Below are 54050 nucleotides of genomic sequence, written 5' to 3' on the forward strand. Positions count from 1 at the left end.
CCTTTGACGCGCCGCCGCCACAGCGGCAGCAGCGCCACCGGCTCGCCGTCGAAGGCGGCCGTCAGGTAGAACTGGTCGGCCTCGGCAATGCCGAACGCATTGACCCAGGCACGGGTGAAGGCGGCGCTCTGGCCGGGCGACTCGATCTGGCCGTCTTCCAGTGCCGCCCAGGTCGCCGCGACCTCGTCGATCCGATGCGCCAGCTGCACCGTCGCCACCGGCACCACGGTCAGGCGCTGGCGCTGCGGCCGCGGCGGCGTATCTTCTGCATAGGCTTCGAGAGCCATCGTCGCATCCTCGTCCAAGGTTGCGGCGACTATCGCGAGCGGCAGTGAATGGGCTGTTGACGGAACCGTGATCGATCGGTTCGGCGTCAGATTTCGGCAGCGACGGTTAAGCCGCGCTTACCCGAATTGCTGCAGAACCGGGAAGGTCTCGAGGAACCAGTAGGAAATGCGAGTGAACTGCCCGGTGAGGAACAAGAGCCCAGTAACCACCAACAGCCCCCCCATCACCTTCTCGACCATCCCCAGGTGCTTCTTGAAGCCGGAAAAGAAGGTGAGGAACGGTCCGATGGCGATGCCGGCGAGCAGGAACGGCACGCCCAGCCCGAGCGAGTAGAGCCCGAGCAACGCGGCGCCATCGAGCGCCGTTTCCTTGGTCGAGGCCACTGCCAGGATCGCCGCCAGCACCGGCCCGATGCACGGCGTCCAGCCGACGGCAAACGCCAGCCCGAGCAGGAACCCGCCCACCGGGCCACTGGCGACGCCCGGCCCATTGTGCCGCAACTGCCGGTCGAGGAAGGCGATCCGATAAACGCCGAGGAAATGCAGCCCCATCGCGATGATGAACAGCCCGGCGATCGGCGTGATGATCGGCAGTGCCTGGCGGAACGCCTGCCCGAACGCCGTCGCCGTGGCGCCGAACAGGATGAAGACGATTGAGAACCCGGCGATGAAGAACAGCGAGGTGAAGACGCTCTTCCGCCAGATCACTCCAGCGGTGGCGCCATCGTCACGCAGCTGGTCGAAGCTCGCGCCGCTCATATAGGTGAGGTAGGGCGGCACCAGCGGCAGCACGCACGGGCTTAGGAAACTCAGCACCCCTGCCCCAAACACCAGCCAGAACGAAAACCCGTCCATCATGCCTCCGACAAATCGCGCGAAGTCATAGCCGGTTCGGGGCCGAAGGCAATGCGACGGGCCGCCGCTCGCTCTGATGTGAAGGCAACTGGCCGGACAGCTGGAAGTGACGTAGCACTGCGTCACTGCCAATTCAGCCAACGAGCGTCGATGTCGCCAATCGTTCGCCTTGAACCCGTTACACCAGCAAACCGCGCCCAGCTTGTCGCCCTCTCGGTCGCCACGCAGCAACGCGATTTCGTAGCGACGAACGCTGAGTCCCTGCGCGAGGCGGACGGTAACCCGGCCTGCTTCCCCTTCGCCATTACCGTCGATGGCAGCGTTCTGGGTTTCGCGATGTATGCGCTCGATCCGGACGACGGCAATTACTGGATCTACCGGTTGATGGTCGACCAGCGGCATCAGCATCGTGGCATCGGACGCGCTGCACTGACTGAGCTTACCGCGCTCATGTCCAACCTGCCGAACTGCCCACGCATCGTGCTCGGGGTCGAACCGACCAATACCGCCGCCCGCGCGCTCTACACGTCGATCGGGTTCATCGCCACCGGCGAGGTCATCGGCGGCGAAGACGTGATGTGTCTCACCTTGAGTTGCAATCAAACTTGACTGCAACGATCATCTTTCGTTTACGTGCTGCGACAAACAGTTCGCAGGGGATGACGTGAGATGAAGCTGAAGCTCGTACTGGCACTATTGGCGGCGATGATCGCCCCGGCCCTGGCGCAGGATTTCCCGGTGACCGTCGAGCATATCTACGGCACCACCACCATCCCGGCGCAACCGCAGCGTGTCGTCTCGGTCGGCATGCACGAGCAGGATTTCCTCTATGCCCTCGGCATCGCCCCGGTCGGGGTGAAGGAGTGGTGGGGCGAACACCCCTATGCCACCTGGCCCTGGGCCGAGGCAGCCCGCAAAGCCCTCAACGCCACCCCCGAGGTGATGACCGCCGACGGCATCAACATCGAGTGGGTCGCCGCGCAGCGCCCCGACCTGATCATCGCCATCTACGTCACCATGGACGAGGCGATGTATCGGAACCTGTCGAAGATCGCGCCGGTGGTGGTGACGCCGGCCGGCTACCAGCACTGGGGTGCTCCGTGGCAGGCAGAACTCACCATCATCGACCAGGCGACCTCGGGCAACACCGCCAAGTCAGACGCCATCGTCAGGTCATTCGCCGATCGCTACGCGGTAGTGCGCGGTAAGTACCCGCAACTTGCCGGCAAGACCGGCACCAACCTTTACCTGAGGGAAGACGGCAGCTTCGATGCCTGGAGCAGCAATGACCTCGCCAGCAAGTTCCTGATCGACCTCGGCCTCAGCTTCCCGGCTGAACTCGACAAGCTGGCCCAGCCCGACAACCGCATCACCGTCAGCCCCGAATTCATCGAGCTGCTCGACATGGACGTGGCGATCTGGCCTGCCGACAATGCCGAGATCCAGCACAAGGTCGAAGCCATGAGCCTCTATCAAGGCCTGAAGCTCGCCACCGAGGGCCGCTCGATCTGGCTCGACGACGGCGACGGCCTCGCCAGCGCCGCGATGAGTTGGCAGACGCCATTGTCGCTCGGCTACCTGCTCGACCTGCTGCCGCCCAAGCTAGCGGCGGCGCTGGACGGCGATCCGGTTACGGCTGTTCCAGACTGATCTTTGCCTCTGGGCGGCTACAAACTCGATGTCATCCCTGCGAAAGCAGGGACCCATTTATCAGGCTGCGCCGGCTGCAAGCTGGGTCCCTGCTTTCGCAGGGATGACATCGAGGTTGGGGCGGGGTAAGGACCCATGTCTGTCGGTTGCGGTACGTCAAAACCGACAAAACTGACGAGGCCCCATGTCCCGCCCGATCCGCATCGCGCCTTCTATCCTGTCCGCCGATTTCACCCGGCTCGGCGACGAGATTCGCGCCATCGATGCGGGCGGCGCCGACTACATCCATGTCGATGTGATGGATGGGCACTTCGTCCCCAACATCACCATCGGCCCGCTGATCGTCTCGGCCATCCGACCGCTCACCAAAAAGCTCATCGACGTCCACCTGATGATCGCCCCGGCGGACCCCTATCTCGGCGCCTTCGCCAGGGCCGGCGCCGACTCGATCACCGTGCATGCCGAGGCCGGCCCGCATTTGCACCGCTCGCTGCAGGCGATCCGCGCCGAGGGCAAGCGCGCCGGCGTCGCCATCAACCCGGCGACCCCGGTTTCGGCGATCGAGCACGTCATCGGCGATGTCGACCTGGTGCTGGTGATGAGCGTCAACCCCGGCTTCGGCGGACAGAAGTTCATCCCCGAGAGCCTGAACAAGATCCGGCAGGTACGGACGCTGATCGGCAATCGCCCGATCGACCTCCAGGTCGATGGCGGCGTAACCGAGCACAATGCCAAGGCCCTCGCCGATGCCGGCGCCGACCTTTATGTCGCCGGCACCTCGGTATTTGCCGGCAACGACCCCAAAACCTATGCCGGCCGCATCGCGGCCATCCGCAACGCCGCTACCGCCGTTACCGCGTAACGCATCGGTTACGCGAACAAAGAGCCATAAGCCAATGATTCCGCGCTATTCCCGGCCCGAAATGGTCGCCATCTGGTCCCCCGAGACCCGCTTCAAGATCTGGTTCGAGATCGAAGCGCACGCCACCACCAAGCTGGCCGAACTCGGTGTCGTGCCGAAAGAAGCGGCGGAAACCATCTGGGCCAAGGGCGGCAACGCCACTTTCGACGTCGAGCGCATCGATGAGATCGAGCGCACCACCAAGCACGACGTCATCGCCTTCCTGACGCACGTGTCGGAAATCGTCGGCCCCGAGGCCCGCTTCCTGCACCAGGGCATGACCTCGTCCGACGTGCTCGACACCTGCCTCGCCGTGCAGCTGGCCCGCGCCTCGGACATCCTGCTCGGCGATATCGACCGGCTGCTGGCGGCGATCAAGAAGCGCGCCAAGGAGCACAAGTACTCGATCACCATCGGCCGCAGCCATGGCATCCATGCCGAGCCGACCACCTTCGGCATCAAGCTGGCTGAGGCCCATGCCGAGTTCGCCCGCAACCGCGCCCGGCTCGTCGCGGCGCGCGCCGAGATTGCCACGGCCGCCATCTCCGGCGCCATTGGCACCTTCGCCAATATCGACCCGCAGGTCGAAGCCTATGTCGCCGAAAAGCTGGGGCTGAAGCCCGAGCCGATCTCCACCCAGGTGATCCCCAGGGACCGCCACGCCATGTTCTTTGCCACGCTCGGCGTCATCGCCTCGTCGATCGAGCGCATCGCCACCGAGATTCGTCACCTGCAGCGCACCGAAGTGCTCGAAGCCGAGGAGTTCTTCTCGCCCGGCCAGAAGGGCTCGTCGGCCATGCCGCACAAGCGCAACCCGGTGCTGAGCGAAAACCTCACCGGCCTCGCCCGCCTGGTCCGCGGCATGGTCACCCCGGCGCTGGAGAACGTGGCGCTCTGGCACGAACGCGATATCTCGCACTCCTCGGTCGAGCGGATGATCGGGCCCGATGCCACGGTCACGCTGGATTTCGCGCTGAACCGTCTCGTCGGCCTGATCGACAACCTGCTGGTCTACCCCGAGAACATGAAGCGCAATCTCGATCTGCTCGGCGGGCTGCATAACTCGCAGCGCGTGCTGCTGGCGCTGACCCAGGCCGGCCTCAGCCGCGAGGATTCCTATGCGGCAGTGCAGCGCAACGCCATGCAGGTCTGGCAGGCCCGCGGCGACCGCGCCGGGCTGTTTGCGCAGTTGCTGAAGTCCGATCCCGAAGTCTCGGCCAAGCTGAGCGCCTCGGATATCGACGCCATGTTCGACGATTTCTACCACCTGAAGCATGTCGACGCGCTGTTCGAGCGCGTCTTCGGACCGGAGGTGTGATGGCGGTCGTCTACGCGCGCGAAGCTGCCCTGCCCGTCGACGACTATATCGACGTGGTCGGCCACAGCGCGCTCGGGGCGACCCGGCCGATCAACGATCGCGACCGCATCGCCGCGATGATCGAGGGCGCCGACCTGATCATCACTGCCCGCCTCGACGGTCGCTGCGTCGGCCTTGCTCGTTGCCTCACCGATTTCGCCTGGGTCGCCTATTGCGGCGATCTCGCGGTGCACGACGATTTCCAGGGCCGCGGCATCGGCAAGGGCCTGCTTGAGGCCTGCCGCGAGCACTTGGGCGACGGCGTCGGTATGGGGCTGCTCTCTGTTCCCGGCGCGGTCGGCTTTTACGACAAACACGGGCCGTCGGTGGATCTCCACCCCTATGGCCACGCCTACTTCATGAACCGAAAGCGCGGCGTATGAGAATTGCGGACGCAGACATCCTGATCCTGCCCGGTCTCGGCAATTCCGGTGCCGGCCACTGGCAGCGCCGCTGGGCCGATCGCTTCTCCACCGGCCGCATCGTCGAGCAGGACGAGTGGGACGACCCGGACCTGCGGGACTGGACGGCGGCCATCGTCGAGGCGGTTGAGGCCGCCGAACGCCCCGTGGTGCTGATCGCCCACTCGCTGGCCGTCTCTGCACTGGTGCATGCCGCGCCGCGCTTTCCAGCCGGCAAGGTCAAGGGCGCCCTCCTCGTCTCGCCGCCCGATCACGAAGGGCCCGGCTTCCCGCGCGAAGGCCGCAGCTTCGACAACGTGCCGACCGACCCGCTGCCCTTCCCCTCGCTGTTGGTGGTCTCGACCAACGACAGCTACGTCTCCCCCAACCGCGCCGCCGATATGGCCACCGCCTGGGGCTCCGAACTGCACTTTGCCGGCGAAGCCGGCCACATCAACCTCGCCTCCGGCCATGGCCCCTGGCCCGAGGGCTTGTTGATGTTCACCCGCCTGATGCAGCGGATCTAGCCGCGCGCAGTTGCGAATGATTCGCATCTGCGATAACTTCGCTGGATGTGGCCGTTCCTGACTGATCCGCCCTCGTTCGTCCAACTGGTCGTGCTGATCAGCAGCCTGATCGTCGGCCTGTCTCACATCTTGCAGCCGGCACTTTGGGGCGAGTACTTCGCCGACCTCCGCGCCCGTGGCCGCGCCGGGCTGGTGAGCAAGATCATACAGGTCGAGCTGTGGCCGGCGTTGCTGATCGTCAGCCTGCACCAGGTATGGGCGGGTCCGGCGATCGTCGTCACCGTATATGGCTGGCTGCTGCTGCTGAAGGTGACCATCGGGTTGACCCTGCCAAGCCTCGGCATGGCGTCGATGGCCATCCCCGAACAGGCTCCCAGGAGCTTCGTGCCGGCGGGCGTGTTGATGCTGGCAATCGGCGCCGCAGCGGGCGCCGCGCTGTTCTGGCCGACCTGACCGCTACATCGCCGAGAACTGCGCTACCACCTTGCCTGCTGCGTCGCTGAGGAACAGCTTCTTCTGCTCGGCATCGATCCGGTAGGTGCGGGTGTCGGCAAGCGCGGCGTGAAGCTTCATTTCCTGGTCCATCGCGGCTTCGGTGCAGGCCATCATGGTCGAGGCCAGATCGCCGAAGCTGATCTTGTCACCGTCGATCGTAGCGCTGCCGCTGAAGCGGTTGCAGCCGCCATTGCCGGAGACCTTGCCGTCCGCGGCGATCTCCAGTGTGGTCTGCAGGTTGTCGATCACCCCGCCGCCGGAAATGTCCTCGGCCAGCCACGCGCCGGCCAACGGCAGCGTCGCAGCTTCGCTGCTCGCGACGCGCTGCACCAGCAGCTCGACGCCGGCGGCCTGCGGATCGAAGGTGTGGCGCTCTGTGGTGGTGAACATCAACTCGTCGCCCGCGGTGATGCTGGCCCGCCAGGCATAGGTGCGCCCGGCCTCGATCTGCGCCGGATCGTAGTCGATGCTGAAGGCGGTGGGGCTGGTGCTCGCTGGCACGCTGGTTTCTGCAATCACTCTGGCCGGCGCGTCGGCAAGCGACACATCCTCGAGCCGCACCGTCGCCACCGCGCCCTCGGGCAACAGCATGCGCTCGCGATAGACGACGTTGCCGGTGATCGTCGCGCCGTCGGCCAGTGCAACGCCGGCGATCGAGGCCAGCATCACGCCGGCAATCAGCGCCATGGCAGGGCGCCGGCCCATGAGCAGTGTGCTTTCCATCTCGATCCCTCCTGCGGAGGTCCAAGACGAAACGCCTCGCGCCTATGGGGCGCAAGGCACAAATCCGGACGATGGTTTCGGGTGGCTTACCGCGAGGGTATCAACCCTCGTTGAGCACCTGGTCGCGCGCCACCGGGACGAGCTCCGCCATCTTCTGGCGAATCATGTCGTCGGACACCGAAGCGCCCTTGGCCTTCAGGTCGCCCGAGATCTTGCGGAACACGTCCTCGTCGCCGGCTTCCTCGAAGTCGGAAGCCACAACTTCGGCAGCGTACTGCTTGGCGTGCTCTTCGCTCAGGCCCATATGCTCGGCGGCCCACAGCCCCAGCAGCTTGTTGCGACGCGCCTCAGCCTTGAAGCGCAGTTCCGAGTCGTGAGCAAACTTCGCTTCCTGACCCTTTTCGCGATCGTTGAATCCCGACATCTACGCTCTCCGCAAATCTGCCCGGCAGTCGGGCGCCCTCGATGGGTTTGCACATAAGCTGGACCGCCAGCCAAATCAACGGGTGGCGGTCGCGGCATTTGGTCAATCCGATCAACGATCCACGGCGCCATTGGATGCGCGTGAAGCGCCGGCATCCCCCAATTTGGTGAGTTCGGCGCGACGTGCCACTCGGTTCCGCCGGCGGTGAAAGAGCTTGCATTAGGCTGCCATTCTGGCGCATGAACGCCGCAATTCCCTACATTGTCCGAGAGGCAGGGCTCATATGAACCGTCGCCGCAAAATCTATGACGGCAAGGCCAAGACGCTCTACGAGGGCCCGGAGCCCGGGACGCTGATCCAGTACTTCAAAGACGACGCCACGGCCGGTAACGGCGCGCGCCACGAGATCATCGATGGCAAGGGCGTCCTGAACAACCGGATCTCCGAGTACATCTTCACCAAGCTGAACGGCCTGGGCATTCCGACCCACTTCATCCGCCGGCTCAACATGCGCGAGCAGCTGATCAAGGAAGTGGAGATCATCCCGCTCGAGATCATCGTGCGCAATGTCGCGGCCGGTTCGCTGGTGAAGCGCCTCGGCCTCGAGCCGGGCACCCAGCTGCCGCGCTCGATCATCGAGTTCTGCTACAAGGACGACGCGCTCGGCGACCCGATGGTGTCGGAAGAGCACATCACCGCTTTCGGCTGGGCGACGCCGCAGGAGCTCGACGACATCATGGCGCTGGCCATCCGCGTCAACGACTTCCTCACCGGCCTGTTCATGGGCGTCGGCATCCAGCTCGTCGACTTCAAGATCGAATGTGGCCGCCTCTATGACGGTGACCTGATGCGAGTCGTCCTGGCCGACGAGATCAGCCCGGACAACTGCCGCCTGTGGGACATCAAGACCCGCAACAAGCTCGACAAGGATCGCTTCCGCGAGAACCTCGGCGGGCTGGTCGATGCCTACCGCGAAGTGGCGCAGCGCCTCGGTATTCTTGTGGAAACCGACAACGCGTTGACCACCGGCCCGCGACTCGTGCAATAGCCGCCCCGGAGCGTGGTCAGGAAAGGTTGCAAACCTTTCCGGTTCGACCGCGCGACCACTGAAAATGCAGGGTATTACCCCCTGCCCTGTTTCGGGAATTTTCGATGAAAGCCCGCGTCACCGTCACGCTCAAATCCGGCGTCCTCGACCCCCAGGGTCAGGCCATCCAGGGCTCGCTGAAGAGCCTCGGCTTTTCCGGCGTCGGTGCCGTACGGCAGGGAAAAGTGTTCGACGTCGAGCTGGGTGAATCCGATTTGTCACAGGCCGAGGCTAATGTCCGGGCGATGTGCGAGAAGCTCTTGGCGAACACCGTCATCGAAAACTACACGATAGAAATCACGCCTTAAGATTCACCGCTTATGGTACGGGCCGCTCGCGTAACCCTGAGCCTGTACCAGTAAAAGACCGCCCCGATGCTCAAGACATTCTCCCTGTCGATTGCCTTCTTCCTCGCGCTCGGCCTGCTTTTCGCCGCCTACGCGTCGGTCCCCGTCTGAGGCGTAAGCTTTAGCGTTTTTCGGCAGCGCCTTCGCTCTCTCGCAAAGCGAGAGCGGAGCGGCTGGCCGCAAATCTCTCCCCACTCGGTGTCATCCCTGCGAAAGCAGGGACCCATGTCGCCGTTCGCACCAGCTGATGGTTGGGTCCCTGCTTTCGCAGGGATGACATCCAGTGAGCGGGCACGAGGACTGCTCGCCTCGGCATGGACAGACCTGCCTTAGACTTTGGTCGCGTGACGCGGATGCCACAACGTGGCCGCCGCCACTTTTTCGCCGCCCCGCGCCCACCGAATAGGCGCACCGTCGCATCACACCCTCCAATTAACCGTGCTGGTTCAGACTCCATTCAGCCATAGGGGCGCATTGGAGCCATGCACGGGCCGTGACTATTCCGGTCCCGCGAACCGACCTAAACACCGCCCTGACCCAAGCGCAGTTTCGCGCTGCCGACCGATATAGAAAATGATCAAGACCTTCTCGCTCTCTGCCCTGTTCTTCATGACCATCGGCGTCCTGCTCGCCACCCACCTGCCGCTCTGACACTGGCAGCGCGGCGGGCCGGCGGGCCCGTAGCTCGATAAATCTTTAGTTATTAAGCACTTGGCTTAAGCCTAAGTGCAGGCATTTCGTCCCAGATGCGATCCCAGGCGTTACAACGCGCGGGACGCGCCCCGGGAGCCCCAGAGAAATGCCGACTGCAGCCAACCGTCTCGATTGGGTAGATGCCGCCAAGGGCCTTTCCATCATCCTCGTGGTGATGATGCATTCGGCCTACGGCGTCGGCGAAGACCTGAACGGCACCGGCGTCCTGCATTACATCATCGGCTGGGCCACCCCGTTCCGCATGCCGGAGTTTTTCCTGATCTCCGGCCTGTTCCTCGGGCAGGTGATCGCACGCCCCTGGGCCGCCTATGCCGATCGCCGGATTGTCCACTATCTCTATTTCTATGCGCTCTGGGCCGTGCTGCAGATCGTCTTCAAGGTCGGTCTTGGCACCGGCGACTTCGCTGCCGTCGGCAGCCAGATCCTCTGGGCCATCGTCGAACCCTACGGCGTTCTGTGGTTCATCTACATGCTGGCGGTCTACTCGCTGGTGACCAAGCTCCTCTTCAGCAGCAAGGTGCCGCACTGGCTGGCGCTTGCTGCAGCCGCCGGGCTGCAGATCTTCCCGGTCACATCGGGCATCGCCCTCGTCGACCACTTCGCGGCCTATTTCGTCTACTTCTACGCCGGCTATGCCTTCGCGCCGCTGGTGTTCCGCATCATCGCCGCGGCGCAGGGGCATGTGCTCTGGGCTGCGCTGGCGCTCGTGGCCTATGCCTTCATCGAGGGCTTCCTGGTGTTCGGCGGCGGCTCGGAACTGCACCCGCGCGGCATCACCATGGGCTATGCCGCCCTGCCCGTGCTGCACCTGGCGCTCGGTTTCATCGGCTCGCTCGCCGTCTGCCTCACCGCGGCGCTGTTGATCAGGCTGCCATGGACGGGCTGGCTGCGCTGGCTCGGCGAGCACTCGATCGTCGTCTATCTCAGTTTCTCGATCCCGATGGCCGCGAGCCGCACCCTGCTGGAGAGCACCGGCCTGATCCCCGACGTCAGCACCGTCAGCGTCATCGTGATGACCATCGCCCTGCTGTCGCCGCTGGTGCTCTACTGGCTGATCGAGAAGACCGGCTGGGGCAGGTTCCTGTTCGAGCGCCCGGCCTGGGCCCACATCCCCGGCACGCCCGGCAGCCGCAGCACCATCAAGCCATCAGCGGTGCAGCCGGCCGAGTAAGCCACAGCCGATCGGGCGGAACTGCGGTTCCGCCCTTGCTTTTGCCACCAAGACCTGACCAAAGGATCGGCATCCCGCATCTGGAGCTGCTGCCGATGAAAGCCGCCGTCGTCGTGTTCCCCGGTCTCAACCGTGATCGCGACATGATCGCGGCCCTCACCAAGATCGGTGGCGAGGCGCCGGCGATCGTCTGGCACAAGGATGCTGAGATCCCCAAGGTCGACCTGATCGTCATCCCCGGCGGCTTCTCTTATGGCGACTACCTGCGCGTCGGCGCCATTGCAGCGCGCTCCCCGGCCATGGATACCATCCGCGAGCGCGCGGCACAGGGCGTCAAAGTGATGGGCGTCTGCAACGGCTTCCAGATCCTCAGCGAGGCCGGCCTCGTTCCCGGCGTGCTGATGCGCAACGCCTCGCTGAAGTTCGTCTGTCGCGAAGTGAAGCTCTCGGTCGAGAATGCCGCCACCGCCTTCACCAGCGGCTACGCCCAGGGCCAGGTGATCCGCTGCCCGGTCGCCCACCACGACGGCAACTACTTCGCCGATGCCGAGACCCTCGCCGCCGTCGAAGGCAACGGCCAGGTGGCGTTCCGCTATGCTGAGGGCACCAACCCGAACGGCTCGCTCAACGATATCGCCGGCGTGTTCAACGATAAGAAGAACGTCCTCGGCCTGATGCCGCACCCCGAGAACCTGATCGAGACCGCGCATGGCGGCACGGACGGCAGGCAACTGTTCGCGGCGTTGCTCGAAGCTGCCTAAGCGGTAACCCACAGGTCACCAATGCTGACTTGATCGCCTTGCACTCCAGTGCGAGGAATCGTCTCGTTGCGGCGCTGGCTCGAGCCCGGGAGAGGGACGATGCGTTGGCGACTGAGAGAGGCTGGCCTGGCGCCGGCAGTCTTGTCCTTCCTTCTGGCGATGATGATGGGCGGCCTGGCCGTCCTTTTTGTTTTCGCCGGCAGCGCCTCGGCCCAGGGGCCGTATCTCGAGATGATCGAGATCGTGCCGGATGACCCCGGCAACGATCCGCGCTGGGGCGTCGCAGACGGGCACATCTCGATCGAGGACGCTCAGTACAAGACTTATCGGGCCGACTACACCTGGACGCCGCCACCACGCACCAGCGACGGCGCCGGCTTTACGGTCAACATGACCATCGAGGGCAAGGCAACGCCGAACCGCATCTATGCGGGCATCGGCATGAACAGCCCCACGGGTGGCTTTGAGTTCGACAAGGACCCAGCCAGCGCCGACGTGTCGGTGCCCGACGCACAACAGGGCGGGTCCGAAAGCCGGACGAACTCGATTTCGGTCCATGTTACGCCGTCGCCGACACTCGCCGACGGTTCGACCATCGAGCTCAGAATCGGAGCGTTTTACGGCTATGGCGTCACCTATCGCTATCGCGTCTCGGCGACCGACACGGGCGGAGGTGGCGGCGGAGGAGGCGGTGGAGGAGGCGGTCCGGATGAAGGCCCGCTGATGGTCACCGTCGATTGCCCGACCGAGATCTTCATCGGGCAGTTGCCCAGCCTCAACTGCCACCTGCTGATCAGCGGCTACCGTCGCAACACCGCCGATCCCGTCGAGGTGCTGGTCCCCAACATGCTCGACCAGTTCGGCAACCACGCCAACGGCATCCAGGTCGTCGATCTCGACGGCGCGCAGGATGTGTTCAACTGGGTCGGGACCTATAGCTGGGGCTTCTTCGTCTATGCCTGCCAGGCGCCTAACATCGGAGCGAACTGCTACAACAACGTCGCCGTGCCGGGCCCGGCCAGTATCCCGGTGATCGTGCAGCAGAAGGGATTGCAGGCGGTCAACCTGCTGCTCAACTTCAACGTGGTCGGCAAGGGCGGCGGCCAGCTGGGCGGCCTGGGTCAGGAAGTGCGGATCGGCAGCCGGTGGATCGCCAGCGCGTTCCTCAACAATGAGACCGGCCAGCCCACCAGCACCACCATCCTGCTCGACTGGCTGAGTGCCCGCTGGACCCTTGATCCGGTGGAGGGCGGCTATGTCCGTATCCATAGCGTCTGGAAGCCCGAGGAGTACCTGCATGTCGAGAACGGCTATCTCGCGGTGGGGCCGATCCAGCCCGAGTGGCAATCGGCGATGTGGCAGATGGAGCCGAGCGGCGGTGGCTACTACGTGCGCTTCCGCAACCTCTGGCAGGCCGACGCCTACCTCAATGTCGAAAGCGGCGCGCTGGCGATCAGCCCGATCGGGCAGGATTGGTTGAGCGCTGACTGGTGGCTGCTGCGCTAGCGGAAAACTGCTCGGGCGCGCTTGGCGATAGCGCCGGGCGCGCCCTACCTCGCGACCGCGGTCCAACTTGCGATGGCGGATCGCCGCGACGCGCACTAGTCTCGGCTCATTGCAACGATTTCTGCCGAGATTGCCAATTGCGGATATTGCTCGCCTGGGCCGCGATCCTTGCCGGCGCTGCCGGCCTTACGCTCGACTGGTCGGCCATCTTCCCGTCGGTGATGACCGTTTCGACGACCAATCTGGTGGCGCGGTCGTTCCCCGACGCGTTCATCTACTTCTGGACCTACTTCACCCACCTGACCAACCTGTGGCTGCTGCTGACCTACGCCGCCGTGCTGTCAGGCTGGAACTGGCTTGGCTGGTTCCGCCGGCCGGTGATCATGGCCTCGGCGGCCGCCTTCATCACGCTGGTAATGCTCTACTACCACTTCATGCTGGCCCCGACGCTGCAACTCGAAGGGGCGCTCGGCATCGCCACCTGGTTGCTCCACTACGTCGCGCCGATCCTCTACCTCGTCTGGTGGGCCCTGTTCGCGCCGCATGGCGTGCTGCGCTTCCAGCATATCGGGCTGATGCTGCTGCCGGGCATCGGCTATGTGGCCTGGGTTCTGCTGCGCGGCGCCGTGGTCCACGAGTACCCCTATGATATCCTCGATGCCGGCAAGTTCGGCTATGGCGGGGTGGCGATCGGCGTTGCCGTGCTGCTGGTTGCCGTCAGCATCTTTTCCGTGATCATTGTCTGGGGCGATCGCGTTTTGGCGCAGAGGGGGAAACCGGCATGACACTACGAACGGTGTTGCTGTGGTTCGGCGCCATCGCCGGGCCGACTACCCTGCTGGCGCGCACCCGGCTGACGCTGACCAGCCGGCTCGAGAGCGGCGACAACCTGGTCGGGGCGCTGGCCTTTCTGTTCACCTTCTTCACCGTGCTCACCAACCTGATGATGGCGCTCTGCTACGTTGCGGCGGTGACCAGCTGGGGTTGGCTCGGCTGGTGGAGCCGTCCCTTCGCCCGCGGGCTGACGGTCGGCTCGATCGTCATGGTGTCGGTCTACTACATCTTCTTTCTGTCGGGCCTCGAGTCCTTCACCGGCATCGACAACGTCCTCAACATCTACATGCACTACCTGGCGCCATGGCTGTTCGTGCTGTGGTGGCTGCTGACGCCCGAGCACGGCGCGCTGCGCTTCGCCGACGTGCCGAAGATGCTGCTTTATCCCCTCCTCTACGTCATCGTGGTGATGCTCCGCGGCGCGCTGGTGCACGAGTACCCCTACCCCGTTCTCAACGTCGATCAGCTGGGTTACGGCCAGGTCGCCATCGGCTGCCTCGGCATGCTGATCGGCTTCGTCGCGATCTATGCGCTGACCGTCGCCGTCGACCGCTGGCTCGGCCGCCGGCAGCTGGCGCGAGTCTGATGCCTGGCTCGAGTCTGACGCCTTGTTTGTGACACTCGCTCGCCCCTAAGCTCGCCCTTTCATCGGGGCGGTAAGTCCATGAGTTTCGAGTGGTCGCGGGACGATGTCACCGTGGGTGACGGGTTCCTGCGTATAGCGCGCGAGCAGATCGGCAAGGCCATCGCCGGCGCCGAGAACGGCCAGGAGTCGCCCGAAAGGCGGGTGCACGAGGCCCGCCGGCGCTGTAAGAAACTGCGCGCCCTGTTCCGCCTGGTCCGCCCGGGCTTCGCTGCTTACGCTGCCGAAGATGCCTTCGTGCGCGATGCGTCGCGCAGCCTCGCCGCCGCCCGCGACATGCGGGTTACCCAGCAGACATACATCGAACTGATGGCGTGGGCCCACCGACCGGCGCCGCCTCTGCCGTCCGACACGGCCGACCATGACGGCGAAGTGGCAGCCCTGCGAAGCTTCGCCAAACAGATGCGCAACCTCGAGGAGCGCAGCGGCGATTGGCATGTCCACCGAATCGATCTCGATACCCTCGCCAGTGGCCTCAAGCACACTTACGGCCGTGGTTGCCACACCGGCCGGGAAGCCAATCGACGCCGTACCGACGAGGCCTTCCACGAGTGGCGCAAGTACAGCAAGTACCATTGGAACCAACTGGGGCTGCTCGAGGGCTGCGCCCAGGAGATCCTCCCCTCTGCCCATAAATGTGCCGGCGATCTCGCCGACCAGTTGGGCCTGCATCACGACCTGGCGGTGCTGCAAGACCTGCTGAACACTTCGCCGGCCGACCTCGGTCCGGATATCGATGTGGTGTTCGCAACCGATGCGGCCGACCGGCGCCAAGCCGAGATCGAAGCGAGGATCGCAACCCTCGGCCGGCAGGTCTTCGCCGAAAAGCCCAAAGCCCTCAAGGCGCGCTTCTCCGCCTATCTCGAGGGCTGGATGAGACGCGAGGCCGCTGAGTAATGGGCATCGAGATCGAGCGGAAATACCTCATCGCCAGTGCCGGCTGGCGCGACCTTGTGACCGCCACCCAACTGCTGCGCCAGGGCTACCTCACCGCCGGCAGCGGCGTCACCGTACGCGTCCGGACCGTCGATGACCGGCTCGGCTACATCACCATAAAGAGCGGCGGTTCGGCTCTCGCCCGCGCCGAGTTCGAGTACGAAGTGCCGATCGCCGATGCACGGCAGATGCTGGGTTACGTCCGCGGCGCGCAGATCGAGAAGCTGCGACATCTCCTCGACCTGCCCGGCGGTGATTGGGTGGTCGATGAATTCCAGGGCCGGCACGCCGGCCTGCTGATCGCCGAAGTCGAGCTCGAATCCCCGACCGGCAAGCTCGACCTGCCCGACTGGCTCGGCGACGAGGTCACCGGCGACCCGCAATACTACAATTCCAGCCTTGCCATGCTGGTCGGCGGGGAAATCTGAGGCATTTGTGGTGTCCCCCGCGAGTCGTATCCGCTATAGCGAACGCCAGCGGATCAGGGCCGGAATCGGATGACCTTCAACAACCACATCACCATCACGCCAGAGCTTGTTGCCGACCATGGACTTAAGCTCGACGAGTACCAGAAGATCCTGCAGCTGATCGGCCGCACGCCGACCTATACCGAGCTCGGCATCTTCTCGGCGATGTGGAACGAGCACTGCTCGTACAAGAGCTCGAAGAAATGGCTGCGGACCCTGCCGACATCAGGCCAGTTGGTGATCCAGGGGCCGGGCGAAAATGCCGGCGTCGTCGATATCGGCGATGGCCAGGCTATCGTTTTCAAGATGGAATCGCACAACCACCCCAGCTACATCGAGCCCTACCAGGGCGCAGCGACCGGCGTGGGCGGCATCCTGCGCGACGTCTTCACCATGGGGGCGCGGCCCGTTGCGGCGATGAACGCGCTGCGTTTCGGTGATCCCAAGCACGAAAAGACCAAGCACCTTGTCTCCGGTGTCGTCGCCGGCGTCGGCGGCTACGGCAACTCCTTCGGCGTCCCCACCGTTGGCGGCGAGGTCGAATTCGACGAGCGCTATAACGGCAATATCCTGGTCAATGCCTTCGCCGCCGGCCTCGCCGATACCGACAAGATTTTCTATTCCAAGGCCGAAGGCGTCGGCCTGCCTGTCGTCTATCTCGGCGCCAAGACCGGCCGCGACGGCGTCGGCGGCGCCACCATGGCCTCGGCCGAGTTCGGCGACGACATCGAGGAGAAACGCCCCACCGTGCAGGTCGGCGACCCCTTCACTGAAAAACGCCTGCTCGAGGCCTGCCTCGAGCTGATGGCCACCGGTGCGGTGATCGCCATCCAGGACATGGGCGCCGCCGGGCTCACCTGCTCGGCCGTGGAAATGGGCGCCAAGGGCGACCTCGGCGTCGAGCTCAACCTCGACATGGTGCCGGTGCGCGAAGACGCGATGACGCCCTACGAGATGATGCTGTCGGAAAGCCAGGAGCGCATGCTCATGGTGCTGCATCCCGAGAAGGAAGCTGAGGCCCGCGCCGTCTTCGAAAAGTGGGAGCTCGACTTCGCTACCGTCGGCGTGACCACCGACGACCTCCGCTTCCGCGTCATGTGGCAGGGCGAGGAAGTCGCCAACCTGCCGATCAAGCAGCTCGGCGACGAAGCGCCGGAATACGACCGCCCGTGGACCGCGCCCGTGGTGCCTCCGGCGCTCGCCGCCGACGACATTCCGCAGATGGACATCGCCGATGCGCTGCTGAAGCTGCTCGGCTCGCCGGCGCTCTCGTCGCGCCGCTGGGTGTACGAGCAGTACGACACGCTGATCCAGGGCAACTCGCTACAGCGCCCCGGCGGCGATGCCGGCGTCATCCGCGTCGATGGTCATCCCACCAAGGCGCTCGCCTTCACCTCCGACGTCACCCCGCGTTACTGCGAGGCCGACGCCTACGAAGGTGGAAAGCAGGCTGTCGCCGAGTGCTGGCGTAACCTCACGGCTACCGGTGCCGACCCACTGGCCGCCACCGACAACCTGAACTTCGGCAACCCGGAACGCCCCGAGATCATGGGCCAGCTGGTGCATGCGGTGCAGGGCATCGGCGATGCCTGCCGTGCGCTCGGCTTCCCGATCGTCTCGGGAAACGTCTCGCTCTACAACGAGACCAACGGCCGCGGCATCCTGCCGACCCCGACCATTGGCGGCGTCGGCCTGATCCCCGACTGGTCGAAGATGGCCCGCGCCGCCTTCGCTGCCGAAGGCGAAGCGATCCTGCTGTTCGGCGCACCGGATTGGTGGGGTACGCATCTCGGCCAATCGATCTACCTTCGCGAGCTGTTCAACCGCAAGGACGGCACCCCGCCGCCGGTCGATCTCGCGCATGAGCGCAAAGTCGGCGACCTCGTCCGCATCCTGATCCGCGATGGCATCGCGACAGCGGTGCACGATCTTTCCGATGGTGGCCTCGCGGTCGGTCTCGCCGAAATGGCGATGGCTTCGGGCATCGGCGCCACCGTCAACCAGCTCGATGGCGGCGACCCGCTGCCGCTGTTCTACGGCGAAGACCAGGGCCGCTACCTCGTCACCATGAGCCGGACCAACCTCGATAAGTTCTACGCCGAGGTCTACCCCTATGCCGGCGTGTTCGCCCCCTGGATCGGCAATACCGGCGGCACCTCGCTGACCCTGGGCGAAGCCCGCCCGGTCTCGATCGCCGACCTCAAGGCGGCGCACGAAGGCTGGTTCCCGGAGTTCATGGCGGGCGAGATCGCCGAAGTCTAGGCACCCGACTGTTCGAGACGGCGCCCTCCCGGCCTCCCCCATGAAGGGGGAGGTGAAGAGTCGAGGCTCTGTCTTCGATCGCGCCAAAGACGCCGGCGCGGCACCTCCCCCTTTATGGGGGACTTCGAACCGTCCCGTAGGGCAAATCGCTCCAGTGGAGCGATTTGAGGCGAGAAGGCCATGAGAGCTGCGCTCGAATGGCAAAGGAGGGGGCCGTCTGCCTCAACGACGCGCAATGCCATTTCCGTGACCGGGTGTAACATTCCGCCTCGCCGGTGCGTATATAGAGCGCATCCCAAATAATGGAGACCATCATGACGACCACTGAGCGGGCGGTTCTGGCTGGCGGGTGTTTCTGGGGCGCGCAGGAGCTGCTGCGCCACAAGGACGGGATTATCTCCACCCGTGTCGGCTACTCGGGCGATGACGGCTTCGCCAACGCCACCTATCGCAGCCACGGTGACCATGCCGAGGCGGTCGAGATCAACTTCGATCCCAGCCGCATCAGCTACCGCGACATCCTGGAGTTCTTCTTCCAGATCCACGATCCCTCGACCAGGAACCGGCAGGGCAACGATGTCGGTCGCGCCTATCGTTCTGCGATCTTCTATGAGAATGCCGAGCAGAAGGCGGTGGCCGAGGACACCATCAAGGACGTCGACGCCTCCGGCTTGTGGCCCGGCAAGGTCGTGACCGAGTTGCAGCCGGTCGGCCCGTTCTGGGAGGCCGAGCCCGAGCACCAGGACTATCTGCAGCGCATCCCCAACGGTTACACCTGCCACTGGGTGCGGCCCAACTGGAAGCTGCCCAAGCGCCAGGCGGCCTGACCGGAACGATCTCAGAAAACCAAACGGGCGCCGGGAAACCGGCGCCCGTCTCGTTGAACGCCCCTCTGCCGCATGCCATATCTCAGGTGGGCTCAACTACCGGGAGACATGTCATGGGCATGGCCGCTAACGAAATCGAACGCCGCATCCTCAAGGCCCTTCCGGACGCCATCGTCGAGATTCGCGATCTCGCCGGCGACGGCGATCACTACGCCGCAACGGTCACCTCCGAAGCCTTCCGCGGCAAGACCCGCGTCCAGCAGCACCAGATGGTCAACGCGGCGTTTGGCGAAGACATGGGGACGGTGCTGCATTCTCTGGCGCTGCAGACGAAAGCGCCGGATTAGTCCCCCTTATCCTCCCCCGCGTGGCGGGGGAGGGGGACCAGCCGAAGGCTGGTGGAGGGGGGAGCCAATCGTGCGGGCATCATCGAAAAGCTATGGCAGCGCCAAGCGCCTGCGCCGCGAGATGCCCCTGCCTGAGGTCATCCTCTGGCAGCTGCTCCGCGGCGGCAAGGTCCACGGCCTCCGCTTCCGCCGACAGCACCCGGTGGGACCGTTCGTCCTCGACTTCTACTGCGCCGAACGGAAGCTGGCGATCGAGGTAGACGGTCGCGCCCACGACAACACCGAACGCGTTGGGCAGGACGAGCGACGAACCATGTGGCTGAACAATCAGGGGATTCGAGTTATCCGCTTCATGGCGAGCGACATTCTCGACCCAGAGGCACTTGAAGCCGTCGCGGTGAGCATCCGAGAGAACGCGGCCCCCTCCACCGGCTTCGCCGGTCCCCCTCCCCCGCCCCGCGGGGGAGGATCAGGGGGCTCACCATGACCCGCATCGTCCTCTTCGACGTCGATGGCGTGCTCGTGCACGGCTATCATGCCCGCCCGGAAAAGCAGATCCGTTGGGATGAGAACCTGCTCGCCGACCTCGGTGTCGACCCCGAGCGGTTCAAGAGCGAGTTCATCTACGACATCTTCATCAAGAAGGTGATCGTCGGGCAGATATCGCTGCTCGAGGCGCTGGATCGCACCCTGCCCGGCCTCGGCTATCGCGGCCCCAGCATGGCCTTTGCTGGCTACTGGCTGAGCCATGACAGCAACGTCAACCAGCCGCTGCTCGATGTGGTGGCGCAACTCAAGACCGTCGGCACGACGCTTTACCTCGCCACCAACCAGGAACACATGCGGGCCCAGTGGCTATGGCAGCAGCTGAAGTTCGGCGAGCTGTTCGAGGACATGTTCCACTCCGCCCGGATCGGCCACGCCAAGCCGGCAAAACCCTATTTCGACTGGGTAAGCAACCGCCTCGGCCGACAGGCCGAGCCGCCGCTGTTTTTCGACGACCGCGAGGACATCGTGAAGGCCGCCCGCGCCCACGGCTGGGAGGCGGTGCAGTACGAGGGACTCGAGGATGTCACCGGCCATCCCTGGATCGCGCAGCGGCTAAGCATCGTCAAATGACGATGAGCACCTCGACAGCGCCGCATTGCAGGACTATTTACGAGAGAGCGGAGCCGGCATCCTCCCCGGCCTGAAAGGCATGCATATGAGCGACATCAACGCACTGATCGACGAGCAGGTGAAGAATAACGACGTGTTCCTCTATATGAAGGGCACGCCGGATTTCCCGATGTGCGGCTTCTCCGGCCGCGTGGTGCAGATTCTCGGCTATCTCGGCGTCGACTATCAGAGCGCCAATGTGCTGGAGAACCAGGACCTGCGCGAGGGCATCAAGGCCTACGCCAACTGGCCGACCATCCCGCAGCTCTACATCAAGGGCGAGTTCGTCGGCGGCGCCGACATCGTCACCGAGATGTTCCAGGCCGGCGAACTGCAATCGCACCTCGCCGATAAGGGCATCGCGGTCAAGCAGACCGCCTGACGCCAGTCACGGACCGATAGCAAAAAAGGCCGCGTCTTCGGACGCGGCCTTTTTGCGTTCAGTAGTCCAGCCCGAACTGGATCTCGATCCGGTGGTAGCGCCCGCCCTGACCGGCCCACTGGTGGTAGATCTCGCGGCTTTCCCCGGAGAAGACGTGTCGGGATGCCTCGATCGCCGCCACCAGCGGCGCGTACCCCTCAGTGAACAACGTCCGCATCGAGCCCTGATGCATCGCGCTCGCCACCATGATCGGTTCAAGGTGGGCAACCGCGAACGGCCCATCATAGCCATCGGCGCGGCGCACCGGGCGGCAGAAGCGAAGCTCGAATTCGGTCTTGCTGTCCCTGGGCAGATTGCGCGCCACGAATACCCACGGCCCGGCGATTTCCAGCCCGCTGCGCGCGATTTCGGCATCGAGCTGCCCGGTAATCTCTGGGCTGACCTGCTTGATCGCTGCAATAGTGAGCCGCCGGCTGGTGCTGAGCACCACCATTGCTTCGGTTTCCTTGATGTCCATCATCGCCCTCCCGGTCGCGGTAAAGCTGATGCGCGCTCAGTTTCCGGGCAAGCCGAATGCTGGAAAATCCTTCCGCTCGAGTGCTAGTCCGATGGCGGGAAAGAAATAGTCTTGCGTTCAGGCCGAGCGGCGCAGCACCACACTCGCCTCGTGCGCCGGAACATCCGCTGCGAACCGCAGTTCACGCAGCGGCCGCACGCGACGGGTGGCTTCGGCATAGAGCGGGTGCGCCTTGTAGGCAGCCAGGGCCGCTTCGTCAGCAAACTCGGCATAGACCACCACATCGACGTCGTTGCCGAACTGGTCGACCTTGCTGTTCCGCGTCACCTCGAAATGCAGCGCGTGCGGGATCTGGCCCAGCAGATTCAGTCCCTCGACCACGGCGTCGAGATTGGCGGGCTTGGCGGTAAAGAAGACGATATGGCGGATCACGAGGCGAAGCTCCGTTGCTGCACCGCATATAGTCCTCCCCGATCGCCAGACAACTGCGGCATGAGGCCACGATCACGCAACGTGATGGCTGGCATAAGCAAAATACGTTTCCAGCGAGGCCCGCCCGGAGTGTAAAAGTACGTGTAAGTACACGCTCTCCCTCCCCGCCCCACCTCCTCTGAGTCCTCCCGCCATGTCCTCGATCACCGCCACCCGCTCTGCGGCGACGCCGCTTATTGCGCTGATCATCTGCGGCTGCATCATCGCGGCGGTGACCAATGGCATCCGCACCAGCTTTGGTCTTCTGACCCTGCCGATGACGTCGGACCTCGGCCTGACCCGCGAAGCCTGGGGCATGGCGATGGCCATCCAGAACCTCGCCTGGGGTATCGCCCAGCCGTTCGCCGGCGGTCTCGCCGATCGTTACGGCACGGCCAAGGTGATCATCGGCGGCCTGTTGATCTATGCGGCAGGTCTCGCGCTGATGGTGGTCTCGCCCACCGGCTCGATGCTCAACCTCACGGCGGGCGTGATCACCGGGGTCGGCATCGCCACCTCGTCCTTCTCCATCGTGATGATCGCCTTCGGTCGCCGTGTGCCGCAGGAAAAGCGCAGCCTGGTTTTCGGCGTCGCCACCGCGGCCTCATCATTCGGCCAGTTCGCCTTCGCGCCGATCGGACAGGCCTTCATCAGCAATTTCGGCTGGCAGAGCGCTCTCATCTACGCCGCCGCCATCCTGGCGCTGGTGATCCCGCTGACCTTCGCGCTACGCGGCCGCACCGAGCGCGCCGCCGGCCAAGCCGATCTCAAGTTCATGGAAGCGCTGAGCCGCGCCTGGGGGTTCGGGTCCTACCGCCTCCTGGTCGTCGGCTTTTTCGTCTGCGGCTTCCACCTCGCCTTCGTCAACGTCCACATGCCCGCCTATCTGGTGCAGTGCGGCCTGTCTCCGGAAGTCGGCAGTTGGGCCATCGCGGTGATCGGGCTGTTCAATATCGTCGGCTCGCTCACCGCCGGCTATCTGGGCGGTCGTCTCCCCAAGCAGCTGCTGCTCGCCTCGATCTACTTCAGCCGCGCCGTGGCCATTGGCCTGTTCGTGCTGTTCCCGGTCACCGAGATCAGCGCCTACATCTTCGCCGCCGCGATGGGCTTGCTGTGGCTCTCCACCGTGCCGCTGACGGCCGGGCTGGTGACGCTGTTCTTCGGCGCCCGCTACATGGGGATGCTCTATGGCGTTGCGTTCTTCAGCCACCAGCTGGGCTCGTTCGTTGGGGTGTGGCTGGGTGGCTTCGTCTACGATCACACCGGCTCCTACAGCATCGTATGGTACCTGGGGATCCTCCTCGGGCTCGCGTCGGCGGCCATTCACCTGCCGATCCACGAACTCAGCGCCCAGTCGTTCCAGCTGAGGCAAGCTTCTTCCAGCTAAGACTCGACAATAGCCTCAGCCTCTCGAAAGTATTGATCACCCGCGGGTTGCCAAAGGCCGGAGATGCGCGCATCTTCCCGGCCTTTCCGGCCCTCCCCCGGCCATTTCTGAGCAAACAATGTCCGATACATCGCCGACCACGCGGGACCTCTCCCGCGTTGAATTCATTATCCTTGTTGCAGGGCTGATGGCGCTCAACGCGCTGGCCATCGACGTCATGCTGCCGGCGCTGCCCTATATGGGCGAAGCATTCGGCATCAGCCACGAGAACGAGCGGCAGTTCGTCGTCGGCGTCTACATGTTCGGCTTCGGCATTGCCCAGCTCGCCTTCGGCCCACTCACCGACCGCTTCGGCCGCCGCGGCCCGCTGCTGGTCGGCCTCGCCATCTACCTGATCTGCGCCTTTGCCGCGACCTTCGCCCCCACTTTCGGGGCGCTGCTGGCGCTGCGCTTCGTCCAGGGCATGGGCGCTGCCGGCACCCGCGTCATCGCCACGGCCGTGGTGCGCGACAAGTTCTCCGGCCGCGAGATGGCCGAGATCATGTCGCTGACCTTCATGGTGTTCATGGCCATCCCGATCCTTGCGCCGGGCATCGGGCAACTGATCCTCCTGGCCGGCCCCTGGCAGTATATCTTCCTGTTCATGGGCGGCCTCGCGACGGCGATCAGCCTCTGGGCCTTCTTCCGCCTGCCCGAGACCATGCACCCCGAATACCGGCGCCCGCTCAGCTTCGGCTCGATCGTCGACGGTTTCCGCATCGTCGTCACCAACCGGGTGGCGCTGTTCTATGGCCTCGCCGGCACCTTCCTGTTCGGCGCCATGTTCGGCTTCATCTCGGCGAGCCAGCAGATCTTCGTCGAGATCTATGGCCTCGGGCCGTACTTCCCGGTGGCCTTTGCCGCCATGGCCGGCACCATCGCCGTCGCCCAGTTCATCAACTCGCGCGTCGTACGCCGCTTCGGCATGCGCCGCCTCAGCCACAGCGCGGCGCTGGTCTACCTCGGCGCCGCCGCCATCCTGGTGGCCGTGGCGCTGATGGGCCCGGTGCCGTTCCCGGTATTTTTCGGGTTGCTGATGGTGATCCAGTTCTTCTTCGGCTGGGCCGCGTCGAACATGAACTCGCTGTCGATGGAGCCGCTCGGCAACGTCGCCGGCACCGCCGCCTCGGTCTTCGGTTTCACCCAGACGGTCGGCGGCGCCTTGATCGGCACCTATATCGGCCAGCATTTCAACGGCACGATCGTCCCCAACGCGCTCGGCTACGCCACCATGGGCGCCCTGGTGCTGGTCTCAATCCTCATCGCTGAGAAGGGCAAGCTGTTCGGCGTCAGCCCGCAATACGAGACGCATCACGACGACGGCGGGCACTAGTCTAGCGCTTTCTGCCGAGCCGTCTGCACAAGCCTTGCGCTCCCCTCCCCTTGCGAGGAGGGAATCAAAACTGGCCTGCACTCAGCCGTTCTTACGCCCCACGAAGATGGTCCAGCCGAGCATCGGCCGAATGATCCGCTGGTAGTGCATCCAGTCGTCGCGGCTCTTCTGCAGCACCTCGGCGTGGTCCCGGTGGTTCGGGTTGTCGCGCGCCCACATCAGCGTCGCGTGCCGCTGGTGGCTCTGGTAGCGCTCGTAGTCGGCGTCCGACGCGCTGATCGTTGCTGAGACCTCGGCGCCGTGGCGCTCCATCACCCCCATCATGCTGACCGTGTCGGGCGGCAGGATATCGCCCTTCGGCACCGCCGGTGGATGCCTGAGAACGGTCGTTCCGAGCACCAGCGACCCACCGGGTTTCGCGGCGGTGGCCATCCATTCGAGCGCCGCCGGCACGTCGCCGAGCGAGGCTGCCGCGCCGAGGCAAAGCACCACGTCGTAGGACGCCGGCTCGATCTTGAAACCCTTTACCGACGCATTGTGGAAGGTCAGCTGGCCGCGGGCCGGGGTCTTCCGGCGCGCCGCTTCGAGAAACCGCGCGTTGATGTCGATGCCGACGCCCTGGATGGCGAATTTCTCCGCCCAGTGCCGCATCAGCCAGGCCTTGCCGCAGCCCATGTCGAGGACACTCATCCCATCGCGGATGGAACAGTAATCGTCGAGCAACCGCAGCTTCCGATCGGTAATCGGGTTCTGGATTTCGACTTCGCGATCGGCGATCGCCCAGTAGTTCAGCTGGTCCAAACCGCGTCTCCCCTCGACGGATCAGACCCTCACTATAGCGTAAACACCTCTGAGCGCAGTAAATTCCAGGTATCGCGATCACTCGCAATTAGTAGCCCACCGTCCCGGTGGCTCGGCAGATAGGCCGAGCCGTCGAACCGGGCCACATGGCCACCGGCCTCCTGCGAAATCAGCGTTCCGCCCAGGTGATCCCACGGCATCAGCTTGTTGAACATCACGAAGTGCGAGAAGCCGGTCGCGAATGTCCGGTAGTCGTGCCCGGCGACACGGTAGTTCGCCGCCACTTTGATTTTGGCGAGGTTGGCCAGCACCGTCGGCTTGCTCTCGGCCGGCAGGAAGGTGATCGACACGTGGCCGACCAGGTCGGCCAGCCCCGGCGCCGTCGCCACCTTGAGCCGCCATTGCGTGCCGTCCGGCCGCCGCTGCCAGGCGCCACCGCCCTGCTCCGCCAGCACCCAGTCGTCGCCCATCGGGTCGTAGATGATCCCGGCAATGGTCTCGCCATTCCGCACCACTGCAGCCATTGTCGCGAATAGCGGCAGCCCCGCCGCGAAGTTGGCCGTGCCGTCGACCGGATCGACGACGATGGCGAACGCGGCCCGATCCAGTTCGTCGAGCAGCGCCGGATTGGCCGCCACCGATTCCTCGCCGACGAACAGCGCCTCGGGCCAGGCCGCCTCTACTGCTGCCTTGATCCGCCGCTCCGCCTGCTCATCCGCCTCGGTCACGAGGTCGATCGCATCGGTCTTCTGCCGCACCATCCCTGCGTCGAGGTGCCGGAAGCGCGGCAGAATTTCTGCCTTGGCCGCATCACGCAGGATGACGGCAAGGCGGTCGATATCAAAACTCGGCATGGTCACTCTCGGTGTTATCGGGGTCAGGCGCCGGAAGCGCCATCCTTCGGCGCGCCGCTGAGGCCAAGGAAGTCGAACAGCTTTGGGTCGAGCAAATGGCTCGGCCGCACATTGCCCAAGGCGCGGATCATGATGTCCTTGCGCCCCGGCATCCGCTTCTCGATGTCGTTGAGCATCGCCTTCATGGCGTTGCGCTCCAGCCCCTCCTGCGAGCCGCAGAGGTCGCAGGGAATGATCGGGAACGCCATGTGCTCGGCGAATTTCTCGAGGTCCGGCTCGGCGCAGTAGATCATCGGCCGCAGCACCTCGACATCGCCGTCATCGTTCATCAGCCGCGGCGGCATCGCCGCGAGCTTGCCGCCATGGAACAGGTTCATGAAGAACGTCTCGAGGCTGTCCTCGCGGTGATGCCCCAGCACCAGCGCCGAGCACCCCTCTTCGCGCGCGATGCGATAGAGATTGCCGCGCCGCAGTCGCGAGCAGAGCGAACAATAGGTCGCGCCCTGCGGCAGCGTGCTGGTCACCACCGAATAGGTGTCCCGATACTCGATGCGGTGCGTGATGCCGTTCTGGGTCAGCCACTCCGGCAGGATGTGCTTGGGAAAGTTCGGCTGCCCCTGGTCGAGGTTGCAGGCGATCAGCTCCACCGGCAGCAGCCCGCGCCACTTCAAATCGAGCAGCAGCGCCAGCATGCCGTAGCTGTCCTTGCCGCCCGAAATGGCCACCAGCCACTTCTCGCCGGCCCGCGCCATGCCGAACTTCTCGATCGCCTCGCGCATATTGCGGACCAGGCGCTTCCTGAGCTTGTTGAACTCAACGCTGCGCGGCGCCGCGGCAAACAGCGGATGCGTGCCGGAGAGGTCCTCGGCATCTGCTTCGAGTACGGCTGGGCTGACGATCTGGTTCATGCCGCTGCTGTAGCAAACCCGGCGCCTTACCGGAAGCTTGCGGCAATTTTAACTCGCGGCAAGGTTCCACCGGATTTGTTGCCGGTCGCGGATTTAGTCAGTTAGATGACCCTGACCTCACGGAACCCCAAGGAGTCTCCCTTGTTCCGCTCATTTTTCCCCGAACCCAAGCTGTTCTTCTCATCGGCCGTGATCTGGATGGTCCTTGCCACCGTGATCTTCTTCGTCGCCGGTGGGCCGATCCGTTCCGTAGTCGGCCTTGATCGTTTCCTGGCTCCGGCGATTTGCGCGCCGGCGCCAGCCGCGGCCGATTCCACAGCGCCCAGCAATGAAGCGCCGGCAACGCAGAGCGCTGCCAACCCTAACGCGCCGGCCGCGACCGACGGCAGCGCCCCTGTCGCCACACCGGCCAACTGCGTCGCCGAGGATACTAACTTCCTCAACGGCGCAAAGCTCTGGGAGTATCAGTTCGTCCTGATGGTCGCGATCGCGTTCTGCGTGTTCTGGTACTTCTACAAGCGCAACGAGTGGTACTGGTGGTCTGTCGTTTCGTCGACGGCGATCCTTCTGGTTCTCTATTTCAACGTCCAGGTCGATGCCTGGATCAACGATTGGTCCGGCACCTTTTTCAATATGGTGCAGCAGGCCCTCAGCCAGCCAAGATCGGTGGAGCCGGCCACGTTTTACGGTCAGGTATTCATCCTCTTCGCCGTGCTGATGCCGAACATCCTCGTTCTGGTGCTGCTCAATTTCTACACGTCGCACTACGTGTTCCGTTGGCGCAAGGCGATGAACTCCTACTACATGGCCTACTGGCCATCGATCCGCACTACCGAGGGCGCAGCACAGCGCGTCCAGGAAGACACGATGCGGTTTGCCGACACAGTGGAAGACCTCGGCACAAGCTTCTTCTCCTCACTCATCACGCTGGTGGTATTCCTGCCGCTGCTCTGGGGCTTCTCCCAGCACATCACCGAACTCCCGATTCTGGGTGCCGTGCCTGGTAGCCTCGTTTGGGTAGCATTGGTCGCCGCGGCCCTCGGTACCGCGATGCTGGCCCTCGTTGGCATCAAGCTTCCGGGCCTCAACTTCGCCAACCAGCGGGTCGAGGCTGCCTATCGTAAGGAGCTGGTCTATGGCGAGGACAACGCCGATCGCGCGGAGCCGGTAACGGCGCGGCAACTGTTCGCCAACGTGCAGAAGAACTATTTCCGGCTGTACTTCCACTACACCTACTTCAACCTGGCGCGGTACGCGTACCTTAACCTGGTCGGCTATGTACCCCTCCTCGCCATGTCGCCGTCCATCCTCGCCGGAACGCTGACATTGGGTCTCTACCAGCAGATTTCGACGGCGTTCAGCCAGGTCTCCTCGTCGTTCCAGTTCTTCGCTCGGGCCTGGACAACCATTGTGAACCTGCTGTCGGTCTACCAGCGCCTGCACCAGTTCGAGGGCTTTATCCCGAGCGATCAGGAACCCATCAAGGAATCCCTCTCCGGCGCGCCGGCTCAATAGCGGGGGTAGGCCGCCCAAGGGCGGCTATCGCCCCAAAACAAAAGGGCCGCCCCATCGGGGCGGCCCTTTCCAATTCCGCGGTGTGTCGCGCGATTAGCGCGAGTAGAATTCCACCACCAGGTTCGGTTCCATCTGCACCGGGTACGGCACGTCCGACAGGGCCGGGACGCGGACGTAGACGGCGGTCTGCTTACCGTGATCGACTTCCACGTATTCGGGAACGTCGCGCTCGGCGAGCTGGTTGGCTTCGAGCACGATGCCGAGCTGCTTGGAGCGCTCGCGCACCTCAACCTTGTCGCCGACCTTGACCTGGTAGGACGGGATGTTGACGCGCTTGCCGTTGACCAGGATGTGGCCGTGCGACACGAACTGACGGGCCGCGAACACGGTCGGCACGAACTTGGCGCGGTAGACGATGGCGTCGAGACGGCTCTCGAGCAGGCCGATCAGGCGCTCGCCGGTGTCGCCCTTGACGCGCGAAGCTTCGGTGTAGAGCTTCTTGAAGGCCTTCTCGGTGATCGAACCGTAATAGCCCTTGAGCTTCTGCTTGGCGCGCAGCTGCAGACCGTAGTCGGAGGTCTTGCCCTTGCGGCGCTGGCCGTGCTGGCCGGGGCCATAGGCACGGTTGTTAAGCGGGGACTTCGGACGGCCCCACAGGTTTTCGCCAAGACGGCGGTCGATCTTGTGCTTAACTGAATCGCGCTTCGACATCGGAATCCTTTCATAGATCGTCGAAAGTGATTGCGCCCTCCTCTGCCCGTCCTTGCGGAACGGACCGACAGATTCTCTGAATTCAGGGAATCCCGGGTGCGCTCGAGGAGCCCGAGGGCTCGACAAGTGGGCGCGTGATAGAGGCGGAAACCGCAGGAGTCAAGCGCCGCGGGCCATTCGGGCGTGCCGGCGGCGCTTCGGTCGCTTAGCGTTCCTTGCGGCGCGTCCTGCCTTCGAGTGGCCCGATTGCCTCGAGCAGGGCTTCGAGAAGCGGCTGCAACTCGGCGCTCGCGACGCCAGTGGCCGGCCCTTCCTCGTCGAGCATCGCGAGCGTCTGGTCTTCCCCGTTGCCACCGCCCACCACCGGATAGGTCCAATGGTAGATCAGCGGCAGCCTGGCGTTGTTCTTCTTGTGCTTCAGGCGCACGACGATCGTGTCACCCGGTTTCACGTTGATCCCGGTGATGTCGATCACCCCGTTGGCGTCGATGCCGACACCATGCGGACTGACCGGGCTGTTGGGATCAATCCCGCCGATCCCGAGCACCTCGACGCTCGCGTCCGTCTGGTTGATATGCACGTCGGTCGCCGTCATGTTCGGCTGGTTGTTCTTGGGTGGTCTGCTGCCCAGCTTTTCCGGGCACTTGAGTTCGTAGTTGTCCGTGTGTTGAGGCATCCTTTCCTCCCTTGCATGCGGCCGGACGCTCCGGCCTGCAGGGCAGAATTAGCCCGCGCTCACTTGTTCGGCGCTTTAAGTTCTGGACACAGATTATTTCAACTCGTGTCAACCCGTAGCGGGCTACACCATTTTCCGGTCGAGGGTGCGCTGGTTTCTCAGCCCCGGGAACAGCCGGCTCCACAACACCGCAATGGCGATCGAGCCGAAGCCGCCAATCACCACCGCCGGCACCGGACCGATCAGATGCGCCACCGTGCCGGCACGGAACTCGCCCAGTTCGTTCGAGGCGCCGATAAACACCGAGTTCACGGCGTTCACCCGGCCGCGCACCTCTTCAGGGGTCCAGAGTTGCATGATGGTCTCGCGGATGGTGACGCTCACCATGTCGGAGGCGCCCACCAGCGCCAGCGCCGGCACCGAGATCCACACCGTCGTCGAAAAGCCGAACAGCACGGTGAAGGCGCCGAACAGTCCGACGAACAGGAACAGCAGCTTTCCCGCATGGTCGCGGATCGGGAAACGGGTCAGGAGCAGCGCCATGGCGATGGCGCCGATGCCCGGTGCGGCGCGCAGGAACCCGAGCTCCTGCGGACCGGCATGGAGGATGTCCTTGGCATAGATCGGCAGCAGCGCCACGGCGCCGCCCATCAGCACGGCGAACATGTCGAGCGAAATCGCCCCCAGCACCACCTTGTTGGAAAAGATGTAGCGAAAGCCCGCCAGCATGGTCTCGAGGCTGGTCGCCTGGTGCGACTCCCGATGCTGCGGCTTCGATATCATCAGCACCGAGCCCATGGCGATGACCAGCAGCACCGCGCCGGTACCGAAGGCCACCGACGGCGCGATGCCATAGAGCAACCCACCCACCGCCGGGCCTGCGATCGAGGCGAACTGCCAGGCCGACATATTGGTGGTGATGGCGTTGGCCAGCGCTTCCGGCGGCACGAGGTTGGGCGCCAGCGATTGCGCGGCGGGGCTCCAGAACGCCCGCGCCGTGCCCAGCACGACGAGAATGCCGAAGATCGGCCACACCTCGTGCGCCTCGGCATTGACGAAGGCCAGGAAGCCCAGCGCGCAGAGCAGTTCCACCCCGAGGCAGATCGCCATGATCATCCGCCGGTTGAAGCGATCGGCGGTGAGCCCGGTAATCAGGATCAGCACCAGCGCCGGCAGGAACAGCGACAGCCCCACCAACCCGAGCAGGAACGCCTCGCCGGTCACGTCGTAGATCTGCCAGGCGATCGACACCGACATGATCTGCACCGCAAAGCTGACCAGCAGGGTGGTCAGCCAGAAGAAGCGGAAGTTCCGGTAACTGAAGGCGAGCTTGGAGGGCTCGGCGGCGGGGGGAGAAGACATGGTGATGGGTGATGCCACGCGCACCGACAAGGCGTCAAAGCATACTTTGGGCGTTGTTCGGCTGCCCGGAGGTCAGTCCTCGGACTTCGCCGCCTTTGCCGCCTCGGCCTCTCGCGCCTTCCGCCCCTGCCGCAGATGCGCCCGGTCGATCGACGAAATCACGCCGCGCAGCGTCCGGATTTCCTGGGTCGAGAGTTGCGCCCGGGCAAATGCGGCGCGCAGGTTATCCACCATGGTCGGTCGCTTGTCCTCGGTCTTGAAGAAGCCGGTACGATCCAGCGTTTCCTCGAGATGCAGAAACAGCCCGATCAGTTCCTCGCGCGGTGCGGTCGGGTCGAGCCCGCCGCTGAACGGCAGCACCTCGCCCTTGTCCGCCTGCTGGCGCCACTCATACGCCATCAGCAGCACCGCCTGCGCGATGTTGAGCGAGGCAAACGCCGCCTCGACCGGGAAGGTTACGATGGCGTCGGCGAGCGCCACTTCCTCGTTATAGAGGCCCCATTTCTCCCGCCCGAACAGCAGCCCGGCCTTCTCGCCGCCGGCGATGTGCGAAATCATCCGCTGCGCCCCTTCCTCGGGGCCATAGACCGGCTTCTGCATATCGCGCCGTCGGGCGGTGGTGGCGAACACCAGTTGCAGGTCGGCAATCGCCTCTTCGACCGTCGCGAACACGCGCACCTTGTCGATGACGTGGTCGGCCCGCGATGCCGCGGCGATGGCCCGCTCGTTCGGCCACGGGTCACGCGGGTTGACGATCCTGAGGTCCCACAGCCCGAAATTCGCCATTGCCCGCGCCGCCGTACCGATATTCTCGCCCAGTTGCGGTTCGCACAGGATGATCGCCGGGCTTGGCCGGAAGGTGAACTCCTGCGATTTATCGGTTCCGGCCATCGGCCCTGATATCCTTTCAGTGCATCGGCGGGCGTTCCGATCCATCGAGGTCTGAGACCACCACCTGGTCGCGCCCTGCCCGCTTGGCCTCATACATCGCGCGGTCGGCGAGCGAAACCATTTCGGAGAGCCCGCCGCTGCTTGCGACGTCGAATGCCACCCCGATACTGACGGTGATCCGCTGCAGGTTGCCGCTTTCCAGTACCACCGCGAGGTTGGCGACGGCCTTGCGCATCCGCTCCGCCACCGCCTGGGCTTCGCGCCGCGTCACCCGCGGCAGCACCAGCGCAAACTCCTCTCCGCCGATCCGGCCGAACAGATCGCCCTGTCGGATGGCGGTGCGGATCGCCGCTGCCACCGCCACCAGCACCCGATCCCCGGAGGGGTGGCCGTGCACGTCGTTGATCTGCTTGAAATGGTCGGCATCGAGCACCAGCACCGCGACCGCCGCCTGTTCTTCAAGCAGTTGCGACAGCAGCCGGATCCCTTCGTCCATAAAGGTGCTGCGGGTCAGCGCATCGGTCAGTGAATCGTGGCGCGCCAGCCGTTCCAGTTGCTCGATCCGGCGGCGGCGTTCCGCATTGACGCTGGCGATCACCATCGGCCCCAACGCCACCAGTGCCACGGCCATGTGTACTGCGGTGATCGCATCGCCCGTCACATCGGCGCCGAGCCCCAGGTCGAACAGTCCGAGCTTGATGCCGATCATCGCCAGCCCGGAGTAGATCATCACCAGCACCGCCGTGGCAGCCAGCGGCAGCGCCAGCGCGCACCAGATCAGCGCCGGCACCGGAAACACGATGGCGACCGGATGCGCCACCAGCAGCGACAAACCGATCGCCGCGCCAAGCACCACAACCGGCAGCAGCAGCGGCCACGCCCGGCCTGCCCGCAGCTTGGGCAGCGGCAGCCACTTCGATGGCGGCGGCACCGTCAGCAGCACCGGCAGGAACGCCAGATAGTTCACCAGCTCGGCTGCGAACCATCCGGCCCACGCCTCGAAATAGCTGAGGCCGGTGATCTCGCTCAGCGCCACCCCGCCGACAATGCCGGCGGCCGCCGACGCGGCGCACGCCATCAGCAGCAGCGAGATCACGCCCTGCGGTCGCGACAGCGCCCGGTCTTCCGGCTCGAGCGAACCGAACAGCAGCATGAAGGCGAGCACGCCCAGCAGGTTGCCGCCGGTCAGCACCAGGGCGAGGCGCAGGCTGTCGCCTATCACCACTGCCGCCGCGAGGTATCCGGCGGCGGCGCCGAGAATCACCGGCAACGTGCGCAGCCGTTGCGAGCGCACCAGCACACCGGCGAGCACCGCGTTGGCGGGCCAGAATGCCGCAAGGAACCCGATCGGTCGCGACAGGCTACCGGCGATGGCGGCAAGGAAGATGAGGGTGGCGACGATCAGCACGTCGCGGGCGTGAAACGATAGAAAGCTGGGCGTGCGGCTGCCCCCGGCCGCGGGCGTCAAGTCCATGGGGTCCTCTATGCGTGCGTCCATTCGCGACATCGCGCCGAACGCCTGACCCCTCAATCAGCATTCTGCCGAAACGCGATGCCTCAGCAGCAACAAGTAGACCACGCGGCCTGGCAGGCGTCAGGCAGTTTGCATGCCAGCCATGCGGTTTTACCAAGTCGACGCTCAGCCGCCCTGGCTCTAGCATAACGCGCGCGTGAAATCAGGCCACCATGTGGTGGCTCAGTTCCTTCACCTTGCTGCCGCGCAGCCATTCGCGATCGAGAATGGCGAAATGCAGCTCCTCGTCCCATTCGCCCTGGAACAGCGCATGCTCGCGGAAATGCGCCTCGAGCCGCATGCCGATATCCTTTAGCAGCTTGGCCGAAGCCTGGTTCCGCCCCGAGCACCGGGCATAGATCCGGTGCAGCCCGAGCTCGTTGAAGCCGAGATCCAGCATGGCGCGGACCGATTCCCGCGCATAGCCCTGCCGCCGCTGGGCGGGGCTTAGAATGAAGCGCAACTCGGCCTGCCCCGCCGTTGCGTCGGTCCAGCGCAACGAAATCTGCCCGATCAGCATATCGTCGGCCTTGCGCACCACTGCCAGGGTCAGCGCATCGCCCGGCCGGGTCAGCCGGTGCTGCGCACACATCGCATCGAGGGCGGCTTTCACCTCCACCCGGTCGCGCGCTTTCCAGTCGAGGTAACGTTGCACCTCGGGCAAGGCATGGTACGCCATGACGGCGTCCAGGTCTGATTTGTGGAAGTTCCTGAGAGTAAGTCTCTCTGTCTCAATCGGAAAGTCAGGCATCGCCATCTCCGCTCCTCCCCTCATGGTGCTGCTTACTCCAGCAACGCGACGGGTTGATGGCGGTTCCGCCTTAGTCGTTGAAATATCTTGCCAAATCCACTCGGTCGAGCGGGAATAGCCAAGTCCTTGGCAGGACTTAGCGCTCGGCGCGGTCGTGCCATTCGCCTTCGAGCAGGGCGTAGACGAACTCCTCGTCCCAGGCGCCCTTGAACAGCGCATGCTCGCGGAAATGCGCTTCCCGCCGCATGCCCAGCCGCTCCATCACTTTCCACGATCCGGCGTTGCGGGCGTCGCAGCGCGCGTAGATCCGATGCATCCCGGCGCCCTCGAATCCCATCTGCAGCAGCATGCGGGCCGCCTCGGTGGCATAGCCTCGCCCATGGAACTCGGGGTGGAAAATGTAGCCGATCTCGGCCTGCCGCGCCGGCCCGTCGCGCAGGATCAGCGACACCTCGCCGATGACTCGCGGCGACGCCTTGAGCTCGGCCGCGAGGAAGACCTTGTCTCCCTCGTTGGTGATCTCGTACTGCCCGATCCGCTGCTGCACCACTTCGGTGACGCTCTCGTGACTCATCGGGCCGTCGAACAGATACTGCGCCACATCCTCGCGCTGCCGGTACGCGAACACCGCGTCGACATCGCCGCGCGTGAACGGGCGCAGCCGCAGCCGCTCGGTTTCGATCGGATAGTGAGGCGCGTAGACCATGGCGTTCGTCTAAAGCCAGCGCCATCGGCGATCAAGCAGACGACTTGCGGATGGCAAATCCTCGGTGTCAGCATGCGCGCATGACCGCGAACGCCAAACCCGAGATCGAGCTCCGCGCCAACTGCGCCTGCGGCGAGGTTACGCTGTCGGTAGCGGGCCGCATCCGTTCGATGTTCATGTGCTCATGCGAGGATTGCCAGCGCGCCACCGGCACCGGGCATTCCACCGTCGCCCTGGCCCGCCCCGCCGACGTCACCGTCACCGGCCCTACCGCCAGCTTCGCCCGGCCGGCCCATTCCGGCGCCACGCTGACCCGCTGGTTCTGCCCCGCCTGCGGCACGCCGCTTTACGCCCAGTCGAGCCGCGCCCCAGACCTCTTGATGCTGCCGGTCGGCCTCTTCGGTTCCAGCGCCGATTGGTTCGCACCCAACCAGCTGATCTTCGCCCGCAGCCATCACGAGTGGGACGCCCTGCCCGATGGCCTCCCGCAGCACGACACCTACCGCGATCCGGAGACACCCCGATGAGCAGCGCCTCCGACACCATGGGCGACCGCCTTCGGCCGCTGCTGCCCGCCGGCCTCATCGAAAAGAAGATGTTCGGCGGCCTCGGCTTCATGCTCGGTGGCAACATGGCCATCGGCACCACCGCCAAGGGCGAGCTGCTGGTCCGCATCGATCCCGGAAAGCAGGCCGAGGCGCTCGCCATGCCCGGTGCCTACCAGATGCACATGGGCGGCCGCCCGATGACCGGCTTCATCGCGGTAGCGGCCGGCGGCACGCCCGACGACGCAGCGCTCAGCCGCTGGATCGCCTACGCCCTCAGCTATGCCAAAACCCTTCCCCCAAAATAGGCCCCTGCCCCCGAAATGAAGTCCGCTTCCACCACCATGACGCACCTCGCCGAGCGCATCCGCGACATCCTCGACGGCGACCCGCGCATCACCGAAAAGACCATGTTCGGCGGGCTCACCTTCCTGCTCAACGGCCACATCCTGGTCGGCTGCAAGAAAGATGGGCGCATCCTGCTCAGCGTCGGCAAGGACAATAACGAGGCCGCCCTTGCTCGCCCCGGCGCCACCCAGATGATCCACGGCGACAAGGCGATGCGCGGCTTCATCTGGGTCGATGCCGAAGCGATCGAGGAAGACGACCACCTGCGCGACTGGGTCGAAACCGCCGAGCGCTGGGTCGCCGCCATGCCACCGAAATAGAGAGCCGCCGCGGGCCCCTTCAGAAGGTTCAGCCCCCGAGCTTGCCCTCAGTGCCGTAGACCTCCAGCGCACGTTCTCGCGTCAGATAGCCATCGCGGATATCGCGGGCGATCGCGTCGTTGCTGCGATCCCTGGGATCGCCATAGCCGCCACCATTGGCGGTGACGATGCGGATCACGTCGCCGGTGTTCACCACCACGTTCGTTGCGAACGCATAGCGCTCACTGCGTCCATCGGTGCGGCGCAACTCGACATAGTTGAGCGAGCCGTCGAGGCCGCCGGCGACGCCCCATGGGGGTATGGTGGAGCGGGTATAGCCGAGCGACAGGAAGTTGTTGTCGCCACGCACCCGGTAATGCACCTCGATGCCCTTGCCGCCACGCCACTGCCCCTCGCCGCCAGGCTCGGCATTGAGCGCCACCTGGTCGACGAACATGCCATAGCGGGCTTCGGCGATCTCGGCCGGGCAGTTAAAGGTTTCGCCGTGGAAGCCGGAGAACTGTCCCGAATTGCCGTCATTGCCGTCCCAGCCGCCCCAGCCACCCACCTGTGGCTCGACGATGGTGTAATGGCGGCCGGTATCGGGGTGCTTGCCGCCCATCACGGTGCCGCAGATCGAGGCGAAGTTGCCGGCCGGCACGATGCCGCCGAAATGGTGCGCCAGCGCCCTGAGCGTCATGTCGAACAAGCGGATCTCGACCTCGGAATAGTAGCCGAGCGCGCCCGGTTCGACGACGTGGAAGATGGTGCCGGGCTCGGTGATCACCTCGAGCGGACGGAAGCAGCCGCCATTGCCCGGGCCGTCCGGATCGGTGAAATCCTTGAAGGCCAGCTGCAGGGCGATCTCGGAGCCCTCGCGTGAGGAGTTCTTGGAGCCCGATTGCTTGGGGTTACCGCGCAGGTCGACGGTGAACTTTTCCGGCGTGATGACGAGGCGAACATTATGCACCGCGCCGTCGTCCTGGGTTTCCGAATAGTCGTAGGTGCCGGCCGGCATCTGCCCGAGCGCCGCCAGCGCCCGGCGCTCGCCCAGGTCCATGTAGTCAGCCACAGCGGCGAGGTAGGTATCGGCGCCGTATTTGGCGAGCAGTTCCTGCACGCGGCGCTCACCGATGCGCAGCCCCGCAATGCCGGCCCACAGGTCGCCCTTGAGGAAATCGGGCAGCCGGGTGTTGACGTAGAGGATGTCGAACACCGCCTGGTTCGCGACGCCCTGGTCGAACAGCTTGACCGCCGGGATGCGCACGCCTTCCTGAAAAATCTCGGTGGCGTCGGCCGACATCGAACCGGGGACGTTCCCGCCCACATCGTTCCAGTGTGCGATGTTGGCGACCCAGGCGACGATCCGGTCGCCTGAAAACACCGGCGAGGTCAGCACCATGTCGTTGAGATGCGTTACGCCGCCGTAATAGGGGTCGTTGGAAGCATAGAGGTCGCCCGGCCGGACGCTCTCCAGCGGAAACTTCTTGAGGATGCCTTTGACCGCCTTGTCGAGCACGCCGATGAAGGCCGGGATGCCGGCGCCGGCCGCGGCGATATCGCCGACTGGATCGAGGATCGACGACGAGAGGTCGAGCACTTCGTAGATGATGGCCGACATCGACGCCTTGCGCTGCGCCACGAACATTTCGTCGGCGATCGCTTCGAGGGCGTTCTGGATGATGTCGAAGGTGACGGGGTCGTGCTTGCTCATGTCGCTTCAGCCCTCAATCGCGATGTGGATGTTGCCGTAGTCGTCGATGCTGACACGGTTGCCCGGCTGGATGACCACCGTGGTGCCCGGATCCTCGATCACCGCCGGGCCGGCAAAGCTCATGCCGGGCTCAAGCCTCGTGCCGTCGTAAATGGTGGCCTCATGGACGCCGTCGGTCGCGTAGTCGACGTCGCGGCGGCCCTTGATCGCGGCCTCGAGGCTGGCGCCGGTCCGCTCCAGTCTGGTGATCTCGAGCTTGCCGACCTCCGAGGCCGCCACCAGGTGCAGCCCGATGATCTCGACGCCGGCGTCGAGCCGATAGGTGTATTCGCGCTCATAGGCATCGTGGAAGTTGGCGATCAGCTCGGCCATGGAGACCGGGCTCGGCTCGCCGGCCGGCAGCGGCACTTCGACGGCGAACTCCTGGTTCTGGTAGCGCACGCGGACGAGACCGGTGATGCTCACCTTGTCGGCCGGCACGTTGCCGCGCGCGAAATCCGCGATGGCACGTTCGCGGGTGCGGCTCAGCAGGCCAGACAGGCTCTGGTGGTCGTCAGCATCCATCAGTTGGGTCACGAAATAATCGCGCCTGAGGTCCGACATCAGCATGCCCCAGGCCGAGAACACCGAAGCGCCACGCGGCACCACGACCTTCTTGACGCCCAGTTCCTTGCCAAGCTCGGCGCCATGCATCGGACCGCCACCGCCAAACACCACCATGGTGAAATCGCGCGGATCGTACCCGCGGTTGACCGACACCAGCTTCAGCGCGTTGACCATGTTCGAATTGGCGATGCGCACGATGCCGCGCGCCACCTCGATATTGCTCATCTTGAGCTTGCCGCCGAGCTCGGCCAGCGCGCCGTTCAGCGCCTCCATGTCGGCGACGACGTTGCCGCCGACGAAGTAGTCCTTGTTGATGCGGCCGAGCGCCAGGTTGGCGTCGGTGGTGGTGGCGTTCACGCCGCCGCGGCCATAGGCGGCCGGGCCCGGCACCGCGCCGGCCGAGCGGGGGCCGACATGCAGCTTGTCGAACTCGTCGACCCAGGCGATGGAGCCGCCGCCATTGCCGATCTCGACCAGGTCGACCACCGGCACCATGATCGGGTAGCCGGCCGACTTGCGGTCGCGCTCGATCCAGTAGTCGGTCTTGATGGTGACATGGCCGCCCTTGATCAGCGAGCATTTGGCGGTGGTGCCGCCGATATCGAGCGCCAGCACGTCAGGCTCGCCGATAATGCGGCCGAGCTCGGCCGCACCCCAGAAGCCCGAGGCCGGGCCGGATTCGACCATGGTGATCGGTGTCTGCTTGATCGAGTCCACGGTATCAACGCCGCAGTTGGACTGCATGACATAGAGCCCGCCGGCATAGCCCTGGTCGCGAAGGCCCGTTTCCAGCCGCTCGAGATAGCGTTGCGCCGCCGGCTGCACATAGGCCGACAGGATCGTCGTCGAGGTGCGCTCGTATTCACGCCATTCGCGGGTGATCTGGTGCGAGGCGACGGCGATCACCTCCGGCCACAGCCGGCGCAGCTCGGCCAGCGCCGCCTCTTCATGTGACGGATTGGCATAGGCGTGGATAAAGCAGATGGCGACGGCCGTAACGCCATCGGCCTTGAAGTCGGCAACGATCGGCGCGAGGTCTGCCAGGTCGAGCGGTACCTGCTCGTTGCCATGGAAATCGATGCGGCCGGCGAGCTCCCGGCGCAGGTAACGCGCGACGAAGGGTTCGGGCTTCTTGTACTTGAGGTTGAAGAAATCCGGGCGGTTGCCGCGGCCGATTTCCAGGACGTCGCGGAACCCTCTCGTGGTGATCAGGCCAACCTTGGCGCCTTTGCGCTCGGTCAGCGAGTTGATCACCACGGTGGTGCCATGAGCGAGGAAATCGAGGCTATCGAGCGCGACGCCCGCCTTGGCCAGCACATCGAGCACGCCCTTCTCGAACTCGGGCGGAGTCGTATCCGACTTTTCGGTGCGCACGCTCTGCGCGCCAGTGCGCGTGTCGGTTTCGAAATACACGAGGTCAGTGAACGTGCCGCCGACATCGGTGGCCACGCGGGTAATCTTGTCGGACATATCTCAGTCTCTCGTTTGCGCGCCGCGGTCGGGGGCCGACGGCGCAGTATCCTGGGGGTGGCGCACGCTCATCGCTTGTTGCCGGTCGCGGCGAGCGCGACGGCGAGCACGATGATCACACCGGTGGTCAGGTCCTTGAAGAACGGGTTCACGTTGAGGATGTTGAAGCCGTTGCCGATCAGCGCCATCAGCAGCACGCCGGCCATCGAGCGCCAGATGGCGCCGGCGCCGCCCATGATCGAGGTGCCGCCCAGGATCACCGCTGCGATCGCCTCGAACTCGTAGCCGGTGCCGGCCTGCGGCTCGCCCATGGAGAGGCGCGACACGGTGATCACTCCGGCCAGGCCCGCTGCGCCACCGGAAACCGCGAAGGTGATGATCTTGACCAGGTTGGTGCGGATGCCCGAAAGCAGCGCCGCTTCCTCGTTGCCGCCCACCGCGAAGATGGCGCGGCCCAGCGTCGTGCGGTTGAGCATGAACATCATCAGCGCCATGAACGCCAGCATCACCAGCACGGCGACATTGACCAGGTCGAGCTTGGCGCGGCCGAGCCAGGCAAATTCCTCGACCCGCACCGGGATCAGCTTGCCGTTGGTGATGAGGATGGCCATGCCGCGATAGACGAGGCTGGTTGCCAGCGTCACGAGAAACGAGTGGACGTTGAAGGCGGTGATGATGATGCCGTTGATCGAGCCCAGCAGGAGCCCGATCAGCGGCGCCGCGATGATGGCCACCAGCGGGTCGACATTGACGGCGAGATACGCCGCACTCACTGAGGCGACGCCGAAAATGGCGCCGGTGGAGAGATCGAACCCGCCGCCGATGATCACCAGGGTGAGCGCGCAGGCGATGATGAACAGCGGCGTCGACTGGTTGAGGATGTTGAACAGGTTCCGCGGCGTCAGGAACGACGGCGACAGCATGGTGAGAGCGAGCAGCATCACCGCGATGATGATGAGCACACCATACTGGCGCACGAAGTCGCCGATATCGAAGCGCCGGCGCACGGCGCTGGGTGTCTTGGTGAGGGTGGTGTCGGCCATCAGCTGGCAGCCTCCTGGCGATTGCGTTGGCTGTTCTGTTCGAGAAAGACGCGGGTCAGCGCCGCCTCCACCGTCAGCGCGGCGGCGGGCTCCTCGGCGAAGATCCGACCTTCGCTGAGCAGGTAGCAGCGATGGGAGAGGTTGATGACTTCCTCGAGCTCGGATGAAATCAGCAGCACGCCGACACCCTGCCTCGCCATCTCGACGATGAAATCGTGAATGCGCCGCCGCGCGCCGATATCGACGCCACGCGAGGGCTCGTCGAGGATCAGCAGCTTGGGCTTGGCAACCGCCCATTTGGACAACAGCACTTTCTGCTGGTTGCCGCCCGAATAGCGGGCCACCCGGCCGTCGATCGCGCCCGGCACGATGCCGAAATGACCGATCATCTCGCGCGTCTGCCTGATCTCGGCGCCGCGGTCGAGGATGCCGAAGCGGCTGATCCGGCCGAGCGTGCCAAGGCTTATGTTGAAGCGGGTTGGCTGCGTCAGCACCAGGCCTTGTTTGCGCCGGTCCTCCGGCACCAGCGCCACACCGGCGGCGATGGCGTCGTGGACCGTGAAGCGGCCGCGCACCGGCGCGCCCTCGATCAGATACTCGCCGCCGGTGATCCGATCGGCGCCGAATAGGGCGCGCGCCACCTCGGTGCGGCCCGAGCCGACCAGGCCGACCAGCCCGACGATCTCGCCCGGGCGGATAACGAGGGAAACATCGGAGAGCCCCGTGCCGGTGCTGACCCCGCGCAGCTCGGCTATCGGCGGCAGCGTTTCGGCCGGGGCGGCGGGCAGCGCCGGCCAGAGGATTTCGGCCGCCTGCCCGAGCATGGAATCGACCAGCGTCTGTTTGGTCTCGCCCGTCATCGGCGAGGTACGCACCACCTTGCCGTCGCGCATGATGGTGACGTTGTCGCAATTGGCCAGGATGTGGTCGAGGAAGTGGCTGACATAGATCACAGTCTTGCCCTGCCCCTTCAGCCGCCGGATCACCTCATGCAGGCGGTCGGCCTCGTCCTCCGTCAGCGACGAAGTCGGCTCGTCCATGATGATGACCTGCGCATCGCGGGCGATGGCGCGCATGATCTCGACCTTCTGGCGCTCGGCGATGCGTAGCGTCGCCACCTTGGCGAGCGGATCGATGCCGAAATCGCAGGCCTTCTCCAACGCGGCGAAACGGGCGGTGTCGCCGCCGACGAGGATGCCGGCGCGCTGGCTCTCGCGGCCGAGAAACACGTTCTGCACCACGTTGAGCTCGGGCGCGAGCTGCAGCTCCTGGTGGATCATTGCGACGCCAAGACCCAACGCGTCGCGCGGCGAAAAGCGCGCCACCCGGGCGCCCAGGATTTCAACCTCCCCCTCGTCCGGCATGTAATAGCCACCGATGATCTTGCCGAGGCTCGATTTGCCGGCGCCATTCTCGCCGACCAGCGCGTGCACGGTGCCCGCGGCGATCTCGACGTCGATGCCCTCGAGGATGCGCGTCCCGCCAAAGCTCTTGGCGACTCCGCGCACCCGAACGGCGATGCTTGGCGTGGTCATGGGCGTCTCCAGAACGGCTCGATGCAGGTGGCCGGGGACGCTTGGGCCCCCGGCACGAATGTGGCCGTGGCGATCAGCCCTCCCACTCGGCCTTGAAGTCGGGGTTGGCGTCGAGCCATTCCTTGGTGACGATCAGCGGGTTGGTGGCCTTGGTGGCCGGGTCGATCCAGTTCTCGACCGTCTCGCCCTTCTTGGCCCGGATCAGCGCATCGGCGGCGTAGAACCCCTCCGAGTACGGGTAACCGGAAAGCGTCGCGTCAAACACGCCAGCCTTGATCTTGTCGACGGTGATCTGGTTGAGGCCGCCGCCGATCAGGTAGATCGGCTCGATCGGGATGCCGGCATCGGCAAGCGCGATCTCGACACCCAGAAGGTGCTGGTCGGCGTTCGAGAGCACTACGTCGATCTTGGGGTTCGCCTGGATGATGTCCTGGAACGCAGTCAGCGACGCATCAGGGCTGTAGCTGCCTTCGCCGGTGGCGACGACTTTGATGTTGGCGTGCTGGCTCAGCACGGTCTCGAAGCTCTTGTAGCGCAGGTTGTCGAACGGAAACTGCAACTGGCCGATCATGATCACCACGTTGCAGGGATCCTTGTCGGCGCAGAACTTCACCACTTCCTCGGCCTGGGCCGTGGCGCCGTCCACCGGGTTGGAGGCAACCGTGGTGGTGAGGCCGGCGACCTGCGGGGTCATCACCGTCAGTTCCGGGCCGACCGGGAACAGCGTCGAGGCGACGAGCAGGCCTTCCTTGGTCGCTTCTTCGAGCGCGGTGGCGATGCCAACCGTATCGTTGGGAGCGATGATGATGCCGTCGAAGCGACCGCCGGCGATGATGTCTTCCACCTGCTTGTACTGGGTGGCGGCATTGAACTCGCCGTCGAAGATTTCGACCTCGACGCCGCCGGCCTTCTCTGCGGCAGCCTTCACGCCCTGCCAGGTCGCATCATTGTAGCCGTTCTGGCTCGATGCGGCGAGGAAGGCCAGGCGGATCGGCTCCTGGGCCATGGCGGTGGCGGGGATGAGGCACGTGGCCAGCAATGCCGCGGCGATGAGTTTATGCATGCGTTCTCTCCTGTCGGGACGGCTGTCCCGCTCCTGTTGCGTTCCCTTGGGCCCGTGATGACCGGACCACGTAATGCGCCGCCTGCGAGGCAGCGAGTTATCCTTCCATTGCCGCCACCGCGGTGTCGGTTCCGTGGAAGTTGGCGCCTTCCGACCCAGCAAGGTCGAGCAAAAGAAAGGCGAGTGTCGCCACCGGTTGCCAGGCAAGCGCCAGCGCCACCCGGTCGGTGGTGAAATGTCCCTGGCGGTGCAGGAGGTTGATGGTGCCGATCACGCGGCCATCGGCGATCGCCGGCAGGTTCATGTTGGATTCGAACCCCAGCTGCTGGATTTTCTGCCAGTCGAAGAACACCGTGGCGATCTCCTCGATGCTGGTCGAGGAGAACGGGCGGCGGCCTTCGATCACCGTCTCGAAGTAGCGGTTGCGGTCGAGCCGCTTGAAATTGCCCGTCGGGTAGGCTGCCGCATCGTCGGTCCACACCCGGCGTGAGCGCATCTGCTTGAGATCGTAGACCGAAGCGGTGGTGAGGAGTGAGCCGGCCGCCTGGTGGATACCCGCCCGGGCATAGGCGAACACCGCCTCGGCGGCGTGCTCGCCGGCTGCCAATCTGAAGGCATGCGCGAGGTCAGGCGTCATGCGCGCCTCCGGTCATGCGCCACCACGCCGTCCTTGACCACCAGCTTCAGGTGCTCGGCCGGACGCCCCAGCGCCGCGATGTCGGTGAACGGGTCGACGTCGAAGGCCACCAGGTTGGCGCGCGCCCCGGCCGCCATGGTGCCGATCTCGCCCTCCATGCGGCAAAGCCGTGCGCCGGCGTCCCACATGCCGCTGAGGATTTCCTTCGGCGTCAGCACCTCGGCGAGCAGCGAAAACTCGAGCCCGCCATATTTGCGCAACTGGCCCAACAGGTCCGTGCCGAAGGCCATGGGCAGGCCTGCCCTGCGCATGATGCCGAGCGAGTTTCGGCCGCCATCGCGTACCACGTCCAGCTTCAGTTGCTCAGCCTCGCCGAGGCCGAGCTGCGCCCCCTCGAGCTTGAGGCCCTCGTAGGCCGCCAATGTCGGGATGGCGATGCAGCCCGCTTCAGCCGCCATTGCCGCCGTCTCGGCGCCGATCAGGTTGCAGTGCTCGAGCGACTTGACGCCCAGCTTCACACAGCGGCGGATCGAGGCATCGGAATAGACATGTGCCGACACATAGGTATTGGCGTTGCCAGCCTCCTCGACCATCGCCCGGATCTCGTCGTCCGAATACTGCAGGCCGTCGATCGGATCGTTCGGCGAGGAGACACCGCCATTGGCCATCACCTTGATGAAGCGGGCACCTTCCTTGATCATCTTGCGGCAGGCGCGGCGCACCTCGTCGACGCCGTCGACCAGCACGCCCATGTTGCCGACGCGCCAGCCCAGGGTGTCGGGGCGGCTGTCGGTGCGCTGACGCAGGTCCGTATGCCCGCCGGTCATCGACAGCCCTTTGCCGCAGATGACCAGGTCCGGCCCGGCAATCAGCCCTTCGTTGACGCCGCGCACGAGCCCGTAGTCGGCGCCGCCGAGATCCCGCACCGTGGTGAATCCGTCGGCCAGCAGTTCTTCCATCACCTTGACGGCGCGCACCGCTGCAAGGCTGTCGGGCGCGATGGCATTGGCCCATAGGTCGAGCGACCAGGCCACGACATGGAAATGGCAGTCGATGAAGCCCGGCATCAGCGTCAGGCCGCCGAGGTCGATCACCTCGTCTCCGGGCAACGCCGTTGCACCGACGCCGATGATCCTGCCGTCACGCACCGACACAGTGGTCGACGGGCTCAGCGTCTGCCTGTCGAGGTCGACCAGACGGGCGTTGGTGAAGCTCAGCGCAGCGCTCATCGGCCAGCCACCGCCAGGTCACGCGGGGCGGCGTCGCGCCGTCGATGGGGCATCTGGTTCTGCTCGGTGAGGCGCATTGAGGTCCTGCTTGCGACGCTTTCATGTCAGTATGAGCGAATATTTAGTTTGTCGACAAGATGGATTCTAAGCCGGATCCTGCCCAAACTTTGGCGGTCATGCTGCCTTCAGGCCGCACCATCTGGCTACGAAACGGGCAATCACCTCGGTGGTTGTCTGCAAGCTGGCGAGTTCGACCGCCTCCGACGGTGCGTGCATGCCGCGGGCGTTGCCGCCGTAGCAAAGCGCCGGGATGCCGTAATAGAGGTCGTAGAACCGGGTATCGCTGGTGGCCGTCATGCTGAGCGGCTCGAGCTCCCGGCCGAGCAGTTCGGCGTGGATATCGGCCAGCAGCGCCTCGGCCTCGGTGCCCGGAGCAAAGACGTGGCCATCTGCCTGGAAGCCGATCCAGCTCAGCGCCGGCATCTCGGCTTCTAGCGCGGCGGCGCAACGGCGAACGGCCTCGCTGACACGCTCGCGCACATCGGCGAGGCTATGCCCCGGCAGCACCGACAGCCGGCACTCGAGTTCGCACCATGACGGGACCGAGCCCAGCCAGTCCCCGCCCCGGATCTTGCCGGGGTTGAACTTCACCGGGTCGGCAATTGCGCCGAAATATGGGTGCGTCACCGCCTCGGCATTGATCTCGGCCGTCAGGCCCTTGAGCGCCTCGATATAGGCCATGGCCGCGAGAATGGCGTGCGAACCGGTGGATACGCCTGCGTACACATGGCCCGGCCGGCCAAGGATGCGCAGCCGGAACCACACCGAGCCCAGTTCGGCGCGGATGATCTGGTGCCCCATGCTTTCAGGGATGAACGCCGCATCCGCGCGATAGCCCCGCGCCAGCGTCGAAAGCGCGCCATTGCCGGTGCACTCCTCTTCGCTCACCGTCTCGATATGCACGCGTGAGCCCGGCACATAGCCGAGCCGGCGCAGCGCATCGAGGGCGAAGACCATGGCCGAGACACCTGCCTTCATGTCGCCGGTGCCGCGGCCATGCATCCAGCCATCTCGCACTTCGGGCCTGAACGGATCCCGCGACCAAAGCTCGGTCGCCCCGACCGGCACCACGTCAATATGCCCCATCAGGATCAGGCTTCGCCCGACCGGCGCTTCGACCCGGTGCGTCGCCACCACCTGCACGGCTTTGGAGTAATCGGCGTCAACCACCGGCGAGTACCCCGGCAGGCCGGCGATCTCCACCTCGTCGATCGTGTACCTGTCGACCGCCCAGCCGCGCGCCGCGAATTCGCCGGCCAGCCAATCCTGGCACGGGGCCTCGTTACCGCGCGTGCTGTCGAACGAGGCGAGCTTGGCCAGCCATTCGGTCTGCCGGCCAAACCCTTCTGCCACCGCCGCGTGGAGCGCTGTCGGATCGATCATCGTGCCACTCCTCAGCTCCAATCGGCACCCCGCGTGCGAGACTGGATTTCCCCTGTCGACAAACTGTCGGCTGAACCCTATAGGGAGATCACAACGAAGCGCAATATGCTTTGATGAGCCGCTTGATCGCCTTTAGCCGCTGGAGCAGACCCCATGGAAAAGAGCCCGTTCACCGGGTGCATTCCCGCCCTGATGACCCCGTGCCGCGCCGACCGGACGCCGGATTTCGATGCGCTGGTGCGCAAGGCGAACGAGCTGATCGGGCTCGGCATGTCGGGCGTCGTCTATTGCGGATCGATGGGCGATTGGCCGCTGCTTACCGACGCTGAGCGCATGGAAGGCGTCGAGCGGCTGGTCAAGGCCGGCATCCCGGTGATCGTCGGCACCGGCGCGGTCAACACCAAGGCGGCTGCCGCCCATGCCGCTCATGCACAGCAGGTGGGCGCCGCAGGCCTGATGCTGATCCCGCGCGTCCTCTCCCGCGGCTCGTCGGCCGCTGCGCAGCACGCGCATTTCAAGGCCCTGCTCTCGGCCGCGCCGGACCTGCCGGCGGTGATCTACAACAGCCCCTACTATGGCTTTGCCACCCGCGCCGACCTGTTCTTCGCGCTGCGCGCCGAGCATAAGAACCTGGTGGGCTTCAAAGAATTCGGCGGCGAGGCTGACCTCTCCTACGCCGCCGAGCACATCACCTCAGCCGACCCGAACCTGACGCTGATGGTGGGCGTCGATACCGCCGTTTATCACGGCTTCATCCAGTGCGGCGCCGCCGGCGCCATCACCGGCATCGGCAACTGCCTGCCGCGCGAAGTGCTGCACCTTGTGGATTTGTGCATCAAAGGCCAGCAGGGGGACCCCGTGGCGCGCCGCCGCGCCAGGGAACTCGAAGAGGCGCTGATCACCCTCTCCACCTGGGACGCCGGTCCGGACCTGGTGCTGTTCTTCAAATACCTGCTCGCGCTCAACGGCGAGAAGGAATACGAGCTTCACTTCAACCAATCCGATGCCCTGAGCCCGGCGCAGCGGCGCTTCGCCGAACAGTCGCTCCAGCGCTTCCGCACCTGGTACTCCGCCTGGTCCGAGGCGGCGTAAGCTGAACGCCCTGGTAGGGGCACCGAACACGCAGTCGGCGGTCCTCCCCCGATGGGAGGGGGCGGCCGAGCCATCGTGCCCTCCAGCCCCCCGGGCCCTGCGGCCCCCGCTTACCGCTCCTGTAGCGCCAGGTCGATGCGGCTGGTGGTGTCGCGCGCCACATAGGCCTGGATCTGTCGCACGATCTGGGCAGCATGTGTCGCAGCCAGCGCGTCGGCGCGGTCTGCGTCGCGCGCCTCGATGGCGGCAACCATGTCGGCGTGCTCATCGACATACTGGCGCGGCAGGTCGTCGTCGAACGAGTAATAGAAGACCCGCATCACCCGCCGCCCTTCGTCGAGCAGCCGGGCGAACAACTGCGTGAAATAGACATTGCCCCCCGCCTCGGCCACCGCGACATGGAAATCGCGGTTGATCGCGATCATCCCCAACGCATCGCGGCGCCGCACGGCATCGGCGTAAGCCGCCTCGAAGGCCCGGATGCGCACCAGGTGCTCAGGGCGCCGATGTACCGCTGCGGCGCGCGTGGTGACGCGATACATCAACGTCAATGCCTCGAAATAGACCGGCAGGTTGATGAAATCGATCGGCGCGACAATGGTGTTGCGGTTCGGCAGGGTCGTCAGCAGTCCCTCCGCCGCCAGCCGCACCATGGCCTCGCGGATCGGGGTGCGCGACAGATCGAACTCTTCCGCCAGCCGCATCTCATCAAGCGGACTGCCCGGTGGCAGGCTGAGGTCGAGGATCGATTGCCGCAGCTTCTCGTAGACCTTCTGCACGCCATGGCCGCGCTTGCGAACCGGCGTACTCGTCTCTGCAGTCGGCCGCGGCTTCTTCGCCATTCCCAAACCTCGATTCCACCAAACCGTCGGGACAGGCTTCATAGATAAAGTATCACCGGATTGCCAGACGGCGCGCCGCCTTGATTACTTCCCCCGAGCGTTGCTACCGCAATATGCAGTTGCCGGCAGGCTCGGACCTTCGGGATTGCTCCTTGGACCGAGCCTGACGTTGCATGCCTTGTTTTGTGGCCTCGATGATTCCGGCTATCGGTATCTGCGCTGCATTGGCCCGCACGCGCACAGGCGACGTCTCACCGGCCGGGCGCGCCAGCGTTCCTGCCGCGCCGCAGTGCAATCGTGTGTGGCCGGGCCCGGGACGAGGGCAAGATCGTCGCCGAGCCGCGTCAGCGACTAGATCGCAGAAAACACCAGCGTGGCGTTCACTCCGCCGAAGCCGAAGGCGTTCGACAGCGCGTGACGCACGGTCTTTTGCTGCGCCACCTTCGGCACCAGGTTGAATTGCTCGCCCACATCCGGATTCTCGAGGTTGCGCGTCGGCGGCACGATGCCGTTGCGGATCGCGAGGATCGAGAACAGCGCCTCGATGGCGCCCGCTGCGCCCATCAGGTGCCCGGTCGCCGACTTGGTCGAAGAGATTGCGAGGTCCTTGCCGCGGTTGGCGAACACCGCGCCGATCCCGGCGAGCTCGGCCGCATCGCCGACCTGCGTCGAGGTCGAGTGGGCGTTGATGTAGTCGATCTCGCCCGGCGACAGTCCGGCCATCCGCAAAGCGCCGCGCATCGCTGCCTGCGCTCCGGCGCCGCCCGGCTCGCCGGCGGTCAGGTGATAGGCATCGGCCGACGTCCCGTAACCGGAAAGTATCGCGAGCGGCGTCGCGCCTCGGGCCTTGGCGTGGCTCAGCCGCTCGATCACCAGCACTGCGGCGCCCTCGGCCAGCACAAACCCGTCGCGCCTGCGGTCGAAGGGCCGCGAGGCGCCCTCGGGGTCGTCGTTGAACGCCGTCGCCAGCGCTCGCGCCGCGCCGAACCCGCCGACCGAAATCGGGTCGACCGAGCCCTCGGCCCCGCCGACAACAGCCACGTCCGCTTCGCCCGTAAGGATCAGCCGCATGCCGTCGCCGATCGCCTGGCCCGAGGCCGCGCAGGCCGTCACCGGCGCGCCGATCGGCCCCTTGAAGCCGTAGCGGATGGAAATCCAGCCGGCCGCGAGGTTGGCGAGAAAGCTCGGCACGGTGAACGGCGACAGCCGCCGCGGCCCTTTCTCGATGATCGTCTCCACCGCATGCGCCATTACCGGCGAGCCGCCGACCCCGGTGCCGATCACCGTGGCGGTACGGGCCTTTTCGTCCTCGGTCTGAGGCGCCCAGCCGGACTGGGCGATCGCCTCCTGCGCGGCGACCAGCCCATACTGGATGAACAGGTCCATCTTCTTGATGTCTTTGGGGTCGATCGCTACCAGCGGATCGAATCCCTCAGGGTCCGTTTCGGTCGTCGGCACCAGGCCGGCCACCTTGGCCGTATAGTTGGTCACGTCGAAGCGGGTGTTCCGGACAATGCCGCTCTTGCCGGCGATGAGCCGTGACCACACGGTTTCGACGCCGGTGCCCAGCGGGCTGACCACGCCCATGCCGGTGACGACGATCGGATCGGACTGAGTTGCCATCGGAATTCTTCCTTATGTGTAGTTACACGGGTCGGCTCGAGGTCAGCAGGCTGCCGCATCGCTTCAGATGGTGGCGAGCCGCTGCAGTTTCATCAGGGTATCTTCAAAGCCGTCGGCGCCGAGCTCGGCGCGGATCTCAGCCTGCGCCTTGCGCCACAGCGGCAGCAACTCGTTGACCAGGTCGCGTCCCCTCGGGGTGAGCGAACAGATCCGGCCATTGCCATGCTCGGCCGGGCGCGACGCGATCAGCCCCATCTTCTCCAGCCGATCGAGGTTCCGCGTCAGCGTCGTCCGCTCGAAGCCGCGCTGTTCGGCCAGCTCGCTGACGTTCCGCTCGCCGGAGGCGACGATCAGCCCCAGCACCGAGTACTGCGTCGAGGTGATGCCGAACGGCCGCGTATAGGCATCATAGCGCCGCGTAATCGCCCGCGCCGCCATCCGCGTATTCGAAACCATGCACCGGCTGAAATCATCCATGCGCCGACAAATAGTGTGTAGTTACACGGTGTCAAGTGAGGCGGCGCTCGCTGGAGTGGGTGGGACGACGAAAGGGAGCGGCGTTTGTGCACTTGCTGGTCCGGCAACCAGCCCGGCGTCAGCGCGCCGGTTGCTGCTCTCTCGATTGGTCCGACCCGTCGGCGGGCCGGTTGTCGTCGGGCAGGACATCGTCGTCGGTTTCGAACAGCGGTTCCGGCGGTGCCTTGCTCGGCCCCAGTGGTCCGCGGTCGGTCTTGTCGATGTCGAGATTTGGCACGTGTGGCGGGATGATCGTCGGGATGCTCATAGTGTCCTCGGACCTGGCGCGCGATGCGGTGACAATGCCGGCAGCGCCACGACGGTTGCGTGACGCCCAACGAGGCTGCGCTCCGACGCTTTCGCTCGGCCGATTTCATGCTATTAGCCCCGGCATCAGATTTTCCGCGCCGCTGAGGAGCTTACGCATGGCCAAGATCAAAGTTGCCAACCCTGTCGTCGATCTCGACGGCGATGAGATGACCCGCATCATCTGGCAGGCGATCAAGGACAAGCTGATCCTTCCCTATCTCGATCTCGATATCGAATACTACGACCTCTCGGTCGAGAACCGCGACGCCACCAACGACCAGGTGACGGTCGACGCCGCCAACGCCATCAAGAAGCACGGCGTCGGCATCAAGTGCGCCACCATCACCCCCGATGAGCAGCGCGTCGAAGAGTTCAAGCTCAAGAAGATGTGGAAGTCGCCCAACGGCACGATCCGCAACATCCTGGGCGGCGTGATTTTCCGCGAGCCGATCATCTGCTCGAACGTGCCGCGCCTCGTACCGGGCTGGACCCAGCCGATCATCGTCGGCCGCCATGCCTTCGGCGACCAGTACCGCGCTACCGATTTCCGCTTCCCGGGCAAGGGCACGCTGACCATCAAGTTCGCCGGCGAAGACGGCCAGGTTATCGAGCACGAAGTCTACCAGGCGCCGGGCGCCGGCGTGGCGCTCGCCATGTACAACCTCGACGAGTCGATCCGCGATTTCGCCCACGCCTCGTTCAACTACGCCATCAACCGCAAGGTGCCGTGCTACCTCTCCACCAAGAACACCATCCTCAAGGCCTATGACGGCCGCTTCAAGGATATCTTCCAGGAGATCTTCGAGGAGCACTACAAGCAGAAGTTCGACGAGCTGAAGATCTGGTACGAGCACCGGCTGATCGACGACATGGTCGCCTCGGCGCTGAAGTGGTCCGGCGGCTACGTCTGGGCCTGCAAGAACTATGACGGCGACGTGCAGTCCGACATCGTCGCCCAGGGCTTTGGCTCGCTCGGCCTGATGACCTCGGTGCTGATGACCCCCGATGGCAAGATCGTCGAGGCCGAAGCGGCGCACGGCACCGTCACCCGTCACTACCGCCAGCACCAGCAGGGCAAGGAGACCTCGACCAACTCCATCGCCTCGATCTTCGCCTGGACGCGTGGCCTGCAGCACCGCGCCAAGCTCGACAACAACGCCGAACTGGCGAAGTTCGCCCTGACCCTCGAGAAGGTCTGTGTCGAGACCGTCGAAGCCGGCCAGATGACCAAGGACCTCGCCTTGCTCGTCGGCCCGGACCAGAAGTGGCTCTCGACCCTTGGCTTCCTCGACGCCATCGACGCCAACCTGAAGAAGGCCATGGCTGCCTGACGTCCAACCCGATAGCAGGCGGCGACTGCATCGCCGCCTGCGCCCTCTCTGGTGCCTCCGTCATCTGGCCGGTCTATAGTTCGCCCCACCAGATGAGGAGCGAACGATGGCGGCAGGTACCAGAGACGATCCGTGGTTGCTCAAGACCCCGCCGGGCAGCAGCGACATCACGCTTTACCGCGCTCCCGATGCCTCGCCGCCGGCCCTTATCTGCGTCGCCGGCGGCACCGAGTTACGCTACCACCTCAGGGCCATCGAAGACCTGCACCAGATGCTGAAGCAGCACGGCGACTGGATGGAACTCGGCAATGCCGATGAGCAGAAGGACGCCAAGCCTGGTACGGTCGAAGCCTGGGCCCGCTCTCCCGACAACCCGGTAGGTGGGTGGTATGGCATCCGGAAGGGATTTCGCGGCCGCTTCGCCAACTACGTGACGCCGGTGCTCGAGGTGCTGGGTCTCGTCGCGCTTGAGCACGGGCCGCGCAACAACCGGGTCCGTGCTCTCTAGCAGTTTCCGTCTCGACCCACCCCAAGGACGCTTGAACGGCGCGCGTCAAAGCTCCTAGAACTACAGTTCTCGGGGGAATTTCCGCATGCGTCTTCTCGCCTTCGCGACCGCTCTGCTGTCGATCTTCGTCGCCTTGCCGGTCAACGCATCGGCCGCAACTATTTCCATCGTCTCAATGCAGTATTCCGCCGCGCACCCGGTGCCGCACCTGCACTATGACGGCGATACCGCCGACGGCGACGTCGCAACGCTGCAGAGCATGTACGACACCTTCGTCAAATGCCGTCTGTCGTGCATCGGGCCCGACGGAGGGGCAACGGCGGTACTCACCCTGAATGGGCCGGGCGGCAGCTATTTTGAGGGACTGGCGCTCGCCGATTTCCTCCGCGCCAACCATATC

The 54050-nt window shown here is 65.0% G+C and carries 60 protein-coding genes (2 of these 60 cut by a window edge); 32 read left to right on the forward strand and 28 right to left on the reverse strand.

Features of this window, described 5'->3' with window-relative positions; translation table 11 throughout:
- On the reverse strand, window positions 1-287 hold the 5' portion of the coding sequence (locus tag ACSQ23_RS15510) for a GNAT family N-acetyltransferase (RefSeq protein WP_436091131.1). It extends 937 nt beyond the left edge of the window; only the first 287 of its 1224 coding nucleotides appear in the window; the start codon lies at window positions 285-287; its stop codon lies beyond the left edge, outside the window.
- Window positions 288-404: 117 nt separating this feature from the next.
- Complete coding sequence (locus ACSQ23_RS15515; protein ID WP_436091132.1) at window positions 405-1142, reverse strand: cytochrome c biogenesis CcdA family protein; 738 nt, start codon at window positions 1140-1142, stop codon at window positions 405-407.
- 150 nt (window positions 1143-1292) lie between these two features.
- Between ACSQ23_RS15515 and ACSQ23_RS15520 the strand changes: the two genes are divergently transcribed.
- From ACSQ23_RS15520 to ACSQ23_RS15550, 7 genes are all read left to right on the forward strand, one after another.
- Complete coding sequence (locus tag ACSQ23_RS15520) at window positions 1293-1751, forward strand: GNAT family N-acetyltransferase (protein WP_436091133.1); 459 nt, start codon at window positions 1293-1295, stop codon at window positions 1749-1751.
- Window positions 1752-1811: 60 nt separating this feature from the next.
- Window positions 1812-2792, forward strand: a complete 981-nt coding sequence (locus tag ACSQ23_RS15525) for an ABC transporter substrate-binding protein (protein WP_436091134.1) — start codon at window positions 1812-1814, stop codon at window positions 2790-2792.
- A 184-nt stretch (window positions 2793-2976) separates the two neighbouring features.
- Window positions 2977-3654, forward strand: coding sequence for a ribulose-phosphate 3-epimerase (gene rpe, locus ACSQ23_RS15530; RefSeq protein WP_436091135.1), 678 nt, complete (start codon window positions 2977-2979; stop codon window positions 3652-3654).
- Between the two features lie 34 nt (window positions 3655-3688).
- Window positions 3689-5011 (forward strand): adenylosuccinate lyase, encoded by a 1323-nt coding sequence (gene purB, locus ACSQ23_RS15535; RefSeq protein ID WP_436091136.1) that lies wholly within the window; start codon window positions 3689-3691, stop codon window positions 5009-5011.
- Window positions 5011-5433, forward strand: a complete 423-nt coding sequence (locus ACSQ23_RS15540) for a GNAT family N-acetyltransferase (protein ID WP_436091137.1) — start codon at window positions 5011-5013, stop codon at window positions 5431-5433. Before purB ends, ACSQ23_RS15540 begins: the two co-directional genes overlap by 1 nt.
- Window positions 5430-5978: an RBBP9/YdeN family alpha/beta hydrolase gene (locus ACSQ23_RS15545; RefSeq protein ID WP_055882132.1), complete on the forward strand. Its 549-nt coding sequence runs from the start codon at window positions 5430-5432 to the stop codon at window positions 5976-5978. The genes ACSQ23_RS15540 and ACSQ23_RS15545 overlap by 4 nt, the downstream gene beginning before the upstream one ends.
- A gap of 45 nt (window positions 5979-6023) precedes the next feature.
- Window positions 6024-6431 carry a hypothetical protein gene (locus ACSQ23_RS15550; protein WP_436091138.1) on the forward strand — a complete coding sequence of 136 codons (408 nt, stop codon included), beginning with the start codon at window positions 6024-6026 and terminating at the stop codon, window positions 6429-6431.
- A 3-nt stretch (window positions 6432-6434) separates the two neighbouring features.
- Here the strand turns inward: ACSQ23_RS15550 and ACSQ23_RS15555 are convergent, their stop codons facing one another.
- On the reverse strand, window positions 6435-7196 hold the full coding sequence (locus tag ACSQ23_RS15555; RefSeq protein WP_436091139.1) for an META domain-containing protein: 762 nt from the start codon (window positions 7194-7196) through the stop codon (window positions 6435-6437).
- A 100-nt stretch (window positions 7197-7296) separates the two neighbouring features.
- The gene (locus ACSQ23_RS15560; RefSeq protein ID WP_055882138.1) at window positions 7297-7620 is read right to left on the reverse strand and encodes a DUF1476 domain-containing protein; all 324 of its coding nucleotides are present in this window, start codon (window positions 7618-7620) and stop codon (window positions 7297-7299) included.
- Between the two features lie 283 nt (window positions 7621-7903).
- On the opposite strand from ACSQ23_RS15560, the gene purC reads away from it, so the two are divergent.
- From purC to grxD, 15 genes are all read left to right on the forward strand, one after another.
- The gene (purC, locus tag ACSQ23_RS15565) at window positions 7904-8668 is read left to right on the forward strand and encodes a phosphoribosylaminoimidazolesuccinocarboxamide synthase (RefSeq protein WP_055882139.1); all 765 of its coding nucleotides are present in this window, start codon (window positions 7904-7906) and stop codon (window positions 8666-8668) included.
- A 104-nt stretch (window positions 8669-8772) separates the two neighbouring features.
- Entirely contained in the window at window positions 8773-9015 is a 243-nt protein-coding gene (gene purS / locus ACSQ23_RS15570) for a phosphoribosylformylglycinamidine synthase subunit PurS (RefSeq protein ID WP_055882140.1), read from the forward strand.
- A gap of 838 nt (window positions 9016-9853) precedes the next feature.
- Window positions 9854-10939: an acyltransferase family protein gene (locus ACSQ23_RS15575; RefSeq protein ID WP_436091140.1), complete on the forward strand. Its 1086-nt coding sequence runs from the start codon at window positions 9854-9856 to the stop codon at window positions 10937-10939.
- A gap of 95 nt (window positions 10940-11034) precedes the next feature.
- The gene (gene purQ / locus ACSQ23_RS15580; protein WP_436091141.1) at window positions 11035-11700 is read left to right on the forward strand and encodes a phosphoribosylformylglycinamidine synthase subunit PurQ; all 666 of its coding nucleotides are present in this window, start codon (window positions 11035-11037) and stop codon (window positions 11698-11700) included.
- A 141-nt stretch (window positions 11701-11841) separates the two neighbouring features.
- Window positions 11842-13206 carry an RICIN domain-containing protein gene (locus ACSQ23_RS15585; protein ID WP_436091142.1) on the forward strand — a complete coding sequence of 455 codons (1365 nt, stop codon included), beginning with the start codon at window positions 11842-11844 and terminating at the stop codon, window positions 13204-13206.
- 137 nt (window positions 13207-13343) lie between these two features.
- Window positions 13344-13991, forward strand: coding sequence for a Pr6Pr family membrane protein (locus ACSQ23_RS15590; protein WP_436091143.1), 648 nt, complete (start codon window positions 13344-13346; stop codon window positions 13989-13991).
- Window positions 13988-14626 carry a Pr6Pr family membrane protein gene (locus ACSQ23_RS15595; RefSeq protein WP_436091144.1) on the forward strand — a complete coding sequence of 213 codons (639 nt, stop codon included), beginning with the start codon at window positions 13988-13990 and terminating at the stop codon, window positions 14624-14626. Before ACSQ23_RS15590 ends, ACSQ23_RS15595 begins: the two co-directional genes overlap by 4 nt.
- Before the next feature lie 78 nt (window positions 14627-14704).
- Window positions 14705-15580, forward strand: coding sequence for a CHAD domain-containing protein (locus ACSQ23_RS15600; RefSeq protein ID WP_436091145.1), 876 nt, complete (start codon window positions 14705-14707; stop codon window positions 15578-15580).
- Window positions 15580-16047, forward strand: a complete 468-nt coding sequence (locus tag ACSQ23_RS15605) for a CYTH domain-containing protein (protein WP_055882158.1) — start codon at window positions 15580-15582, stop codon at window positions 16045-16047. The genes ACSQ23_RS15600 and ACSQ23_RS15605 overlap by 1 nt, the downstream gene beginning before the upstream one ends.
- Before the next feature lie 69 nt (window positions 16048-16116).
- A complete protein-coding gene (gene purL / locus ACSQ23_RS15610; protein WP_436091146.1) occupies window positions 16117-18348 on the forward strand; it encodes a phosphoribosylformylglycinamidine synthase subunit PurL in 2232 nt (743 codons plus the stop codon).
- A gap of 314 nt (window positions 18349-18662) precedes the next feature.
- A complete protein-coding gene (msrA, locus tag ACSQ23_RS15615; protein WP_055882164.1) occupies window positions 18663-19175 on the forward strand; it encodes a peptide-methionine (S)-S-oxide reductase MsrA in 513 nt (170 codons plus the stop codon).
- A 113-nt stretch (window positions 19176-19288) separates the two neighbouring features.
- Entirely contained in the window at window positions 19289-19522 is a 234-nt protein-coding gene (locus tag ACSQ23_RS15620) for a BolA/IbaG family iron-sulfur metabolism protein (RefSeq protein ID WP_055882167.1), read from the forward strand.
- Window positions 19523-19592: 70 nt separating this feature from the next.
- The gene (locus ACSQ23_RS15625) at window positions 19593-20009 is read left to right on the forward strand and encodes an endonuclease domain-containing protein (protein WP_436091147.1); all 417 of its coding nucleotides are present in this window, start codon (window positions 19593-19595) and stop codon (window positions 20007-20009) included.
- Entirely contained in the window at window positions 20006-20641 is a 636-nt protein-coding gene (locus ACSQ23_RS15630) for an HAD family hydrolase (protein ID WP_436091148.1), read from the forward strand. Before ACSQ23_RS15625 ends, ACSQ23_RS15630 begins: the two co-directional genes overlap by 4 nt.
- Window positions 20642-20726: 85 nt before the next feature.
- The gene (gene grxD / locus ACSQ23_RS15635; RefSeq protein WP_055882173.1) at window positions 20727-21062 is read left to right on the forward strand and encodes a Grx4 family monothiol glutaredoxin; all 336 of its coding nucleotides are present in this window, start codon (window positions 20727-20729) and stop codon (window positions 21060-21062) included.
- Between the two features lie 58 nt (window positions 21063-21120).
- Here grxD and ACSQ23_RS15640 read toward each other — a convergent pair whose 3' ends face one another.
- Window positions 21121-21579 carry a hypothetical protein gene (locus tag ACSQ23_RS15640; protein ID WP_056000282.1) on the reverse strand — a complete coding sequence of 153 codons (459 nt, stop codon included), beginning with the start codon at window positions 21577-21579 and terminating at the stop codon, window positions 21121-21123.
- A 117-nt stretch (window positions 21580-21696) separates the two neighbouring features.
- On the reverse strand, window positions 21697-22011 hold the full coding sequence (locus ACSQ23_RS15645; protein ID WP_056000285.1) for a Dabb family protein: 315 nt from the start codon (window positions 22009-22011) through the stop codon (window positions 21697-21699).
- Between the two features lie 193 nt (window positions 22012-22204).
- Here ACSQ23_RS15645 and ACSQ23_RS15650 point away from each other — a divergent pair, with 193 nt between their 5' ends.
- A complete protein-coding gene (locus ACSQ23_RS15650; protein ID WP_436091149.1) occupies window positions 22205-23437 on the forward strand; it encodes an MFS transporter in 1233 nt (410 codons plus the stop codon).
- A gap of 118 nt (window positions 23438-23555) precedes the next feature.
- On the forward strand, window positions 23556-24809 hold the full coding sequence (locus ACSQ23_RS15655; RefSeq protein WP_436091150.1) for a multidrug effflux MFS transporter: 1254 nt from the start codon (window positions 23556-23558) through the stop codon (window positions 24807-24809).
- Window positions 24810-24890: 81 nt separating this feature from the next.
- Here ACSQ23_RS15655 and ACSQ23_RS15660 read toward each other — a convergent pair whose 3' ends face one another.
- Genes ACSQ23_RS15660 through ttcA form a run of 3 tightly spaced genes read right to left on the reverse strand, consistent with a single transcriptional unit; the run spans window position 24891 to window position 27372 of the window.
- Entirely contained in the window at window positions 24891-25610 is a 720-nt protein-coding gene (locus ACSQ23_RS15660; RefSeq protein ID WP_055882188.1) for a class I SAM-dependent methyltransferase, read from the reverse strand.
- A gap of 32 nt (window positions 25611-25642) precedes the next feature.
- Window positions 25643-26464 carry an inositol monophosphatase family protein gene (locus ACSQ23_RS15665; protein ID WP_436091151.1) on the reverse strand — a complete coding sequence of 274 codons (822 nt, stop codon included), beginning with the start codon at window positions 26462-26464 and terminating at the stop codon, window positions 25643-25645.
- A gap of 23 nt (window positions 26465-26487) precedes the next feature.
- Window positions 26488-27372, reverse strand: coding sequence for a tRNA 2-thiocytidine(32) synthetase TtcA (ttcA, locus tag ACSQ23_RS15670; RefSeq protein WP_055882193.1), 885 nt, complete (start codon window positions 27370-27372; stop codon window positions 26488-26490).
- A 141-nt stretch (window positions 27373-27513) separates the two neighbouring features.
- On the opposite strand from ttcA, the gene ACSQ23_RS15675 reads away from it, so the two are divergent.
- The gene (locus ACSQ23_RS15675; RefSeq protein ID WP_056000299.1) at window positions 27514-28887 is read left to right on the forward strand and encodes a peptide transporter; all 1374 of its coding nucleotides are present in this window, start codon (window positions 27514-27516) and stop codon (window positions 28885-28887) included.
- 93 nt (window positions 28888-28980) lie between these two features.
- Here the strand turns inward: ACSQ23_RS15675 and rpsD are convergent, their stop codons facing one another.
- The 7 genes from rpsD to ACSQ23_RS15710 all read right to left on the reverse strand — a co-directional run bounded on the left by rpsD (window position 28981) and on the right by ACSQ23_RS15710 (window position 35497).
- Complete coding sequence (rpsD, locus tag ACSQ23_RS15680; RefSeq protein WP_055882197.1) at window positions 28981-29598, reverse strand: 30S ribosomal protein S4; 618 nt, start codon at window positions 29596-29598, stop codon at window positions 28981-28983.
- Between the two features lie 205 nt (window positions 29599-29803).
- On the reverse strand, window positions 29804-30274 hold the full coding sequence (locus ACSQ23_RS15685; RefSeq protein ID WP_436091152.1) for a hypothetical protein: 471 nt from the start codon (window positions 30272-30274) through the stop codon (window positions 29804-29806).
- 123 nt (window positions 30275-30397) lie between these two features.
- A complete protein-coding gene (locus ACSQ23_RS15690) occupies window positions 30398-31636 on the reverse strand; it encodes an MFS transporter (RefSeq protein ID WP_055882574.1) in 1239 nt (412 codons plus the stop codon).
- Between the two features lie 72 nt (window positions 31637-31708).
- Complete coding sequence (locus tag ACSQ23_RS15695; protein ID WP_055882201.1) at window positions 31709-32527, reverse strand: RNA methyltransferase; 819 nt, start codon at window positions 32525-32527, stop codon at window positions 31709-31711.
- 16 nt (window positions 32528-32543) lie between these two features.
- Window positions 32544-34001: a GGDEF domain-containing protein gene (locus tag ACSQ23_RS15700; protein ID WP_055882205.1), complete on the reverse strand. Its 1458-nt coding sequence runs from the start codon at window positions 33999-34001 to the stop codon at window positions 32544-32546.
- 202 nt (window positions 34002-34203) lie between these two features.
- Window positions 34204-35010 (reverse strand): GNAT family N-acetyltransferase, encoded by an 807-nt coding sequence (locus tag ACSQ23_RS15705; RefSeq protein ID WP_082528251.1) that lies wholly within the window; start codon window positions 35008-35010, stop codon window positions 34204-34206.
- Window positions 34928-35497 (reverse strand): GNAT family N-acetyltransferase, encoded by a 570-nt coding sequence (locus tag ACSQ23_RS15710; RefSeq protein ID WP_436091153.1) that lies wholly within the window; start codon window positions 35495-35497, stop codon window positions 34928-34930. Before ACSQ23_RS15710 ends, ACSQ23_RS15705 begins: the two co-directional genes overlap by 83 nt.
- Before the next feature lie 80 nt (window positions 35498-35577).
- Between ACSQ23_RS15710 and ACSQ23_RS15715 the strand changes: the two genes are divergently transcribed.
- The 3 genes from ACSQ23_RS15715 to ACSQ23_RS15725 are packed head-to-tail and all read left to right on the forward strand — an operon-like array spanning window position 35578 to window position 36710.
- On the forward strand, window positions 35578-36024 hold the full coding sequence (locus ACSQ23_RS15715) for a GFA family protein (protein WP_056000318.1): 447 nt from the start codon (window positions 35578-35580) through the stop codon (window positions 36022-36024).
- Window positions 36021-36350: a TfoX/Sxy family protein gene (locus tag ACSQ23_RS15720; RefSeq protein WP_436091154.1), complete on the forward strand. Its 330-nt coding sequence runs from the start codon at window positions 36021-36023 to the stop codon at window positions 36348-36350. Before ACSQ23_RS15715 ends, ACSQ23_RS15720 begins: the two co-directional genes overlap by 4 nt.
- Window positions 36351-36365: 15 nt before the next feature.
- Window positions 36366-36710, forward strand: a complete 345-nt coding sequence (locus ACSQ23_RS15725; RefSeq protein ID WP_436091155.1) for a TfoX/Sxy family protein — start codon at window positions 36366-36368, stop codon at window positions 36708-36710.
- Window positions 36711-36738: 28 nt separating this feature from the next.
- Here the strand turns inward: ACSQ23_RS15725 and ACSQ23_RS15730 are convergent, their stop codons facing one another.
- The 8 genes from ACSQ23_RS15730 to ACSQ23_RS15765 all read right to left on the reverse strand — a co-directional run bounded on the left by ACSQ23_RS15730 (window position 36739) and on the right by ACSQ23_RS15765 (window position 47429).
- Window positions 36739-38403 carry a hydantoinase B/oxoprolinase family protein gene (locus tag ACSQ23_RS15730; RefSeq protein WP_056000326.1) on the reverse strand — a complete coding sequence of 555 codons (1665 nt, stop codon included), beginning with the start codon at window positions 38401-38403 and terminating at the stop codon, window positions 36739-36741.
- 6 nt (window positions 38404-38409) lie between these two features.
- Window positions 38410-40479 carry a hydantoinase/oxoprolinase family protein gene (locus tag ACSQ23_RS15735; protein ID WP_056000333.1) on the reverse strand — a complete coding sequence of 690 codons (2070 nt, stop codon included), beginning with the start codon at window positions 40477-40479 and terminating at the stop codon, window positions 38410-38412.
- A 68-nt stretch (window positions 40480-40547) separates the two neighbouring features.
- Window positions 40548-41522, reverse strand: coding sequence for an ABC transporter permease (locus tag ACSQ23_RS15740; RefSeq protein ID WP_055882228.1), 975 nt, complete (start codon window positions 41520-41522; stop codon window positions 40548-40550).
- Window positions 41522-43057 (reverse strand): sugar ABC transporter ATP-binding protein, encoded by a 1536-nt coding sequence (locus ACSQ23_RS15745; protein WP_056000336.1) that lies wholly within the window; start codon window positions 43055-43057, stop codon window positions 41522-41524. Before ACSQ23_RS15745 ends, ACSQ23_RS15740 begins: the two co-directional genes overlap by 1 nt.
- Window positions 43058-43130: 73 nt before the next feature.
- On the reverse strand, window positions 43131-44120 hold the full coding sequence (locus ACSQ23_RS15750) for a sugar ABC transporter substrate-binding protein (protein WP_056000338.1): 990 nt from the start codon (window positions 44118-44120) through the stop codon (window positions 43131-43133).
- 97 nt (window positions 44121-44217) lie between these two features.
- A complete protein-coding gene (locus ACSQ23_RS15755) occupies window positions 44218-44757 on the reverse strand; it encodes a GAF domain-containing protein (RefSeq protein WP_056000341.1) in 540 nt (179 codons plus the stop codon).
- A complete protein-coding gene (locus tag ACSQ23_RS15760) occupies window positions 44754-45986 on the reverse strand; it encodes an amidohydrolase family protein (RefSeq protein WP_436091156.1) in 1233 nt (410 codons plus the stop codon). The genes ACSQ23_RS15755 and ACSQ23_RS15760 overlap by 4 nt, the downstream gene beginning before the upstream one ends.
- A 174-nt stretch (window positions 45987-46160) precedes the next feature.
- On the reverse strand, window positions 46161-47429 hold the full coding sequence (locus tag ACSQ23_RS15765) for an ArgE/DapE family deacylase (RefSeq protein ID WP_436091157.1): 1269 nt from the start codon (window positions 47427-47429) through the stop codon (window positions 46161-46163).
- Between the two features lie 153 nt (window positions 47430-47582).
- Between ACSQ23_RS15765 and ACSQ23_RS15770 the strand changes: the two genes are divergently transcribed.
- Complete coding sequence (locus ACSQ23_RS15770; RefSeq protein ID WP_056000352.1) at window positions 47583-48521, forward strand: dihydrodipicolinate synthase family protein; 939 nt, start codon at window positions 47583-47585, stop codon at window positions 48519-48521.
- Between the two features lie 110 nt (window positions 48522-48631).
- On the opposite strand, the gene ACSQ23_RS15775 is transcribed toward ACSQ23_RS15770, so the two are convergent.
- From ACSQ23_RS15775 to ACSQ23_RS15790, 4 genes are all read right to left on the reverse strand, one after another.
- On the reverse strand, window positions 48632-49363 hold the full coding sequence (locus ACSQ23_RS15775) for a GntR family transcriptional regulator (protein ID WP_055882248.1): 732 nt from the start codon (window positions 49361-49363) through the stop codon (window positions 48632-48634).
- Window positions 49364-49714: 351 nt separating this feature from the next.
- A complete protein-coding gene (gene fabF, locus ACSQ23_RS15780; protein WP_436091158.1) occupies window positions 49715-50986 on the reverse strand; it encodes a beta-ketoacyl-ACP synthase II in 1272 nt (423 codons plus the stop codon).
- A 63-nt stretch (window positions 50987-51049) separates the two neighbouring features.
- On the reverse strand, window positions 51050-51442 hold the full coding sequence (locus ACSQ23_RS15785; protein WP_162247960.1) for a MarR family winged helix-turn-helix transcriptional regulator: 393 nt from the start codon (window positions 51440-51442) through the stop codon (window positions 51050-51052).
- 139 nt (window positions 51443-51581) lie between these two features.
- Entirely contained in the window at window positions 51582-51770 is a 189-nt protein-coding gene (locus tag ACSQ23_RS15790; protein WP_436091159.1) for a hypothetical protein, read from the reverse strand.
- A 157-nt stretch (window positions 51771-51927) separates the two neighbouring features.
- Between ACSQ23_RS15790 and ACSQ23_RS15795 the strand changes: the two genes are divergently transcribed.
- From ACSQ23_RS15795 to ACSQ23_RS15805, 3 genes are all read left to right on the forward strand, one after another.
- Window positions 51928-53142, forward strand: coding sequence for an NADP-dependent isocitrate dehydrogenase (locus ACSQ23_RS15795; RefSeq protein WP_055882258.1), 1215 nt, complete (start codon window positions 51928-51930; stop codon window positions 53140-53142).
- A gap of 106 nt (window positions 53143-53248) precedes the next feature.
- Entirely contained in the window at window positions 53249-53650 is a 402-nt protein-coding gene (locus tag ACSQ23_RS15800) for a DUF6855 family protein (RefSeq protein ID WP_436091160.1), read from the forward strand.
- An 85-nt stretch (window positions 53651-53735) separates the two neighbouring features.
- Window positions 53736-54050, forward strand: partial view of a hypothetical protein gene (locus ACSQ23_RS15805; RefSeq protein ID WP_436091161.1) — the beginning only. It continues 1227 nt past the right edge of the window; 315 of the gene's 1542 nt are visible here — the first part of the coding sequence; it begins with the start codon at window positions 53736-53738; its stop codon lies beyond the right edge, outside the window.

Origin of the sequence: Devosia sp. LjRoot16 (assembly GCF_964252795.1) — a bacterium.
Classification (GTDB): Bacteria; Pseudomonadota; Alphaproteobacteria; order Rhizobiales; family Devosiaceae; genus Devosia_A.

What these genes read in the sequence shown, in the direction of transcription:
- ACSQ23_RS15525 (WP_436091134.1), top strand. Translation starts at nt 1,812, where the DNA reads ATGAAGCTGAAGCTCGTACTGGCACTATTGGCGGCGATGATCGCCCCG.
- ACSQ23_RS15560 (WP_055882138.1), bottom strand. Translation starts at nt 7,620, where the DNA reads ATGTCGGGATTCAACGATCGCGAAAAGGGTCAGGAAGCGAAGTTTGCT.
- ACSQ23_RS15540 (WP_436091137.1), top strand. Translation starts at nt 5,011, where the DNA reads ATGGCGGTCGTCTACGCGCGCGAAGCTGCCCTGCCCGTCGACGACTAT.
- ACSQ23_RS15605 (WP_055882158.1), top strand. Translation starts at nt 15,580, where the DNA reads ATGGGCATCGAGATCGAGCGGAAATACCTCATCGCCAGTGCCGGCTGG.
- purS (WP_055882140.1), top strand. Translation starts at nt 8,773, where the DNA reads ATGAAAGCCCGCGTCACCGTCACGCTCAAATCCGGCGTCCTCGACCCC.
- ACSQ23_RS15790 (WP_436091159.1), bottom strand. Translation starts at nt 51,770, where the DNA reads ATGAGCATCCCGACGATCATCCCGCCACACGTGCCAAATCTCGACATC.
- rpe (WP_436091135.1), top strand. Translation starts at nt 2,977, where the DNA reads ATGTCCCGCCCGATCCGCATCGCGCCTTCTATCCTGTCCGCCGATTTC.
- ACSQ23_RS15775 (WP_055882248.1), bottom strand. Translation starts at nt 49,363, where the DNA reads ATGGCGAAGAAGCCGCGGCCGACTGCAGAGACGAGTACGCCGGTTCGC.
- ACSQ23_RS15520 (WP_436091133.1), top strand. Translation starts at nt 1,293, where the DNA reads ATGTCGCCAATCGTTCGCCTTGAACCCGTTACACCAGCAAACCGCGCC.
- ACSQ23_RS15750 (WP_056000338.1), bottom strand. Translation starts at nt 44,120, where the DNA reads ATGCATAAACTCATCGCCGCGGCATTGCTGGCCACGTGCCTCATCCCC.
- ACSQ23_RS15545 (WP_055882132.1), top strand. Translation starts at nt 5,430, where the DNA reads ATGAGAATTGCGGACGCAGACATCCTGATCCTGCCCGGTCTCGGCAAT.
- ACSQ23_RS15745 (WP_056000336.1), bottom strand. Translation starts at nt 43,057, where the DNA reads ATGACCACGCCAAGCATCGCCGTTCGGGTGCGCGGAGTCGCCAAGAGC.
- ACSQ23_RS15760 (WP_436091156.1), bottom strand. Translation starts at nt 45,986, where the DNA reads ATGAGCGCTGCGCTGAGCTTCACCAACGCCCGTCTGGTCGACCTCGAC.
- ACSQ23_RS15650 (WP_436091149.1), top strand. Translation starts at nt 22,205, where the DNA reads ATGTCCTCGATCACCGCCACCCGCTCTGCGGCGACGCCGCTTATTGCG.
- ACSQ23_RS15575 (WP_436091140.1), top strand. Translation starts at nt 9,854, where the DNA reads ATGCCGACTGCAGCCAACCGTCTCGATTGGGTAGATGCCGCCAAGGGC.
- purQ (WP_436091141.1), top strand. Translation starts at nt 11,035, where the DNA reads ATGAAAGCCGCCGTCGTCGTGTTCCCCGGTCTCAACCGTGATCGCGAC.
- grxD (WP_055882173.1), top strand. Translation starts at nt 20,727, where the DNA reads ATGAGCGACATCAACGCACTGATCGACGAGCAGGTGAAGAATAACGAC.
- ACSQ23_RS15630 (WP_436091148.1), top strand. Translation starts at nt 20,006, where the DNA reads ATGACCCGCATCGTCCTCTTCGACGTCGATGGCGTGCTCGTGCACGGC.
- ACSQ23_RS15735 (WP_056000333.1), bottom strand. Translation starts at nt 40,479, where the DNA reads ATGTCCGACAAGATTACCCGCGTGGCCACCGATGTCGGCGGCACGTTC.
- ACSQ23_RS15705 (WP_082528251.1), bottom strand. Translation starts at nt 35,010, where the DNA reads ATGCGCTGTTCAAGGGCGCCTGGGACGAGGAGTTCGTCTACGCCCTGC.
- ACSQ23_RS15555 (WP_436091139.1), bottom strand. Translation starts at nt 7,196, where the DNA reads ATGGAAAGCACACTGCTCATGGGCCGGCGCCCTGCCATGGCGCTGATT.
- ACSQ23_RS15770 (WP_056000352.1), top strand. Translation starts at nt 47,583, where the DNA reads ATGGAAAAGAGCCCGTTCACCGGGTGCATTCCCGCCCTGATGACCCCG.
- ACSQ23_RS15550 (WP_436091138.1), top strand. Translation starts at nt 6,024, where the DNA reads ATGTGGCCGTTCCTGACTGATCCGCCCTCGTTCGTCCAACTGGTCGTG.
- ACSQ23_RS15620 (WP_055882167.1), top strand. Translation starts at nt 19,289, where the DNA reads ATGGGCATGGCCGCTAACGAAATCGAACGCCGCATCCTCAAGGCCCTT.
- purL (WP_436091146.1), top strand. Translation starts at nt 16,117, where the DNA reads ATGACCTTCAACAACCACATCACCATCACGCCAGAGCTTGTTGCCGAC.
- ACSQ23_RS15785 (WP_162247960.1), bottom strand. Translation starts at nt 51,442, where the DNA reads ATGGTTTCGAATACGCGGATGGCGGCGCGGGCGATTACGCGGCGCTAT.
- ACSQ23_RS15700 (WP_055882205.1), bottom strand. Translation starts at nt 34,001, where the DNA reads ATGGACTTGACGCCCGCGGCCGGGGGCAGCCGCACGCCCAGCTTTCTA.
- ACSQ23_RS15720 (WP_436091154.1), top strand. Translation starts at nt 36,021, where the DNA reads ATGAGCAGCGCCTCCGACACCATGGGCGACCGCCTTCGGCCGCTGCTG.
- ACSQ23_RS15730 (WP_056000326.1), bottom strand. Translation starts at nt 38,403, where the DNA reads ATGAGCAAGCACGACCCCGTCACCTTCGACATCATCCAGAACGCCCTC.
- ACSQ23_RS15690 (WP_055882574.1), bottom strand. Translation starts at nt 31,636, where the DNA reads ATGTCTTCTCCCCCCGCCGCCGAGCCCTCCAAGCTCGCCTTCAGTTAC.
- ACSQ23_RS15800 (WP_436091160.1), top strand. Translation starts at nt 53,249, where the DNA reads ATGGCGGCAGGTACCAGAGACGATCCGTGGTTGCTCAAGACCCCGCCG.
- ACSQ23_RS15765 (WP_436091157.1), bottom strand. Translation starts at nt 47,429, where the DNA reads ATGATCGATCCGACAGCGCTCCACGCGGCGGTGGCAGAAGGGTTTGGC.
- ACSQ23_RS15595 (WP_436091144.1), top strand. Translation starts at nt 13,988, where the DNA reads ATGACACTACGAACGGTGTTGCTGTGGTTCGGCGCCATCGCCGGGCCG.
- msrA (WP_055882164.1), top strand. Translation starts at nt 18,663, where the DNA reads ATGACGACCACTGAGCGGGCGGTTCTGGCTGGCGGGTGTTTCTGGGGC.
- rpsD (WP_055882197.1), bottom strand. Translation starts at nt 29,598, where the DNA reads ATGTCGAAGCGCGATTCAGTTAAGCACAAGATCGACCGCCGTCTTGGC.
- ACSQ23_RS15710 (WP_436091153.1), bottom strand. Translation starts at nt 35,497, where the DNA reads ATGGTCTACGCGCCTCACTATCCGATCGAAACCGAGCGGCTGCGGCTG.
- ACSQ23_RS15795 (WP_055882258.1), top strand. Translation starts at nt 51,928, where the DNA reads ATGGCCAAGATCAAAGTTGCCAACCCTGTCGTCGATCTCGACGGCGAT.
- ACSQ23_RS15600 (WP_436091145.1), top strand. Translation starts at nt 14,705, where the DNA reads ATGAGTTTCGAGTGGTCGCGGGACGATGTCACCGTGGGTGACGGGTTC.
- fabF (WP_436091158.1), bottom strand. Translation starts at nt 50,986, where the DNA reads ATGGCAACTCAGTCCGATCCGATCGTCGTCACCGGCATGGGCGTGGTC.
- ACSQ23_RS15515 (WP_436091132.1), bottom strand. Translation starts at nt 1,142, where the DNA reads ATGGACGGGTTTTCGTTCTGGCTGGTGTTTGGGGCAGGGGTGCTGAGT.
- ACSQ23_RS15755 (WP_056000341.1), bottom strand. Translation starts at nt 44,757, where the DNA reads ATGACGCCTGACCTCGCGCATGCCTTCAGATTGGCAGCCGGCGAGCAC.
- purB (WP_436091136.1), top strand. Translation starts at nt 3,689, where the DNA reads ATGATTCCGCGCTATTCCCGGCCCGAAATGGTCGCCATCTGGTCCCCC.
- ACSQ23_RS15740 (WP_055882228.1), bottom strand. Translation starts at nt 41,522, where the DNA reads ATGGCCGACACCACCCTCACCAAGACACCCAGCGCCGTGCGCCGGCGC.
- ACSQ23_RS15715 (WP_056000318.1), top strand. Translation starts at nt 35,578, where the DNA reads ATGACCGCGAACGCCAAACCCGAGATCGAGCTCCGCGCCAACTGCGCC.
- ACSQ23_RS15725 (WP_436091155.1), top strand. Translation starts at nt 36,366, where the DNA reads ATGAAGTCCGCTTCCACCACCATGACGCACCTCGCCGAGCGCATCCGC.
- ACSQ23_RS15640 (WP_056000282.1), bottom strand. Translation starts at nt 21,579, where the DNA reads ATGGACATCAAGGAAACCGAAGCAATGGTGGTGCTCAGCACCAGCCGG.
- ACSQ23_RS15685 (WP_436091152.1), bottom strand. Translation starts at nt 30,274, where the DNA reads ATGCCTCAACACACGGACAACTACGAACTCAAGTGCCCGGAAAAGCTG.
- ACSQ23_RS15665 (WP_436091151.1), bottom strand. Translation starts at nt 26,464, where the DNA reads ATGCCGAGTTTTGATATCGACCGCCTTGCCGTCATCCTGCGTGATGCG.
- purC (WP_055882139.1), top strand. Translation starts at nt 7,904, where the DNA reads ATGAACCGTCGCCGCAAAATCTATGACGGCAAGGCCAAGACGCTCTAC.
- ACSQ23_RS15695 (WP_055882201.1), bottom strand. Translation starts at nt 32,527, where the DNA reads ATGGCCGGAACCGATAAATCGCAGGAGTTCACCTTCCGGCCAAGCCCG.
- ttcA (WP_055882193.1), bottom strand. Translation starts at nt 27,372, where the DNA reads ATGAACCAGATCGTCAGCCCAGCCGTACTCGAAGCAGATGCCGAGGAC.
- ACSQ23_RS15655 (WP_436091150.1), top strand. Translation starts at nt 23,556, where the DNA reads ATGTCCGATACATCGCCGACCACGCGGGACCTCTCCCGCGTTGAATTC.